This window comes from Methylocystis suflitae, assembly GCF_024448135.1.
In the GTDB taxonomy this organism is placed as follows: Bacteria; Pseudomonadota; Alphaproteobacteria; order Rhizobiales; family Beijerinckiaceae; genus Methylocystis; species Methylocystis suflitae.
In genome coordinates, this window is sequence record NZ_JAMRYX010000172.1 from 1 (window position 1) to 56,482 (window position 56,482).

Below are 56,482 nucleotides of genomic sequence, written 5' to 3' on the forward strand. Positions count from 1 at the left end.
GGCGACACGCCATAATTTGTGACGGAGCCGTCTTCTTTTTAAGAGTTTGCGCGGCCCAATCGCTCAGGCGCGCTATTGCGGGAGCGGCGTGTCCTTGGTGCGTGGCGGCAGCACCGGATAGACCGCCTTAGGCTGATCGCCATTCAAGGTCCCGAGGAATGCGACGATCGCCTTGACGTCCTGATCGGAGAGATTTTCGCCGAGCTGGTCTTTGGCCATCAGGTCGACCGCCTCTTCCAGCGTCCAGACAGTGCCGGTGTGGAAGTAAGGCGCGCGCAGCGCCACGTTGCGCAGCGGCGCAGAGCGGAAGACGAAGTCGTCCGCCGCGTCATTGGTGACCTTGGCGCGGCCCTTGTCGGCGACGGGCATGATTTCGACGCTCGGCTTCTGCGCGACGCCGAAGGGGAAATAGCCATTGCCGCCGATGTTGACGCCGCCGTGACACGCGGCGCAGCCCTTGTCGATGAAAAGACGCAGGCCTTTTTTCTCAACGTCATTGAGCGCGTTGACATCGCCCTTCAGGAACTTGTCGAATGGCGCATTCGGCGTCGTCAGCGTCGCCTCAAAAGCCTCGATCGCCTTCGCCATGTTGTCGAAACTGACCGGTTTCGGGTCGGCCGGAAAGGCGGCCTTGAACTCCGCGACATAGGCCGGAATGCTATTCAGCATCTTTTCGACCTGCGCTGGCGTGTTGTTCATTTCGACGTCGGCCTGGACCGGGCCTTTCGCTTGCGCCTTAAGGTCGACGGCGCGCCCGTCCCAAAATTGCGCGACGTTGAATACGGCGTTGAGAACTGTCGGCGCGCGGCGCGGTCCTTTTGCCCAGCCATGGCCGATCGACGTCGGGCCGGCGTCAACGCCGCCGGTGCCGAGATTGTGACAGCTGTTGCAGCTGATGATCTGACTCTTCGAAAGTCGCGGATCGAAAAAAAGCTTGCCGCCGAGGTCGATCTTTGCCGGCGTGATCTCGTTATTTTTGACGACGCTCGCGACGCTCGCGGCGTCGATCGGCTTGAAGAGCGCGTTGGCGTCGGCGCGCAAGTCGCCCGCTACAGCCATAGCCGGCGCCAGCAGAGTCGCTGCCAGCGCGGCGAACCTGGTCAAATACATCCCTTACTCCTGCAGTTGATTTGCGGATGCGCTGTTTCGCGCCGCGAGGAAGGCCTCTCTGCGGACGTCAGCTACCACAGCCACGCTGCCGGCGGAAGGGCGTCTTGGGAGTGAGCTGTTTAAAAACAGTCCAGTGTAGCATGAACACGACCGGAAGACCGCAGGGTCAGAACGAAAAGCCAAGCACAAGCCAAGCACTGGATCGGGCGGTTTATTGCGTCACTCTAATGCAATGCACAATCATTACTCGCCAGGAGGGAATATTCGTCCGGCGAGTTCTTTCACGGCGGCGCCGAGCGTCACAGCCATGACTTGCCCTGTCGCTAAAAGCAGAGCAAACTTAACGCGAAAACAAAAGCCGGCGAGAAGCCGAGCGGTTGCGGAGGAGCTCATGGCGCGCGTTCTTAAGTTTCGCAAACCCGTGGAGACGACGCTTGTTGCGCTTCCGCTTGTGGCGCTGCTGGCCGCGGGCGGATGGGCGATGGCCGAGCCGCTCGGCCTGCCGAAACTTCCGGTTCCGGCGGACAATCCGCAGTCGCCGGAAAAGATCGCACTCGGCGACAAGCTGTTCCATGACGCCCGCTTCTCGATCGACGGCACGGTGAGCTGCTCGACCTGTCACAACGACAAAAAAGCTTTCACGGACAGTCCGTTGCGGGTTTCCGAAGGTCACCACAAGCTGACCGGCACGCGCAACGCCCCGTCGGTCATCAACGCGGCCTATTACACCTCGCAGTTCTGGGACGGGCGCTCGATCTCGCTGGAGGATCAGTCGCAGCACCCGATGGTCAATCCCGTCGAAATGGGGCTGCCCGATCACGAGCCGGTGCTTAAGGTCATTCGTGAAGATCCCTCTTATGTCGAGGGCTTCAAGAAGGCGTTCGGCAAGAGCGGCCGAGACGTGACGATGGATGACGTCAAGAAGGCCATCGCGAGCTTCGAGCGCACGGTCATCTCGGGCGATTCGCCTTTCGACAAATGGTATTTCGGCGGCGACCGCAACGCCATCAGCGATCAGGCCAAGCGCGGCTTCGACCTTTATGTCGGCCAGGGACGCTGCATCTCCTGCCATGTCATCGAACAGACGCAGGCGCTCTTCACCGATAATCGGTTCCACAATATCGGCGTCGGCATCAACCGCATCCAAAATGACGTGCCGCGCCTCGCCGCCGAATTCCTCAAGGCCAAAGCGGCTGGCGCCTCCGTCGACAAGACGGTGCTCGCCGATCCGAAGGTCTCTGAACTCGGCCGCTTCGCCGTCACAAATTCCTTCGACGAAATCGGCGCCTTCAAGACCACGACGCTGCGCAATATCGCAATGACCGCGCCTTATATGCATGACGGCTCGCTCAAAACCCTCAAAGACGTCGTCAAGCATTACAACGAGGGCGGGAAGAGCCCCGGCGATCCGGCGCCGGTCAACCCCTATCTCTCCGGCGGCATTCGGCCGTTGGACTTGAAGGATCAGCAGATCGACGATCTCGTCGCCTTCCTGGAGACGCTGACGAGCCCCGCTTATGTGACGGCGCAGACAAAATAGCCGCGAGACCAAAGCGCTGGAGAGAACAAGCGGCGTCGCCACGAAAGCGCGCAGCCGCGAGGGAGGTAGAAATGACCAGACTCATCACCCGCCGCAGCGTGATCGCCGCCGGCGCCGCCGCCGGAACGCTCACGACCCTGCCGATCTCCATGGTGCGCCTCGCCTTCGGCGGAACGCGCGAGGATTTCAGCTTCACTTATATTTCCGATTCGCACATCCAGCAGATCAAAGGCGCGAGCTTCGTGCGCAACTGGGACATGGGCCTGAAGCGCGCCGTCGCCGAAGCCAATCTGATCCTCCCGGAGGCCGATTTCGTCATGTTCGGCGGCGATCTCGCGCAGCTTGGCAAGAAGGAGGAGCTCGACCACGGCGCCGAGATGCTTTCCCATCTCAAGGGCAAGCTCCACTGCGTCATGGGCGAGCATGACTATTATCTCGACCTCGGCGAATATTGGTCGAAGCTCTATGGTCCGCAGTGGTACAGCTTCGACCACAAGGGCGTCCATTTCGTCGTGTTGAATTCGATTCTCACGACGGATGAATGGACGTTCCATCGGTGGCCGACGGCCGAGCAGCGCATGCTCGAAATGGCCGGACTCGACAATCCGAACGGTTCGCCGTTCATGGTCGGCGAAAAGCAGCGCGCCTGGCTTAAGGATGATCTCGGCAAAGTGTCCAAGGACACGCCGCTCATCGTCTTCTCGCATTCGCCGCTGCAGAAGATTTACAAGGGCTGGAATTTCTGGACCGACGACGCCGAGCAGGTGCAGGAGCTGTTGCAGCCGTTCAAGACCGTCAATGTGATCTACGGCCATGTGCACCAGATCCAGTACAATCAGATCGGCAACATCGCCTTCAATGCGGTGATGGCGACGGCCTGGCCCTGGCCATATCCCGACACCTATGCGCAAGCGGGCGCGCATGTTCCTGTGCTGACGGTTCCAATGAACCGCGCGGACCCCTTCTTCGAACGCGACGCCACAGGCTGGCAGATGATCGACGTCAACTCCGGCCGCGTCACCGCGCGCTATCAGCTGTGGGACAACCAGGAGCGCGTCGTCGGGTTCGATCCGAGGCTCGGGAAGCCCGTCGACAAGAAATATCAAGAGGCGATTGTCCGCAAGGCGCCGCAGCTGCATTACTAGGTCGAGGAGAAGGACGATGCGCCGCTACACGATTGCGCTTGTTTTAAGCGCTGTGCTGCTTTCGCCGGCAACGCGCGCCGACGAATTTACGACGACGGACGTCGACCGCTGGCAAGGCGAATTTGATTCGGTCGCGAAGAAAGGCCGCGAGCTTTGGACCAGCGGAGCCGTCGGCACGAATGGCGTGGCCTGCGCGCAGTGCCATCCCAACGCCGCCAACACCCATCCGGAGACTTACCCGAAATTCCAAAAGCAGCTCGGCAAGGTCGCGCAGCTCTTCGAAATGGTGAACTGGTGCATCAAAAACCCGCTGCAGGGGGCCGCGCTTCCGGCCGACGATCCGAAGATGACGGCGCTCGTCGCCTATATTCATAAGGAGCGCAAGGGAGTCGCGATCGACGCCGGCAAGCACTGACCCAAATTCGTGGCCAGTTGGAACCATCCGGCCGGCTGCACGTTTGCATACGGTTTATTTCAAAGCGCACGCGCCTTTAGCGCGACCGCCAGCAAGAGATATTGGAAATGGTTCAGGAACTTATCGATCGTATTTACGAATGCTCCTTCGCGCCGGACATGTGGCCCGACGTGCTCGACGAGCTTTCACATCTTGCCGAGGCGCAGGGCGGCGTGCTCTTCGCGGCGCGCGAAAAAGTCTCCCGCTGGACGGCGTCTCCCGCGATCTGCGAGCATGTCGAGAATTTCATGCGCGGCGACTGGCTGAGCAACTGCACGCGCGGCGGCAGGCTGTTCAGTCGTCGCCATCCGGGATTCCTCACCGACGACGACGTCTATACGGCGGAGGAGCTCGAGCGCGATACGAACTATAGCGACTTCCTGCGGCCACGCGGGCTGGGGTTCAGCGCGGCGACGGCGATCTCGCTGCCCACCGGCGACACCGGCATCATTTGCCTCGAACGCTCACATAACCGCGGACCGGTCGAGCCGTCCGTCATCCGCAAGCTCGACGAATTGCGGCCGCACCTTGCGCGCGCCGCTTTCCTCGCCACGCGTCTGCAACTCGAGCGCGCTCGCGTCGCCGGCGAAACCTTCGCGCTCATCGGCCTTCCGGCGCTCGTGCTTGATGAGGACGGACGCGTCATTTCCGCCAATGATCCGAGCAATGCGCTGAACAATTTTGTCCGCTGGCGCGCCCATGACCGCGTGTCGCTCGTCGACGCCTCCGCCGACGGGCTGCTGCGTCAGGCGATGGACTCACTCGACGACGATCTCGTCGGCGCGCCGAAATCCTTCGCCGCCCGGGCTGGCGAAGACGAAAGTCCAATGATCGCCAATCTGGTGCCGATCCGCGGCGCGGCGCGCGACATTTTCGTGCGTTGCGCGGCGGTTCTGGTGATGACTCCGGTGGGCTCGCCGCAGGCGCCGGCGATCGAATTGGTTCAGTCGCTCTATGATCTCACGCCGGCCGAGGCGCGCGGCCTCGTGGCGGGCAAAACGCTCGAGGAAATCGCCACCGAGCAATCCGTGTCGCGCAACACCGTGCGCACGCATCTGCGCGGCGTGATGGAGAAAACCGGATGCAACCGCCAGGCGGAAGTGGTCGCGCTTCTGGGTGGACTCGCCCCGCTCAACCCGCCAAAGGGCGAATAAGCGTATACATTTGATTTCAAGGAATTGAGGGGCCGGCCTCATCCGTTTGGATGATGCCGGCCCCTTTCTTTCGTCTTAACGTTTTCTCGAACGTCGGGGGGGCGGACGAAATTGCCGCGGACGCTTCAGTAACTCGAGGTTCGATACGACACGCTCAATTTTTAGCCCGCCTTTTTGAGCCGACTCTTTCAGCAGCCCTTTTGAGCTTAAATTTGGAGGGTCTTCGCGAGGCCCTCTAGTTTCTCCACGTCAGCTTAAGGGCGCGCCATCAAAATATTGGAGCAGGTTCTCATCGAAAAAGTCCGTCAACTTTTTCGGGACCTGCTCTCGGCGAATACTGGAGCCACGCTTCAAAAAAAACTGCCGTCATCATCAATTCGCATGACGCGGAGAAGCGATTCTGGTCGTAGTTTTTTTATGAACAGTGAGAGGCGCAAGGAGTTAGACCAGCGCATATGCTCTCATTGTTCGCTTATCTGGCGCTCACTTCTCAGGATACTTTTCCAGGATGTTTCCTCCTCGACTTTTCTCCCATCTCTTTAGGGGCCGTTGCGCGGCCCCATTTTTTTGCCCAGCCTCTCAGACGCCCGTCGGATAGTTCGGGCTCTCGCGGGTGATCGCGACGTCATGCACATGGCTCTCGCGCAATCCGGCGTTGGTGATGCGCACGAACTGCGCGCGCTCCTGGAACTCCTTGACTGTCGGCGCGCCGACATACCCCATCGCCGCGCGCAGGCCGCCCGCGAGCTGGTAGAGGATCGGCGCGATCGGGCCGCGATAGGGCACCTGTCCTTCGATGCCCTCTGGAACAAGTTTGAGCTGTTCCTTCACGTCGCCCTGGAAATAGCGCGTCGCCGAGCCTGCGGTCATTGCGCCGACTGAACCCATGCCGCGATAGGCCTTGAACGAGCGGCCCTGATACAAAAACACCTCGCCGGGCGACTCCTCGGTTCCCGCGAACAGCGAGCCGATCATGACGACGTCGGCGCCTGCCGCGATCGCCTTGGCGAGGTCGCCGGAATATTTGACGCCGCCGTCGCCGATCACCGGCACGTCGGCTTTGCGCGCCTCGTCCGCCGCCTCCATGATCGCGGTGAGCTGCGGCACGCCGACGCCCGCAACGATGCGCGTCGTGCAGATCGAGCCGGGGCCGATGCCGACTTTGATCGCGTCGGCGCCGGCGCCGATCAGCGCCTTGGCCGCTTCGGCGGTGGCGATGTTGCCGGCGATGATCGAGACCTTGTTCGACGCCTTCTTGACCCGCGTCACTTGGTCGATCACCGACTGCGAATGGCCGTGCGCGGTGTCGATCACCACGCAGTCGACGCCGGCGTCGATGAGCTGAAGCGCGCGCTCGAAGCCGTGGTCGCCGACGGTCGAGGCGGCGGCGACGCGCAGCCGCCCCTCGTGATCCTTGCAGGCGTAGGGATGCAGCGTCGCCTTCTCGATGTCCTTGACGGTGACCAGGCCGACGCAGCGGTGATCCTCGTCGACGACGAGCAGTTTCTCGATTCGATGTTCGTGAAGCAGCCGCTGCGCTTCCGCCTGCCCCACGCCTTCTTGAACCGTGATGAGCTTTTTCGTCATCAGCTCGGCCACGGATTGGCTGCGGTCCTGGGCGAAGCGCACGTCGCGATTAGTGAGAATGCCCACGAGCTTCCCCCTGCCGCCGTCGCTGGCGCGCTCGACGACCGGAATTCCCGAAATGCCGTGGCCCGCCATCAGCGCGAGCGCGTCGGCGAGGGTTTCGTCGGGGAAAATGGTGATCGGGTCGACCACCATGCCGCTTTCGTAGCGTTTGACCTTGCGCACCTCGGCGGCTTGCGCGGCGGGCGACAGGTTCTGGTGGATGACGCCGATGCCGCCCGCCTGCGCCATGGCGATCGCGAGACGCGCCTCGGTGACGGTGTCCATCGCGGCCGAAACGATCGGCAGATTGAGCGTGATCTCGCGCGTCAGCCGGGTCGTGACATCGACGGCGGAAGGCATAACCCGCGAATGGCCGGGCCGCAGCAACACGTCGTCGAAGGTCAATGCTTCGGTCAACGTGACGGGCGATATGGCCATTGGCGCCAACTCCTCTGAGCGGCGAAGCAAACGCGTCAGCCGCGGGATGGAAATTTGACGGCCTGCGCCGTCTGGGGTTGGCGCGTGCTCATAGCATTATTCAGGACGAAGGCAAATGACAGGAAAACGCGCCTTGAACAGCCGACGGACTGAGCCTTCGAGAATAGCTCCGATTGGAGAGTCCCCAGGCCGCGCACCGCTTCCTTGGGCGCGTTGGGCGTATAGGCGGCCGGCAGCCGAGAAAATTTGCTATGCTTTCAAGGAATGATCCGAACGCGAGCAGACGATGCGCCTTATTCAACTTAGCTTTGCTTCGCGCCTGGTGGCATTGGTCGCTGCGCTAAGCGTCGGCGCGACGCTGATGTCCTCGATACTGCTCTCCTGGTCCAACTACCGCGCCATGCTGGCCGAAGCCGAAGTTGAAGGCGAAAGCGTCGCGCGGCTGCTGGCGCGAAGCGCGAGCCTCGCGCGTGAACTTCCGCTTGAAGTCGAGCAAATGCTTTCGCAGCACATGATCGTCTCGGCCGAGCTTCTGGCGCAATTTGTCGACGCCGCGGAAAAAGCTGGCATGACGTCGGCTGAGATAAAAAGCCGGCTCAGCGCAATCACCGAGAAAACCGTTCTCGATGAGTTCTGGGTGACTGACGAAAAGGGCTACGCCTACATTCACGGCGACAACCACACGGATTTCCAATTCAGCGCGTCCGCCGAGGACCAGCCACAGGCGCATGAATTTTGGAAGCTGTTGAGCGGCAAGACGAACACGGTCGTCCAGGACGCCAGAAAGCGGGAGATCGACAATGAGCGGTTCAAATATGTCGGCGTGCGCGGCATAGACAAACCGCGGATCGTGCAGGTCGGCTACAATGCGCGCATTCTTGAGAAAGTTGACGAGCAGATCGGCCTTCCGCGCGCAATCGACAACCTGCTGGGCAGCGGCGAAATCGACGCGATCTTCGTTTTCAACAAGGATTCGAAGCTGATCGCCAGCCCCAAGGCCGCACGGCTCAACAACGGCCGCGATCAGCTGACGGACGAGGAGCTGGCGCCCGTCCGGACCGTTATCGCAAGCGGGAAGCCACGGTCGGTGAATAGCGCCGGCAAGCTCAGCGTCATCTCCCCGATCGATGCGGAAGACGGCGGCGGCGCGATCGGCGCCGCTTTGATCAGAATGCCGACGGCGCGACTGAACAGCGCTCTCGCCTCGCAAATCGAAACGGCGCTCGGGATCGCTTTGGCCGCAACCCTGCTCGGCGGCGGCATGGCGGTCTGGATTGCGCGAAAACAGACAGCCCCTGTCGTGGCGATCACCAAAGCCGCGCACAACGTCGAGCGCAGAGCGTTTTCGGCCGGCGAATTGTCGGATGTCGAGGCGCGCACCGACGAAGTAGGACAATTGGCGCGCGTCTTCAAGAAAATGGCGCTCGACTTTCTCGATCGCGAACGGACGCTCGACGCGCTCGTGACGCAACGAACCCAGGCGCTCCAAGAGAGAAATACGGAACTCGAAACACTGTCGGCGCGCCTCTCCAAATATCTTTCGCCCCAGCTCTACGGCACGCTTTTCAAGAACAAAACTGTCGCGTCCATTTCAGCAAAGCGGAAGAAGCTGACGATCTTTTTTTCCGATGTCGTCGGCTTCAGCGAAATGGCCGAGCGGCTGGAATCCGAAGACATCACGCGCATGCTCAACGATTTCCTCAACGAGATGGCGAACCTCGCGCTGGCCTATGGCGCCACCATCGACAAATATATCGGCGACGCGGTCATGATTTTTTTCGGCGACCCGGAGACGCGCGGCGTCAAGGAAGACGCCGTGGCGTGCATTCTCATGGCGCTCGACATGCAGGCGATGACCCGACAATTGGAGCGCCGCTGGCGCGAACAAGGCTTGGACCAGAGGTTCCAGATCCGCATCGGCGTCAACACGGGCTATTGCACCGTCGGCGATTTCGGCAGCCAGGAGCGGATGGATTACACCATCGTCGGTCATCAGGTGAATGTGGCGGCGCGACTTGAGCAGTCGGCCGCGCCGGGCGCGATTCTCATCTCGCATGAGACGATGACGCTCGTGAGCGACGCGATCGAAGTTGAAGAACAATCCCCGCTTCATGTGAAGGGCGTCAGCGGCCCGATCCACACATATAAAGCGATTGGCAAAAAGGCGCCGTCCATGACCGAGGCCATTCACGAGGAGCGTGAGGGTCTGCGCGTCGACGTTGACCTCCTGAAAGCCAATAAGGATGAGGCGATCAGTCTGCTGAAAGCCACGATCGAGCGCATCCGTTCAAGCGAATAACGGCATCCGCGCCTCAGGCGGCGGCGCCGGCGCGGTCGGTGTCGAACTGCAGTTTCGCAAGCCGCGCATAAAGCCCGCCAGCGGCGGTCAGGCTCGCGTGCGTGCCCTGCTCGACGATGCGGCCTTCGTCCATCACGATGATTCGATCTGCTTCCAACACTGTCGCCAGACGATGGGCGATGACCAGGCTCGTGCGCCCCTGCATGACGTCATGCAGCGCCGCCTGCACCAAAGCCTCGTTCTCGGCGTCGAGCGCCGAGGTGGCTTCGTCGAGGAGCAGCACCGGCGCGTCGGCGAGGATTGCGCGCGCGATGGCGAGGCGCTGGCGCTGTCCGCCAGAAAGCGTGATGCCGCGCTCGCCGAGCAGCGTGTCGTAGCCCATCGGCAGCGCCATGATGAAGTCGTGCGCCTGGGCGCGCTTCGCCGCGGCGACGATCTCCCCGCTCGACGCGTCGTCGCGGCCGTAAGCGATGTTTTCAGCGACGGAGAGTCCGAAGATCACCGGATCCTGCGGCGCGAGCGCGATCGCCCTGCGCAGCGCCACGGGATCAAGATCGCGCAGGTCGACCCCGTCCAGAGATATGGAGCCGGAGTCGACGTCGTAGAAGCGAAGAAGCAGCGCAAAGGTTGTCGATTTGCCCGCGCCGGACGGCCCGACCAGGGCGACGCGCTCGCCGGGCGCAACGACGAGCGAGAAATCCTGCAGCGCGGGCTTATCGGGCGCCGTCGCATAGGCGAAGCGCACATGATCGAAGACGATGCGTCCTTGCCAGCGCGCGGGCGGCGGCGTCGGCCGCGCCGGGGCCATGATGCGCGGTTGAATGGCGAGGATTTCGGCGATGCGGCCGCCGGCGCCGGCGGCGGCGGAGAGCTCGCTCCAGGTCTGAGTGAGCTCGCCGAGCGAGCTTGCGCCAAGCACCGCATAGAGGACGAACTGGGACAGAACGCCCGATGACATGTGCCCGGCGAGCACGTCCTGGGCTCCCAGCCAGAGCACGCCGACCACGCTCGTGAAGACGACGAGAATGGCTCCGGCGGTCACGAAGGCGCGAAGCATCGTCGCGGCCTGCGCCGCCTCATAGGCGGCCGCCACCGCGCGCGTGAATCGCGCCGTCGTCGACGCCTGCGCGCCATTCGCCTGCATGGCGCGCACGGCCGAGAGATTTTCCCCGGCGTAGGCGGAAGCCTGCGCCAGCGTGTCCTGAGCGGAGCGGGAACGCCGGCGCACCGCCCGGCCCGACGCGATGAGCGGCAGAACGATGATCGGGATAGCCGCGAGCGTCATACCGGCAAGCTTGGGGCTCGTCGCCACCATCATGACGATTGCGCCGAAGAACATGAAGAGATTGCGCAGCGCGACCGACGCCGATGAGCCAAAAGCGGACTTCAGCTGCGTCGTGTCGGCGGTCAATCGGGAGAGTAACTCGCCCGTTTTCGCGGTATCGTAGAAGGCGGCGTCGAGCGCTGTGAGATGTCTGAAGAGATCGGCGCGCAGGTCGGCGACCACACGTTCGCCGAGCGTCATGACGAAATAGTAGCGGGTCGCGGAAGCGATCGCGAGCGTCGCGGCGACTGCGATCATCGCGCCGAAATAGGCGTTCACCGCGCCGGCGCTGTCGGCCGAAAAGCCGTGGTCGATCATGCCGCGCACGGCGAGCGGCAAGGTGAGAGTCGCGCCCGCCGCCATGAGGAGCGCGACAAAGGCGAACACGATCGTTCGCTTGTAGCGCAGCGCATAGGGCAGCAAGGGCCGAAGCGGAGAGAGTGTGGCTTTCAAACCGCGATCCGGTTTGCGCGCCACGGGATCGACGGAATCGACGTCAGCGTTCTTTTTTGTCATCGGCAGGGGGTATAACGTCCGAGTTCGACGAAAACGAATTGAAGCGAGCGCCCCGCGACCGAAACCGCCGCAGAAGCATGTTGAAATCGAAATTTCTTTTTCGCTATTGAACGGCCTAAATCGCGTCAACCGATGAACAGTATTTTTTATCAATTAGTTACATGCGCGACATCCTGTCGCATGCGCAATTGACTCAGCGCCAACTTGTGCTAACCTCCAGCCTGCGTCGAAATGACGCGCCCATGGGATGAGAATGCGCCGGCGGACAAGGCGCAACTCAGGGAACGAAAATAAGAGGAGTGAAGAACGATGGCTCAGAAAGAACTCGAAATCACCACGAACACCTACATCTTCGCTGGCATCGGCGCGGTGATCCTCGGCGGTCTCGCCTCTGTCGCGCTTGGCGGCCTGCCCAACACGATCGCGGCGGCTGTCGTCGGCGCTCTGGCTGGCGGCTGCCTCGGACTCTTCTTCTAGATTTAAGCGACATAGCGGGGCGCGGAAAGTTTCGGCCTTCCGCCCCCGACGCGAAGCCGGCAGTCGTAAAGACCGCTGGCTTCTCATTTTAGGCCGCTCCTTCGGCATTTTTTAAAGGGACGCCGTTGTCGCGCTCGCCGGCCAGATTTCTCGAGCGCGTTCGCGCAGAACATATTTGCGAATCTTCCCCGTCGAGGTCTTCGGCAACTCGCAAAAGACGACGTGGCGCGGGCATTTGAAATGCGCCAGATGCTGGCGCGTCCAATCGATCAGCTCCTCCGCGCTCGCCTGTTCGCCATCCTTCAGCTCGACGAAGGCGCAAGGCGTTTCGCCCCATTTGTCGTCAGGCGCGGCGACCACCGCCGCGGCGCGAACCTTGGGATGGCGAAACAGCGCGTCTTCGACCTCGATCGAGGAAATATTTTCGCCGCCCGAAATGATGATGTCCTTCGAGCGGTCTTTCAGCTGGATGTATCCGTCGGGATGTCGCACGCCCAGATCGCCTGAATGAAACCAGCCGCCGTGGAAAGCTTTCTCCGAGGCGCTCTTGTTCTTCAGGTAGCCCTTCATCACGACGTTGCCGCGGAACATGACCTCGCCCATCGTCGCGCCGTCGCGCGGCACCGGCTGCATGCTGTCCGGGTCGATCACGTCGAGATTTTCGAGAACGAGATAGCGCACGCCTTGGCGGGCCTTCATCTGCGCCTGTGCGGCGCCGTCCAGCGAATCCCAGTCGTCGTGCCATTCATTGACGGCGGCAGGGCCGTAGGTTTCGGTCAGTCCATAAAGATGCGTGACTTCGAATCCGGCGGCTTTCATGCCGGCGAGCACCGCCTGCGGCGGCGGGGCGGCGGCGGTAAAGAATCGCGCGGTTCGCGCTAGCGGCTTCTTTTCAGATTCGGCCGCATTGAGAAGCGTCGACATGACGATGGGCGCGCCGCACAGATGCGTGACGCCGTGCTCCGCCATCAGCGCATAGATATGGCCGGCGCGCACTTGCCTTAGACAGACATGGGTTCCGGCATTGACCGAAATCGACCAGGGGAAGCACCAGCCGTTGCAATGGAACATCGGCAGCGTCCACAGATAGACCGGGTGTCGGCCCATGTCGCCGGTGAGGACGTTGCCGAGCGCGGTCAGATAGGCGCCGCGATGATGGTAGACGACGCCCTTCGGATCGCCCGTCGTGCCGGAGGTGTAGTTGAGCGAGATCGCGTCCCATTCGTCCCCCGGCGGGGACCATTGATAATCGGCGTCGCCCGAGTTCAGGAACTCCTCATATTCCACAGAGCCCAACCGCTCCCCGGGCCCGTCATATTCCGGATCGCTGTAGTCAATGATCATGGGCTTCGCCTTCGCGAGCGAGAGCGCTTCGCCAATGACGTCCGAGAACTCCCGATCGACAATCAGCGCCTTCGTCTCGGCGTGGTCGAGCGTGAAGGCGAGGATCGAAGCGTCAAGCCGCGTATTCAGCGTGTTGAGCACCGCGCCCATCATCGGAACGGCGTAGTGGCATTCAAGCATCGCCGGCGTGTTCGCGAGCATGACGGAGACGGTGTCGCCGCGCCCAAGTCCCGCCTTCTCAAGCGCGCTCGCGAGCCGCAGGCTGCGGGCGTAAAAATCGCGATAATTGCGCCGTAACTGGCCGTGCGCGATCGCGATGCGTTCGGGAAAGACGGCCGCGGCGCGCTCCAGAAAACTGATCGGAGTCAGCGGCTGGAAATTGGCGGGATTTCGTTCGAGGTCGCGATCATAAGGCGAGTTGGTCATCCGGGGAGTCCAAAGGTTCGCCAGCGAGAATGTGATCACGGCGAGAGCGACGCTCGCAGCGCGATATGCGTAACGCCCGCGCGGCTAAGCTCTGTGTGAAAGATACGCGCGAGCTACCGGTTGATCAATCGGCGCTCGCGCGAAGACCCGCGTCGTTACTCGCCGAAATCGACGTCCTTGAGCCGTCCGAACACGCGATCGGCGTCGAAATTATCTTCATCGTCCGACGGCGCCGCTGGCTTGGCCTTGCCGAAGACGTCCTCGGTCGTGGACGGCTCGGGCCGCGGACTGGTGGTGACGCTAGCAGGCACCAGCGTCTGGCCATGATCCTCGACGGTCGCCGGCTTGTCCTTCGCGGCGCGATTGACCTCAAAGTCGAGATCAATCTGCGAGCAAAGCCCGAGCGTCACCGGGTCCATCGGCGTCAGCGCCGCGGAATTCCAGTGGGTGCGCTCGCGGATCGCCTTCAACGTCGTCTTTGTTGTGCCGACGAGACGCATGACTTGGGCGTCCTTCAGCTCCGGGTGATTGCGCACGAGCCATAGAATCGCGTTCGGACGGTCCTGACGGCGCGAGAGGGGCGTATAGCGCGGACCGCGCGCCTTCTTGACCTCCGGCACGACGACCTTGGAGACGGAGAGATGGAGGCGATGGGCCGAGTTTTTCTCGGCCTTTTCGATCTCCTCGCGCGTGAGCTGCCCGGAGGTGATCGGATCATGGCCCCGAATCCCAGCCGCGACCTCGCCGTCAGCGATTCCCTTCACCTCGAGCGGATGCAGTTTGCAGAAATCGGCGATCTGATCGAATGTCAGCGATGTATTTTCGACGAGCCAAACGGCCGTGGCCTTCGGCATCAGCGGGGCGTTGCCCATCTGCAAACTCCTTGATCAGGCATGGGGGCGACGTCTGGCGCCGCGCCGCCCGGCGCCAGCGACCCACAGAACGACCGTCCATGTTGGGATTTCGCCTATATAATCCGCCGCCGCCTAAAGCGCAATCAATCCGGAAACTCCCGCGAAAGCGCCGCCAACTCGGCAAGCGCTCAGGCCGAGTCTTGCTCGCGGGCATGCGCGGGGCGTAATCCGCGCAAATGCGCCGGAAACAGTTCGCCGATCGCTTCGCCGATGGCGGCGCCGTAGCGGTGAAACATGAGGCCGAAGACGATGAGCAGAACGCCGATGCCCGACAGCGCGAAGGGGAAAAGGATCGAATCCTTGAAAACGCTTGCGGCGAGATAGCTCAGATAGGTCGTGACGCCGATCGCGCCGAATACAGCATAGACGCGGCGCATCAGGAAGATCGACAGAAAGATCAGTCCGACGTTGACGCCGCAGTAGAGCGCCTTGCCCAATTCGTCGCCGCTGTGTTGGGCCGTCAGCCCACCCCAAAAGGCCAGCAGCCCGAAGAGATGCAGCCAGAAAGCGAAGTCGCCGTTCCGCCACCGCTTGAGATCGACGAGCCAGGCGACGGCGAGGACGCAGAGCCCAAAATACATGCTCACCGTCGCCCGCTGATCCCATGAAAATTCTACAACGCCCATCAGCCAGGGCGTCAGATCCATCGACATGAACCAAAGCGCGAAGGCGATGATCATGATGAGGAAAGGAAAGGGAAAGGCGAGCAGCGCGACAGACGCCGCGCCGATCGTTCCAAGCTCCATGGGCAGCCAGCTGGATTGGATCCAAACGTAAAAGTCCCGGTAGGGACGCGCCTCCCCGGCCGGATTGACGTCGTACATCGACTGCAGCGCAAAGATCGCGAGCGGCGCCATGCCGACCGCGCAAGCGATGAGCAGCCCGCCCGGCGTATGCAGGTCGCGCTTACGCCACAGATAGGCGCCGGCGAAGGCGAAGATGGCGGCGTAGACGATCGCGGTGACCAGCAGCGCCTTGTCGCCCCAAAGGCCAAAGGCCGTCGTCGAAAACATGCCCATGGCGCCGAGCACGATCAGCGCGCCGGCGTACCACAGCAGGTTGACGACGTCATAGCGCGGTGCTTGGGACGTCGCCTCCGCGGCGGCCGCGCGCCGCAACGCGAGAAATTGCGACAGCCGCTCGAAGGACGCCGCGTCAATCGCTCCGGCGTCGCGGGCGGCCGCGATATCGTCAATGGAGAATCGAATCTTCATGGCGCTGCTCCTTTGCGGCGACAGTCATATGCCGCGCTACGGAAAAAACTTTGTGCAAACGCACATGAGCGTAGCCGTTCCGAGCGGATTTGACAGCCGCCGCCGCTTGCGCCCATCTAACGCCGGCGCCCATGACGCGAAGGATGAAATGCAACAGAGAAATTCGGGCCTTACCTACGCCGGCGCCGGCGTCGATATCGACGCAGGCAATCGGTTCGTCGACATGATCCGACCCGCCGTGCGTTCGACGCGGCGCTCCGGCGCCGACGGCGAGATCGGCGGCTTCGGCGGCGTGTTCGATCTCAAGGCGGCCGGATTTTCCGATCCTGTCCTCGTCGCGGCAAACGACGGCGTCGGCACCAAGGTGAAGATCGCGATCGAATCCGGTCTGCATGACACGATCGGAATCGATCTTGTCGCCATGTGCGTCAATGACCTGATCGTTCAGGGCGCCGAGCCGCTTTTCTTCCTGGATTATTACGCGGCGGCCAAACTCGACCCCAACGTGGCGACGTCGGTAGTGAAGGGCATCGCCGCCGGTTGCGTCGAGGCGGGGTGCGCCCTGCTTGGCGGCGAGACCGCCGAAATGCCAGGCCTCTATGCGCGCGGCGACTATGACCTCGCCGGATTCGCCGTCGGCGCCGCAGAGCGCAATCGCCTTCTACCCCGCGACGTCCATGCCGGCGATATGCTTTTCGGGCTCCCCTCCTCCGGCGTCCATTCCAATGGCTATTCGCTCGTGCGCAGCGTTGTGAATCGCGCTGGCCTTGCGTGGAACGCCACCGCGCCTTTCGCGCGCGACCTCAATCTGGCCAAGGCGCTGTTGACGCCAACCCGCATCTACGTGAAGCCCCTGCTCGCGGCCTTGAAGGCGACGCCGCATATCGTCGCCCTTGCCCATATCACCGGCGGCGGCTTTCCCGACAATCTCCCGCGCGTGCTGCCAAGCGGGCTAGGCGTCGCGCTCGATCTGTCGACGTTCGCTCCTCCGCCGGTTTTCCGCTGGCTCGCCGAGACGGGAAACATCGCGGCAAGCGAGATGCTGCGCACCTTCAACTGCGGAATCGGCATGGTTGTGGTGGCCTCCGAGCCCGCCGCCGGCGAAGTGGAGACGGCCTTGCGCGCCGTTGGCGAGAAGCCCGTGCGCATCGGCGAAATCATCGAGACGGACGGCGAGCGGGTCGTTATGCACGGGACTCTGACGTTGTGACGCGGCTGCGCACCGCGATTCTCATCTCGGGTCGCGGCTCAAACATGGACGCGCTGATCGCCGCCGCCAGGGACCCCAGCTTTCCGGCTGAAATCGCCCTTGTGCTTTCCAATCGCCCCGATGCGCCGGGCCTCGCCAAGGCGAAGACCGCCGGCGTCGCGACGGCGGCGGTCGACCACAAGATTTATGCGGGACGCGAGGAATTCGAGCGCTCGCTCCAATTGGTGCTGGAAACCTATCGCATCGAATTCATTTGCCTCGCAGGCTTTCTGCGCATGTTCACGCCCTGGTTCGTTAGCCTCTGGCGCGGGCGCATGCTCAACATTCACCCTGCCCTGCTGCCCTCCTATCGCGGGCTCGACACGCATGAGCGTGCGCTGGCGGACGGCGTGAAGATTCACGGCGCCACGGTGCATTTCGTCGTGCCCGAGATGGACGAAGGTCCGATCGTCGCGCAGGCCGCCGTGCCCGTGCTCGACGACGACACGCCGCAGACGCTCGCCGCCCGTGTGCTTGCGCAGGAGCATGTCATCTATCCGATGGCGCTGCGGCTGGTCGCGTCGGGCGCCGTAGGGATCGAAGGCAATCGGGTGCTTGGCGCCCCGGCGCCGCAAGACACAGCGCTCATCGTTCCGGGCGCCGTTGCGCCGACCTAGGGAATTTCATGACGATCACGCTTTACTGCTTCCGCCCTGTCGCCGGACTGCCGGACGCATCGCCTTTCGTGACGAAAGCGATGGTGCTTTTGAAGATGGCGGGCCTCGATTATGTCGAAGACCGCAGCGGCTTTTCGAAAGCGCCGAAAGGCAAGCAGCCCTACATCAACGACGACGGCGAAATCGTCGCCGATTCAACCTTCATCCGTTTCCATGTCGAGAAGAAATACGGCGCGGACTTCGACGCGCAGTTGAGCGCCGCGCAAAAGGCCGTCGGCTGGTGCGTCGAGCAGATGTGCCAAGAACATCTCTATTGGATCATCGTCCATACCCGTTGGATGGACGAGGCCAATTTCGAACGCGGTCCGGCGCGCTTTTTCGCGAGCGTGCCCGCCGTGGCGCGGCCGCTCGCCAAATGGTTCATTCGTCGCAAGATCGCCAAATCGCTTTGGGCGCAGGGCATGAGCCGTCACAGCCCATCGGAAATCGACGCGCTCGGCGTGCGCGATATCGAGGCGCTTGCGACGCTGATCGGCGACAAGCCCTATCTTTTCGGCGATGCGCCCTGCGGCGCCGACGCTACGGTCTTCGCCTTTGTGGCGTCGGTCTTATCGCCGATGTCGGAGAGCGCCGTTCGCAACGCGGCGCTCGCGAACGCCAACCTTGTCGCCTATCGCGACAGGATGATGCAGGCGTATTTCCCTGGGCACGCGGCGGCCTAATTTCCGCGCCGGGCCGTGATGGCCGGGCTTGGCCGGCCATCACGTCGTCAGATCTCATGCCCGTGACAAGCGCGGGCATGACGCCTTGATTAGCCGACGATCTCGTTGCCGGAAAAGAACTGCGCGATTTCCACCGCCGCGGTTTCCGGCGCGTCGGAGCCATGCACCGAATTCTCGCCGACGCTCAATGCATGTTCCTTGCGAATTGTGCCCGGCGCGGCATTCGCGGGATTGGTTGCGCCCATGACTTCGCGGTAGCGCGCGATGGCGTTCTCGCCTTCAAGCACCTGCACGACAACCGGTTCGGAAATCATGAAGTCGACGAGCTCGCCGAAAAACGGCCGCTCCTTATGCACGGCGTAAAAAGCTTCCGCCTGTTCACGCGACATGCGGATGCGCTTCTGAGCGATGATGCGCAGGCCCGCATCTTCGATCAGCGCGTTGATCTTGCCTGTGAGATTGCGCTTCGTCGCGTCGGGCTTGAGAATGGAAAAAGTGCGTTCGATCGCCATAGGAGCGCATCGCCTCGTCGTTGGAGTATTAGTAGGCGCCGCGCTTATATCGGTCGCTCGCCGAGGCGGCAAGCCTACATCGCGTCGGCCTTTTCCGCTTCGCTGCGCGTTGGCGAAGGCCGGAACCTGGTCGCCGGATCGTTGCGATCGATGCGCCAATTGGGATGGTGGAAATGCAGGACGTGATCGCCGTTGTAGGAAACGACGGCATTGTCGAACGTCAGCGCGCCGATCCGCCGCCAATTGCGAAACGTCCCTTTCTTAAATCCGGTGCGGCCGGTCACTTCGCCATCCTCGGTGACCTCGATGGTGAAAACGATTTCGCGCCTCGGCGTTGGATCGCCCTTGTCGAACATCATCGCCAGCAATTCGTCGCGCGAATCGAGGTCATCTCCTTCAATTCGCGGATGGCCCGGCGCCAGCTTTAAGCGCATGAAGCGCGGCGCTCGGGTAGGAATGTCGCGAGGCTTGCCGAGCTCGGCGACTTCGTGGAGCTGCCGCTCGGTCGGATCCTTATCGGTGATCGCGAATATGATTCCCGCCGTCATGACAATTGGCGACGTCGCCCAATCGTTTGAGAGCGTGACGTTCGGCGCATTGACGAAATCGACATCGTTGATGTAGCGCGTCGACGCGCCGACGATATCGTCGATCGTGAAGAAGTTCGCCGTCTGCAACGGCTCTTTATGGTCTGGATCGGTCGTCGGAAAGAGCTTGCCGGCGATGCCCTGCCCGCGCGGTTTGCCGCGCTTCACCGCCCCGCCGTTGGAATAGCGCGCGACGACAAGCGCCTTGCTGCCCTTCTGGAAGTAGCCGGTGTAGCCGCTGTCCTCGGTGATTTCCCAGAAGCCCGTCAGAACGACGCCCCAGGGATGCACGATGCGTCTGAAGCCTTTCTTGTCAGGCCCCCACCTGAGGTCGCTGCGCGCGTCGACCGATCGCTGGGCGGCCTCAGTCAAAAAGTGCCTGCCCCGCCAAAGCGCGCGCAACACGTCGAAAAAGGTCGGCATCACGAAGGGGAGCGGCGGCTCGCCGGGCGCGCCCCAGACCTTTTGATAGGGATTGGCGAAAACAGCGTCGCGCACGTCGCTGAATCGCGAACCGGGATAGACACGGTCTTCATCGACCAATTCAATGACGCCGAAATCGTTCGGGCTCATGGCATGCCCCCTTATACAAACAATTTAGAGAAAACCGGCCCCCTCTAAGCAATCGACTTTATCGGCCCCCATCCGATTGTCCAGCTTTGCTTGTCAGACATAGGCGCTCGCGACGCCGATGAACTCCGTGGCCGTCAAACTCGCGCCGCCAACCAGCGCGCCGTCGACATTGGCGACATGCATCAATTCGCGGGCGTTCGACGGCTTGACCGAGCCGCCGTAGAGAATGCGCACATCGCCGCTCTTGCCGCCGCCGAGCCTGGCTTCGATCCGCTCGCGCGCGAAGGCGTGCATTTCGGCGACGTCATCGACGGTCGGCGTCAAGCCTGTGCCGATCGCCCAGACCGGCTCATAGGCGACGACGATATGCGCGGGCGCGTCAGCGGGCAGAGAGCCCGCAATCTGCGCGCCGACGACGCTCAACGCATCGCCTGCCTCGCGCTCGGCGCGCGTTTCGCCGACGCAAATGATCGGCGTGAGTCCGGCGCGCAGGGCGGCGGCGGCCTTCGCCCACACGTCGGCGTCGGTCTCGCCATGGTCCGAACGACGTTCACTGTGGCCGACGATGACGTAGGACGCGCCGGCGTCCTTGAGCATCTCGGCGGAAATGTCGCCCGTGTGAGCGCCGCTGGCCGCGGCATGGCAATCCTGTCCGCCAAGGCCCAAGCCTCCGCGCGTCGCAATCTCGCGCGCGAGGGCGATCAGCGTGGCCGGCGGACAGACGATCAATTCGGCGCGCGCGCGCAGCGCATCGTCATAGGCGGCGCCCATCGCCTCGATCTCGGCCAGCGAGGCGCGCAGCCCGTTCATTTTCCAATTTCCCGCGACGAGCGGACGACCGATCATGCGAAATGCTCCTGACAATGCGCCTGGGTAACAGAGCTACGGGCGCGCAACAATGCGGGCGCGCCCATGAGGAATGTCATTGCGCCGTCATTTATTTCAATATATCTGGATTTATGGAAATAGAAGCGGCTCTCGCCTGTCTTTCCGCGCTATCGCAGCCGACGCGGCTCGAGACCTTCCGTTTGCTCGTCCGGCACGAGCCCGAGGGTCTGCCGGCCGGCGACGTCGCGCGGGCGCTCTGCGTTCCACAAAACACGCTCTCCGCCCATCTCAACGTCCTTTCGCAGGCGAAGCTTGTCATCAGCGCCCGCACTGGCCGCAGCATCGTCTATCGGGCGGATCTTTCGCGGCTGAATGCGCTCGCGCGCTTCCTCGCCGAAGATTGTTGCGGCGGCGCGCCATGCGCGCCCGCCGATTCTCTTGCACGCATCAAATGTGAGTCTCGCCAATGACAGACAGGATCTACAACGTGCTGTTCCTCTGCACCGGCAATAGTGCGCGTTCGATCATGGCCGAAGCGCTGCTGCGCGAGCGCGGCGCCGGCCGGTTCAACGTTTTTTCCGCCGGCAGCCATCCCAAGGGCGAGGTGAATCCTTACGCGCTCAAAACGCTCGAGACGATGGGCCTTAAATCCGAAGGCTATCGTTCCAAAAGCTGGGACGAGTTCGCCCGCCCTGACGCGCCCCGCATGGATTTCGTGTTCACCGTCTGTGACAGCGCAGCGGGCGAAGCTTGTCCGGCGTGGCCCGGTCAGCCGATGACCGCGCATTGGGGCATCGAAGATCCGGCGGCGGTCGAAGGAAGCGACATAGAAAAGCAGCGCGCCTTCGCCACGGCGTTCCGCTATCTGCGCAACCGCGTCGATCAGTTCTGCGCGATTCCGCTGCATCGCCTCGACAAACTCGCGCTCAGCCAGCGCCTGCGCGAGATCGGCGAGATGGAAGGCGCAACATCGCCGAACGCGACCGCGGAGTAAGTCATGACCGTCTTCGAACGCTATCTTTCGCTCTGGGTGGCGCTTTGCATCGTCGCCGGCGTCGCGCTGGGCCATTTCTTGCCGGGCGTGTTTCACGCCATTGGCGCGATGGAGGTCGCAAAGGTCAATTTGCCTGTCGCGGCGCTCATCTGGCTGATGATCACGCCGATGCTGATGAAGATCGACTTCGCCGCGCTTGCGGAAGTCGGGCGTCACTGGCGCGGGATTGGCGTCACGCTCGCGGTCAACTGGGCGGTGAAGCCGTTTTCGATGGCGCTGCTCGGATGGATTTTCATCGGCTATCTGTTTCGACCCTATTTGCCGGCGGACCAGATCGACTCCTACATCGCCGGCCTGATCCTGCTCGCAGCGGCCCCTTGCACCGCCATGGTGTTCGTCTGGTCGAATCTCACCAAGGGCGAGCCGCATTTCACGCTGAGCCAGGTCGCACTCAACGACGCAATCATGATCGTCGCTTTCGCGCCCATCGTCGGGTTGCTGCTTGGACTGTCCTCGATCGTCGTGCCCTGGGACACGCTGTTTCTCTCGGTGGTCCTCTATATCGTCGTTCCGGTGATCATCGCCCAGGTCGCCCGCAAACGGCTGCTCGCGGCAAGCGGCGAAAAGGGTCTCGCCAGGACGCTCGCGCATATCGGCCCGGCGTCGCTCATCGCGCTGCTCGCGACGCTCGTTCTGCTCTTTGGTTTTCAGGGGGAACAGATCATCCGGCAACCCGCGATCATCGCCATGCTCGCGGCGCCGATACTGATCCAGGTCTATTTCAACGCCGGGCTCGCCTATCTGCTCAATCGCGCGGCGGGAGAAGCGCATTGCGTCGCCGGCCCTTCGGCGCTGATCGGGGCGAGCAATTTCTTCGAACTGGCGGTCGCGGCGGCCATCAGCCTCTTTGGCTTTGACTCGGGCGCTGCGCTCGCCACCGTTGTTGGGGTCCTGATCGAAGTTCCAGTGATGCTGAGCGTCGTCTGGATCGTCAATCGGAGCAAGGGCTGGTATGAGCGCGGAGCGCTTCGATCGGCTGATCGAATCTCCGCGCCCATCGATCTACCGTAAAGATCAGCAGAGGCGATAGCCGTACGCGGCGAGCTGGCGGCCGGTGATCCGCAGCATCGGCGCCGGAGCTTGATTGCCGTGGCGTCGCACGTGAGCCATGAAGGCCTCGCGCAGCCGGGGCTTATAATGCGCGGCGAAGATCGCGGTCATGCGCGGATCGACGACGCCCCCCTCGGGCCCGCCAAACCAGGGCGCATGGAAGCCGAAAACCGCGCCTTCGGAAACGCAGGACTGGGGATTCGCCAGATAGAGCGTGCATGAGGAATCGCATTCAGTCGGGCCAATCCGGATTGGCTCGCCCCGAGCTCGCGCCCTCGCGAGCCTGGCTTCATATTGCTCCACGCGTCCGCCATAATCCGGGGACATGACATCGAAAGCGTTCGCGGGCGCGGTCAAAAGTACAAGCGTCATCGTTCCTGCAAGACCAAGAGATCGCAGCATAGGATTTCCTTTTGGGGCGCTCGTATGGGGCGGCAGCGCCGCCCTCTGCTGTCAGGGCTCAGTCGACCGAGCGCATGTCTCGGGCCCATCGGGAAGGGGAAGGGCTACAACCACGCCTCTTCCAGCTTCAGCGTTCCCTTTTTAAACAAGCGATATCTGCAGTGCAAGCAGGGCCTTAACTTTATGGTTAAATATTTTTGTAGAAAGCGCTTGGCGAGATGGAAATGCGCCCTAGCGCCTATAGCCCAACGATACGTCGAGAGTCCACGGCGCGCGGGACGTTCGGCGCCTAGCAGGCACAGCAGCGGATCCATCTCTAGAGCTGCAAATTTATTTCCCGCATTTGCAAAACGCGAGGACGGCCTTCGCGCGCTGACAGCGCTCATGAGTGCGAAGGAGATTTTGGCGCGGCCGTTCCGGGCGCGATGTCCACGCGCCTATACCGTAAGCCCCTAGCGGGAACGCTTGCGCTTTTTCTCAATATCCATCGCAAGCGACTTGCCCAGAATGTGCTCGTCGCGGCCGATGACATGTGCGCTGGCGCCGACGATGAGCGGATCGGGCCCGTGTACGACGCTATGATCTTTGTTCGGATAATCGAGGCTCGATAAAAAGTGCTGCATGCAATTCAGGCGCGCGCGCTTTTTGTCGTCCGATTTGATGACGATCCACGGCGCGTCGGCCGTGTCGGAGAAGAAGAACATCGCCTCCTTCGCCTCGGTGTAATCGTCCCATTTGTCCATCGACGCACGATCGATCGGCGAGAGTTTCCACTGCTTCAAAGGATCGTTCATGCGGGAACGAAAACGACGCTGCTGCTCCTCGCGCGTCACCGAGAACCAATATTTGTAGAGGCGAACGCCGGAATTGACGAACATGCGCTCAAGATCGGGACATTGCCGCATGAAGTCGAGATATTCGTTCGGGGTGCAGAAATTCATCACGCGCTCGACTCCGGCGCGATTGTACCAGGAGCGGTCGAAGAACACGATCTCGCCGGCCGCCGGCAGATGCTGGATGTAGCGCTGGAAATACCACTGGCTGCGCTCGCGCTCGGATGGCTTTTCCAGCGCGACGACCCGCGCGCCGCGCGGATTGAGATGTTCCATAAAGCGCTTGATGGTGCCGCCCTTGCCGGCGGCGTCGCGCCCCTCGAACAGCAAGACGATGCGTTGACCGGTCTCCTTTACCCAGTTTTGCGCTTTGAGGAGCTCCACTTGCAGGAGCTCCATGTGCCGCAGGTAGACCTTCTCGCTCAGCCGCGTCTTGTAGGGAAATTCTCCTGACTCAAACGCCTTCCGGACCGCCTCGGCGTCAGCCCGCAGGCGGCGCACGTCCTGGTATGGCGCGTGGGGATGCGCCGCGCGCTCGGCCCCGTGCACGTCCCCGGGCTCAGCCTCGACTTTGGGACATGGAGCCTCCACGCCGGTCTCAGCGGCGGCGTTGACGGTTTCATCCATTATCGGCTCCGGTTTTCAGCGCGCGCTCCGAATTGGAGCCGCTCAGGCGCGGATTCTGGTGGGGGGAGACTGCAAGCATTCGAAACATAGGGCAATAGCGCGTTTTGGCGCGTCAGCGGTTCTGTGCGGAGCGCATTGCCACGCGCCCGCCCCCTCCCTATAGTCCGCCGCCAAAACCGGGAAGCCGGATTCCAACGCACCCAAGGAAGCAATACCTATGCTAGAAGGCCTGCGCGTCGCCTCGCAGAACTGGATCGGCCGCACCATCATGGCGCTTGTCATGGGCGTCATCGTCATCAGTTTTTCGATCTGGGGCGTCGGAGACGTGTTTCGCGGCATGACGGCGCAGCGGCTCGCCCGCGTCGGCAGCGGCGAAGTGACGGTCGACACCTATCGCAGCGCCTATCAAAACGAACTTCGCCGCATTCAGCAGCGGATGCGGCGCGCGATCACCAATGAGGAAGCCCATCAGTCAGGACTGGATCTGCAGATCCTGGAGCGCCTGGTCACCGAGGTCGCGCTCGACCAAAAGGCGCGGCAGCTCGGACTGGCCGCAAGCGACGAGACCACCCAGCGATTGCTCGCAGCTGAAAAGGTGTTTCAGGGCCCCGACGGCAAATTCGACGCCGCGCGGTTCAAGCAGATCGCCAATGACTCCGGCTTCACCGAGCGCGGCTTCGTCGCGGATCAGAAGAATGTTTACCTGCGCAAAATGATTACCGACATCGTCGTCGCCGGAGTCGAGCCGCCGAAGTTGATGGTCGAGGCGATTTATCGCTTCCGCAATGAATCACGAACGATCGACTACGTCGTTCTGCCGCCGTCGCTGGTTAGCGCCGCGCCGACGCCATCCGACGAAGAGCTGAAAAAATACTTCGACGAGCGCGAGCAGACCTTCCGCGCCAAGGAATACCGCAAGCTGACGGCGCTGGTCGTCAGCCCTTCCACGGTCGGGAAGCCGGAGAGCGTGTCTGCCGAGGAGGCGCGCAAGCTTTATGACGAGGTTAAATCGAAGCGCTACGGAACGCCGGAAAAGCGCGAAGTGCGGCAGATCGTGCTCAAGACCGACACGGAAGCTGAAGCCGCGCTCGCCAAGCTCAAAGCCGGCGCCGATTTCGACGCGCTGGCGGCCGAGCTCAAACTCAATCCCAAGGACGTCAATCTCGGCCTGGTCGAGCAGCGCGACTTCGGCGATCCCAAAGTCGGAGCGGCCGTTTTTGCGCTCCCCCAGCCGGGGCTCACCGCGCCGGTCCATACCGCTTTTGGCGCCGTCGTGTCCCAGGTCAGGAGCATCGCCCCGGCCGTCTACAACAAGACTTTCGAGCAGGCCGAGCCGGAACTGCGCGCGGAAATCGCCGCGCAAGGCGCCATGCCTGAAGTGCGCCGGCTCCATGAGGCCATTGAGGATCAGCGCGCCTCCGGCAAGACTCTCGCCGAAACCGCAAAGGCGGTGGGACTGGAGACGCAGGTCTATGACGGCGTCGACGATGCAGGCAATGACCGCAGCGGCAAGCCGATCGCCGGGCTTCCTGCCGGTCCGGACCTCGTGAAGGCCGCCTTCGCATCGGACATCGGCGTCGACAACGATACTGTCGCGACGCGTGACGGCGGCTATGTCTGGTACGAGGTTAACGGCATCGAGCCCGCCCGGCAGAAGACATTCGAAGAGGTGAAGCAGGCCGTCGCCGACGCCATGCGCAGCGACGCGGCGCAAAAGGCGCTCGCCGCCAAGGCCGACGAAATCGTCGCCAAGCTGAACGCGGGGCGGCCGATCGAAGACGTCGCCAAGGAGCTGGGGGTTCAGACCCAGCGCGCCAATGACGTGAAGCGCGAAGCGCGTCCCGACTTCAACACCAACGTCATCGTTCGTTTCTTCGATGTGGCGCCGCGCAACGCCGGCTCCGTCGTCGTCGACAATGGGCGGCTGGTGTTTTTCGTGCGCGACTCGACAACGCCCGTGTTCGACCCGAGCTCGATCGAAGCGAAAACGATCGCCCAGCAACTGAAGCCTGCATTTCACAACGACCTGCTGGAGCAATATGTCGGCGGCCTCGAGAAGGCGCTCGGCGTCGATATCAATCAGCGGGCGCTCGAAGCCGCGACCGGAGCGGAACGCGACCAGTGAGCGGCGCGCTGTTTGAGCCCGACTTCGACGCCTTCCGCGCCGACTACGACGCTGATCGGCCGCTGCTGGTCGTGACGCGGCTGGTCGCCGATCTCGAAACGCCGGTCTCCGCCTATCTCAAGCTCACGCGCGATCAGCGCGGCGCGGCTTTTTTGCTCGAGTCCGTCGAAGGCGGCGCCGCCCGCGGCCGCTACTCGATGATCGGCCTCGACCCGGACGTGATTTTTCGCGTCGTCGGCGATAGAGCGGACATCAATCGCGCCGCGCTCGACGATGCGAGCATCTTTACGCCTTGCGAAGCGGCGCCGCTCGTCGCCTTGCGTCAGCTCATCGCCGAATCCGCCGTGCCGCAGGCCGTGCGGCTGCCGCCGATGGCGGCGGGCGTCTTCGGCTATCTTGGCTATGACATGGTGCGACAGATGGAGCGCCTCGCGCCGGCCAAGGAAGACAGGATCGGCGCGCCTGACGCGCTTTTCGTGCGTCCCACGGTCATGATCGTCTTTGACACGGTTCGCGACGAAATCTCCATCGTCACGCCCGCTCGGCCAAAAGCCGGCGTTGCGGCGAAGGCGGCCTATGAAGCGGCGCTCGCGCGCCTCGACAAGGTCATCGCGACGCTCGAGGCGCCGCTGGAGCATCGCGACGGCGGGGCCGACGTGCAGCTCCTCGCTCAGGAGCCTGTTTCGAATACGCCGCAATCGCGTTTTCTCGAGATGGTCGAGCGCGCCAAGGAATATATTCGCGCCGGCGACATCTTTCAGGTCGTGCTGTCGCAGCGGTTCACCGCGCCTTTCGCTTTGCCCGCCTTTACGCTCTATCGCGCCTTGCGCCGCGTGAACCCGGCGCCCTTTTTATGCTTTCTCGATTTCGGCGAATTCCAGATCGTCTGTTCGAGTCCCGAGATCCTCGTACGCGTCGCCGACGAAAAGGTGACGATTCGCCCGATCGCCGGCACACGCTGGCGCAGCGAGGTGAAGGCGGAGGACGAGCGTCTCGCGGCGGATCTCCTCGCCGACGAAAAGGAGCGCGCCGAACATCTGATGCTGCTCGACCTCGGCCGCAACGACGTCGGCCGAGTCGCAAAGACGGGCACGGTGCGCGTCACCGACAGTTTCACCATCGAGCGCTACAGTCACGTGATGCACATCGTCTCCAATGTTGAAGGCGAGCTCGATGCGCGCCACGATTGCATCGACGCGCTCGCCGCGGGTTTTCCCGCCGGCACCGTCTCCGGCGCGCCGAAAGTGCGCGCCATGGAGATCATCGACGAACTCGAGACCGACAAGCGCGGAATCTACGGCGGCTGCATCGGCTATTTCGGCGCCGGCGGTCAAATGGACACCTGCATCGTGCTGCGCACGGCGATCGTGAAGGACGGCAAGATGCATGTGCAGGCAGGCGCTGGCGTCGTCTACGACAGCGAACCGGAATATGAGCACCGCGAATGCGTCAACAAGGCCAAAGCGCTTTTCCGCGCCGCCGAGGAAGCGGTTCGCTTCGCAACGCGCGCGCGGCGGGGGCAATAGCCATTCCCGCCATAGCGCACGGACGGCGAAACAGGCGGCGGCGCATCTGATGGACGGCCCAACGATCTACGACGACGGCGACGATCCCTACCGCGCCATTCGCGTCGGCGAACCGAATGGCGGCGACGCCGCAAAATGGGGCGTGCTGCTCTCGCGCTTCATGCGCATCGTCGCATTATTTTGGCTCGTGCAAGGCTTGATGCAGTGGCGGATCATTCTCGCTGCGGAACGCTCGATCTTTGAAACCATGCCGCAGAGCGCAGCCTCCGCTGTTATTTTCTTCGCCGTGCTCGATCTCATCGCCGGCGTCGGCCTGTGGCTGGCGACGCCCTGGGGCGGCGTCTTGTGGCTGCTCGTTGCAAGCGCGCAGATCTTTCTGACGCTCAGCATGCCGGGATTCTTCACCGGGGGCTATTGGCTGATCGGCGTCAACGCCGTGCTGATCGCCATGTATTTCGGGCTGACCTTTGAGGCCGGACGCGACGTCGAGGCGCAGCACATGCGCGAACGCCGCCGTCGCCGCAGATTTGACAGAAAAACGCCAAAAGATTCCTGATCCGCAAGGTTTGCTTGAGGAATCATTAGCGTAAACCGAACCTTTAAGTTCATCCATCATTCACCGCAAACAGCCCTATCGCGGTAAACGCGGGATTCAGGCTGTTGTTTAAACCGACTTTCATCTGCGTCGATCTAATTTGGTTTCATCGAAGGCCGATCAAGAGATGCCCGACGCATCCGCTGTGATGGAGAAGACGATGAGCGCCATGTTGAAGACCGCCCCGCAGGCTCGCGAGGATCGCCCCAGCGAGATCCGACCGGTTTATCTCGAAGCGCTCACGCTCGTCGAACGCCTCCACCGCCGTCTGCTGGACGTCATCAAGGACGAATTCGACCGCCGGGATCTTGGCGACGTCAATTCCGTGCAGGCGCTGCTGCTTTACAACATCGGCGACAAGGAGTTGACCGCAAGCGAATTGCGCACGCGCGGCTATTACCTCGGCTCCAATGTTTCATACAACGTCAAGAAGCTCGTCGACATGGGCTATATGCATCATGCGCGCTCGCGTCTTGATCGCCGTTCGGTGCGCATCAGCCTGACTCCGAAGGGCAAGCAAATTCACGATATCGTGGCGCAGCTTTATGAGAAGCACGCGCTGACGGTCGAGCAGATCGGCGGCGTTTCCTGCGACGAGTTTCGCACCCTCAATACGTCGCTTTCACGGCTGGAGCGCTTCTGGACCGATCAAGTCCGCTATCGTCTCTGACGCGATTTCGCTTTCCTTCTCGTCTCTCAATTCTTCTCCGTCTACCGCCGGCAAGCGCTCACAGCCGCTTCGCCGGCGTTTTTCGTGCGTCCCCGCGCTCAGAGCAGGTTCCGAAAAAGTTGACCGACCTTTTGGATGAGAACCTGCTCCAGCATTTTGATTTTGAGCGCTTCCTTAGTCGATCACATGATCCACGTGAGCGGGGAGCGCTCTAGCGCAAGCCGCCGCTCAGTCCTATCTTACCGGCTGTTAACCACGACCGCAGGAGCTCAAATGCGATGGTCCCTCACGATCGGCTCCTTCATGGGAACCGCCGTGCGCATTCACGTCACGTTCCTGCTGCTCTTGGGCTGGATCGGCTTTGCGGCCTACCAGCGCGGCGGCGCCGTCGCAGCGCGCGACAGCATCATGTTCATCGTCGCGATCTTTATCTGCGTCGTGTTGCACGAGTTCGGCCACATCTTGACCGCGCGGCGCTATGGCATCGTCTCGCCAGTGATCACGCTGCTTCCGATCGGCGGCGTGGCCGACATGGAAAAAATGCCCGATAAGCCCCGTCAGGAGCTGCTGATCGCGCTCGCGGGTCCGGCGGTCAATCTCGTCATTGCGGCCTTGCTGATCCTGTTTCTGGGCGCCGTCGATTTGTCCGACGCGATCCAGATCGGCGATCCTTCCGTCAACCTTTTGAAACGCCTTGCCGCCGTGAATATCTTTCTGGCGGCGTTCAACTTGATCCCGGCTTTTCCCATGGACGGCGGCCGTGTGCTTCGGGCCGCCCTGTCGATCTGGATCGGCAAGGACCGCGCGACCCGCATCGCCGCCCAAATCGGTCAGGGCTTCGCTTTTCTGCTGGGTTTTCTCGGGCTGTTCGGGAATCCGCTGCTGCTGTTCATCGCGATTTTCGTCTATATCGCGGCTGCGGGCGAAGCGCAGATGACGTCGTTGTCCGAAGCCGCGCGTGGCCTGAAAGCGGCCGACGCCATGGAAATGCGCATCGCCGTGATCGAGCGCAGCGCAAGCGTGCGCGAAGCGGTGGACATCCTTTTGGCCACGTCTCAGGACGAATTCCCAGTCGTGGACGGCTCGCGCCGGCTCAGCGGCTTCCTGTCCCGCACCAACATCATCGAGGCCTTGCGGGCGTCCGAACCCGACGCGCCGATCGCGCCTTTCGTTCGCCTGGAGCCGGAGACGATCGATGGTCGAGAGAGCATCGACGCCGTCCTGCCTAAGCTTACGGGGGGAGAGGCGGTCGGCGTAACCGACGAGGAGGGTCGGTTCCTGGGTCTCCTGACCCGTCAGTCGCTGGCCGAGATCATGATGATCAAAGACGTTCGGCCCGACTGGCGCTTCTCGCCGCGGGACGATAGCCGTCCGACGGTTGCTTAAGCCCGCCACCCGGCCTATTGCACTGTTAAACCCGCGCCAGGAGGCTGGACAGCAGCCCAATGTCCAACGTCACGCTTATCGACAACTACGACAGCTTCACCTTCAACCTGGTTCATTATTTCGGCCAGTTGGGCGCGAACGTCACCGTACACCGCAACGACGCCGTTTCTGTCGCCGAAGTGCTGGCCGGCGGACCCGATGCGATCGTGCTGTCGCCCGGCCCCTGCACGCCGCATGAGGCGGGCATCTGCATGGAGCTGATCTCAGCGGCCGCCGAGACCGTGCCGATTTTCGGCGTCTGCCTCGGACATCAGTCGATCGGCGAGGTGTTTGGCGGCGACGTCATTCGGGCGCCGCTGCCGATCCATGGTAAAATGGCCACCATCCTCCACCAGGGCGACGCCGTGTTTCGCGGCATCGAGGGGCCATTCCAGGCGACGCGCTACCACTCGCTGATCGTCAGCCGCGACACCCTTCCCGACTGCCTGCGGGTGACCGCCGAGACGCCGGACGGCCTCATCATGGCGCTGTCGCATAAAACGCTCCCAACGCATGGCGTGCAGTTCCATCCCGAGAGCATCACCTCGCAGCACGGCCACAAAATTTTACAAAATTTCCTCGATCTCGCGCGAGAATGGAACGAGGGACCGCGGCGCCGTGAGAAGGTGGCGTGAGGGTCGCTTCGAAGATCGCCTGCAGCGGTCAGCCGGCCCTGCCCTTGCGCAACGGCGCTGGACTGCGGTGAGCGAGGATTTCAAATCCTACATCGCTGCGCTGGTCTCGGGCGCGCCGCTCGCCCGCGATGAGGCGAGAGCGGCGTTTTCTCTGATTTTTCGGGGCGAAGTGACGCCGGCGCAGCTTGGGGCCTTTCTCATGGGCCTGAGACTGCGCGGCGAGACGATTGATGAGATCATCGGGGCGGCAGAGGCGATGCGCGCCGCGATGACGCCGGTCGAAGCGCCGGCCGGCGCGATCGACATTGTCGGGACCGGCGGCGACGGCGCCGGCACATACAATATTTCCACCCTTGCCGCGATCATCGCCGCAGCCGCCGGCGCGATCGTCGCCAAACATGGCGGCAAGGCGGCTTCGTCGCTTTCGGGTTCCTCCGACGTGCTCGGCGAACTCGGCGTCAAGGTCGGCGTTTCGCCAGCCGCCGCCGCCGCATCGCTTCAAGACGCCGGAATCTGCTTCATGGCCGCGACGACGCACCATCCGGCCATGCGCCACGCCGCGCCGGTGAGAAGCGAGCTGGGCGTGCGCACGATTTTCAATTTGCTTGGTCCTCTGTGTAACCCCGCGCGTGTCGAGCGGCAGACGATCGGAGTCTTCTCCAGCGACTGGCTCGAACCCTTGGCCCGCGCGCTTCGCGAGCTCGGCGCAAAGCGCGTCTGGCTGCTGCATGGCGGCGACGGCCTCGATGAAGCGACGACGACGGGCGTGACCCATGTGGTTGCGCTCGAAGACGGCGAAATCCGCAGCTTTGACCTCTCGCCAGAGGAAGCCGGATTGCCCCGCGCGACGACGCAGGCGCTTGTCGGCGGCGACGCGGCGCATAACGCAAGAGCCCTGCGCGCCGTTCTGGAGGGCGCGAGGAACGCCTATCGCGACATCGCCGTTCTCAACGCCGGCGTGGCGCTGGTCGTCGCCGGGCGGGCTGCAAATGTGCGCGAAGGCGCGGCGCTCGCTGAGGCGGCGATCGATTCCGGCGCGGCGCGGGATAAGCTCGAGGCGCTGATCCGCTGCTCCAATCGAGACGCCTGAGCCACCCTCCCCTTCGATCGGGATAGGATTGCGCCCGTTTATCGGCTATTCATGAGCAGCCGACAGTCGGCTAAACGAATTCGAGCGATGGCGGTCGCGGCCCGCCCGCCGTAGGCGAGAAAATGACCGACATCCTGAGAAAGATCGAAGCTTATAAGCGCACCGAGATTTCCGAGGCCAAGGTGCGCATGCCCTTCGCGACGCTCGAGCGCAACGTGCGCGATCATGATCCGCCGCGCGGCTTTGTCCATGCGATCGAGCAGAAACTGAACGAGCGTCGCATCGCGCTCATCGCCGAGATCAAGAAGGCGAGCCCGTCCAAGGGAATCATTCGCCCAGACTTCGATCCGCCGAAATTGGCGCGCGCCTATGAAGCCGCCGGCGCGGCCTGTCTTTCAGTGCTGACCGACACGCCCTCGTTCAAGGGCAGGCTCGAAGATCTCGAAGCCGCGCGAAAGGCGACGCATCTGCCGGCGCTCCGCAAGGATTTCATGTTCGATCCCTATCAGGTCTATGAGGCGCGCGCTTACGGCGCCGATTGCATCCTGATCATCATGGCCGCCGTCGACGACGACGAAGCAAAGGCGCTGAACACGGCCGCGCATGATCTGCGCATGGACGTGCTCGTCGAAGTGCATGACGAGCGGGAGCTCGATCGCGCCCTGGCGCTGGAGACGCGTCTGATCGGCGTGAACAATCGCGATCTGCGCGACTTCAAAGTGTCGCTCGAAGTCAGCGAGAGGCTCGCCGAGAAAATTCCGCGCGACAAGATCATTGTCGCCGAAAGCGGCATCACGGTGCATGAGGATTGCGTGCGCCTCGAAAAATCGCACATCTTCACCTTCCTCGTCGGCGAAAGCCTGATGCGCAAGCATGACGTCGAAGCGGCCGCGCGCGAACTCCTGCAAGGCGCAACGGCCAATCAAAATTCGGGCGCGCATAAGTCCCCCGCCGGCGCGTGACATGAGCGCGCTGACTCACATCGGCGTGACGGGCGAAGCGCATATGGTCGACGTATCGGCGAAGACCGAGACGTCTCGCGTGGCGCTCGCCCGCGGCCATGTGGTGATGGCGCGCGAAACTCTGCGTCTCGCCGTCGAAGGTCAGGCCAAGAAAGGCGACGTTTTCGGCGTCGCCCGCGTTGCGGGCATCATGGCGGCGAAGAAAACGAGCGAACTCATCCCGCTGTGCCATCCTCTGCTATTGTCGAGCGTCTCGGTCGAGATCACGCCCGATGAGTCATTGCCGGGCCTGCGCGTTCTCGCCGAGGCGTCGGTCACCGGCAAGACCGGCGTCGAGATGGAGGCGCTGACGGCCGTTTCGGTCGCCTGTCTGACCATCTACGACATGCTGAAGGCCGTGGATCGCGGCATGCGCATCGAAGGCGTCGAACTCGTCGAAAAGCGCGGCGGCAAGTCCGGCGACTGGCGACGCGGCGAATAGTTCGACTGCGGCCGCAAGGCTCGCTATTGTTGCAGCTGATATATTTTATGATTGGTGGAGGCGCCGCCATGCGGCATTTCATTTTCGCCATTGCGCTGCTGTTGTTGAGCGCGCCAGCCTTCGCCGACCGCGCCAGCGAATGTCGGCGACGATGCGGCGACGATGCGGCCTGCTATCGGCGCTGCATGGGCTACTCCGGCGATTATCTGCCCAGAAGCAGAGAACACTACTACCACTACGGGCCCCGAGCCCGGCATCGGGCTCCCTCTCCATCGAACGCGCCTGAGGCGGTGGAAGATGCGCCTCAGGCGGAGCGACCGTCAGCGTCGCGCAACAGCGACAGGAGTTCGGCGGCGCGGCCAAGCATTCTGGGAACCGCCTATGATTATCTCTACGCGACAGGGACCGAGACGGCAGGCTACGGCCTCTATTCCTATGTGATCCTACCCCGGCCCAACGACCGCGCCGTCGCCTTTCTGAGCGAACTCGTAGGGCGCTTTCCCGCAGCGTCGGACGTGGCCGAATCGAAGTATCGGATCAACATTCTCTACATACCGACCAAGGCGGGCTCCCGCCCGCAGGCCGCCTTCCCTGCCGACGCCGCGCCCGCCGCCATCAAAACTTTCCTGACCAAAAACTATGATTTCGCCATGGCGCAGCGCCTGCTATTTCATTTGTGCGACAAGCCGGCGCCGGCGGTTGCGCAGCTCTGCGAGAACGATCTTTCCGGCGGTCCCTATCTCCTCACCTACGCGACAAAGATCAGCGATCTTTCGCCCTTGCCGCCGCCTTTCCTCTTCGTCGATCTCACGAATGTGCGGCCGCGCGCCTTTCCGCTGTTCGTCGCCGCCTACGCCGCTCAGGTGAAACGCCCCGACTTCTCGGACGGCGCGCGACTCGCCGATTTTAATCTGCAGCTCGCAAATATTCTTTTGACCGCCGCGGACTGGGTGCAGCCTGTGAGCGCTGCGGTCGCAGACATTACGCACTTCGCCGAAGCCAAGAAGAGCGACGGGGAAGCGCCCAAATGAAATTATCCCTCCCTCGGATCGTCGCCGTTTTTTTGCTGGCCATCGCTCTTGGCGTAATTTTCTCCTTCGCTTATCCCGGCGTCGATATTGACGCGGCCCTCGCGACGGTCATCGTGCTCGTCGCACTTGCGGCCGAAAGCCTCGCGGCGTTCATCTATCGCCGCGTCACGAACCGAGGATAAGGTTTCGATTGGACAAGCTTCTTTCCGTTCCCGACGCGCTTGCGCGCGTGCTCGCCGGGGCTTCAAGGCTTGGCGAAGAATCGACGCCGCTGGCGCGGGCGCGCGGCCGCACGCTGGCCGCCGACCTTGTCGCCCGCCGCAGCCAACCGCCCGTCGCCGTCTCGGCCATGGACGGCTTTGCGCTGCGCGCCGCTGACCTCGCCGCCGGGCCGCTGCGCATCGTCGGCGAAAGCGCCGCAGGCCACGGCTACGGAGCGGCGCTCCGGGCGGGCGAAGCCATCCGCATCTTCACCGGCGCGCCAGTCCCCGAGGGCGCCGACGCAATATTGCTGCAGGAAAACGCTGTCGTCGCCGACGGCGCGTTGACGGCAAGCGCCCCGCCCGGCCCGCATATTCGCGGCGCCGGCCTCGACTTCCGCGAAGGCGCGGTCGCGCTCTCCGCCGGCGTGCGCCTTGGCCCCGCCGAACTCGCGCTCGCCGCCGCGATGAACCACGCTGCAATTCCAGTCGCGCGGCGCCCGCGCGTGGCGATCATCGCTTCGGGCGACGAACTCGTCCCGCCGGGCGCCGAACCCGGCCCGTCGCAGATCATCTCCTGCAACAATCTGGCGGTCGCGGCCATCGCCGAAGACGCCGGCGCGGAAGTCGTCGATCTCGGCATCTTCCGCGACGATCTTGCCGAACTCGAACGCGGCGTCGGCCTGGCCCGCGAGGCCCGCGCCGACGTTCTGGTGACGCTCGGCGGCGCGTCGGTCGGCGACCGCGATCTGCTGCGCCCTGCCCTAGCCCGGCAAGGCATGTCGCTCGACTTCTGGAAGATCGCGATGCGGCCGGGCAAGCCCCTGATTTACGGGGCGCTGGGCGAGGCGCGCATCCTCGGCCTTCCCGGCAATCCGGTCGCGTCCTTCGTCTGCGCGCTGGTGTTCCTCGCGCCGCTCCTGCGCGCGCTGCAGGGCGATCCCGACGCCGGCGCCGACCGAACCGAGACGGCGGTCGCTGGCGCCGATCTTCCCGCCAACAAGGGGCGGCGCGACTACATGCGCGCGCGGCTCACCCTGGACGAAAATGGCCGCCTCGTCGCAACGCCGCAGCCGCTACAGGACTCGTCGCTGCTCACCGAGCTGGCACGATCGCAAGCGCTGCTGATCCGCGAGCCGGGCGCGCCGCCCCTGACGAAAGGCGACCCCTGCCGCATCCTTCGGCTGCCATGATCCATGCCGCGCGTCCGTGACTTTGGCGCCGCAACATGGCAAAGGAAACGCGCGCGCTGATCAGCCCGCCACGAAAGCAGGCCCGCATGTCGATCATCGATTCCGTCCGTAAATCGCTCGTTCCGATCCATCCGGAAGGCTACGTCTTCATCGCCGGTTTCGCCGCTGTCTCCTTCCTGCTTGACTGGCTGTCGCCGACGCTCGGCTGGATGGGCTTCATCGCCACCGCGTGGTGCGCTTATTTCTTCCGCAATCCGCCGCGGGTGACGCCGCTGCGCGAAGGCCTCGTCATCTCGCCAGCGGACGGCGTCGTGAGCGCAGTTGGATTCTTTCTGCCGCCGGCCGAACTCGGCCTCGGCGCCGAGCCGATGCAGCGCATCTCCGTGTTCATGAGCGTCTTTGACGTGCATGTGAACCGTGCGCCGATCACCGGCCGCATCTCGAGGATCGCTTATAAGCCGGGTCTGTTCCTCAACGCCGACCTCGACAAGGCCAGCGACGACAATGAACGCAGCGGCATGGTCATCGAAGCGCCGTCGGGACGCTTTGGGGTGGTGCAGATCGCAGGACTCGTCGCGCGGCGCATCGTCGGATTCGTCAAGGAAGGCGAGCAGATCGGCGTCGGCGACCGTTTTGGTCTGATTCGTTTTGGGTCGCGCGTCGACGTCTATATGCCGTCATCGGCACGGCCCATGGTGGCGGTCGGCTCGCGCGCCATCGCCGGCGAAACGATACTTGCCGACATGACCGCCGGCGTCGCCGCGCTGACATTCAAGGCGGGTTAAACAAGCCATGGACGATCCCTTCTTCTCCGGGCGCGATGCGCAAGAAGGAACCCTGACGCCCTCGGAACAGCGTCGGCTGCGGTTCCGCAACATTCCGTTGCGCATCGTTCTTCCCAATCTCGTGACGCTGCTCGCCCTGTGTATGGGGCTGACGGCGATCCGCTATGGAATCGAAGGTCGATTCGAGACGGCCGTGACGGCGGTGATGGCCGCGGCGGTGCTCGACGGGCTGGACGGCCGCCTGGCGCGCGCCATCAAGGGCACGTCGCGCTTCGGGGCGGAGCTCGACTCGCTTTCGGATTTCGTCGATTTCGGCGTCGCGCCCGGCCTGCTGCTGTATCTGTGGACGCTGCACGAGATCAAAGGCCTTGGCTGGTTCGCCGTGCTCGTCTTCGCCATCGCCGGCGCACTACGGCTCGCCCGCTTCAATGTGACGATCGACGATCCGGCGAAGCCCGCCTGGCAGGCCGAATTCTTTGTCGGCATGCCGGCGCCCGCCGGCGCCGTGACGGTGTTGCTGCCGCTCTATCTGCATTTCTCCGTCTTGGAGCTGCCGGCATCGAAGGCGATGACGCCGTTCTACATCATCTATGTGCTCGGCATCGCCTTCCTGATGGCGAGCCGCATTCCGCATTTCTCCGGCAAGCGCATCGGGCGCATACCGCGCGATCTGGTGATTCCGGTGCTTTTCGGCGTGGGCGTAACGGCGCTGCTGCTCGCGATCTATCCGATGGAGCTGCTTGCCGTGCTGAGCGTCGCGTTTCTGGCGGCCATTCCGCTCAGCGTGAGGCGCTATAACCGTCTCGCGAAGGCCGAGGCGGAAAAAGCGGCGGCGCCGAAAGAGGCCTGACGGGTTTGGTAGCGGCTATGATCCGCTTTTCGCGTCGGTGACCCGATAAGCCACTCAATCCACCCCGAAAAAAGGCAAGCTCACCGAGCGGCGGCGAGTGGCGCCAGGGGCTGGCTCTCGACCTTTTGATTGACAGGCGGTGAGGCGCGGTCCGGCTCCGCCTCGCTCCCACGCGCGTCAATCACCGCCTGCGTCTCTGACTCGCCAGGGCGCGGGGCTGTCAGCTGCGCGCCGATCTTTCGCACCACGTCGGGCGCTTCGGCGAAGGCGCCGTGGCCGACGAAGTCCGTCGAGAACGACGAGATGTCGTGCACGGCGACGCCCAATCGATCGAGCTCAGCCTTGTCTTCAGGATTGGTGGGATTCATCGCGCCGAGACGGGGACGGTCGCCGGCGATGCGCGACGCGAGCGACAGCGCGCGATCATTGTTGGCGACGAAGATCGACACATGCCGAGGATCGACGCGCGCGACCTGTTGGCGGAAAACATTGAGATCGATGTCGGGCGCGGCCAGCATGACCTCGCCAAGTTTGCCGTCGAGATCCGGATGGCCGGACTGCGCGACGCCGCGCAGCGTCTCCATCGTCAGCCATGCGCCCATCGAATGGGCGAGCACATGTATCCGTCCGACGCCCGGCGTGCGCGACAGTTCGACGACGAACTTCTCAAGCGCGTCGCGCGAGACTGTCGCCGCTTCCTTGTCGGACTCATAATTGAACAGCCCGCCTCGGGAATTCCAGGTAAAGAGCGCGGGAACGCCAGAGAAGCGGCCGTCAGCGACAATCTGCGCCAGACGAAAGCGCGCCTCCTCGACTCCTGTGTTGAAGCCGTGCACGTAAAGCAACACGTCGCGCGAATTGCCGATGCGCCCCGAGACATGCGAGGCGACTTCGCCGTAGAACTCCCGCTCGTCCATGTTGCGCTTCGACAGCACGGTGAAATGCCGCCGCCGATCGGCGCCGCCGAAGCTTGGACGCTCGAGGCTTCCAGCACGATGGTTGAGCGGGACGCCAATCGACGTTAGCGAAAAATGCGCCCGGCCGTCGTCTGTCGCGCCTTCGGAACGCCGCGTCGAAGCGACGAAAATGGCGACATTCGACGGCTCGCCCTGGGCTCCAGAGACAAGGGAAACGGCGTTGCCGACGTGGCCGTCGACCATGCGCATGCCGTCCGACACGCAGCCGGCGAGCGACGTCGCGATCAAGAGCGCGCATAAGCGCGTCAGCGTTTCTTGTCCATGCGTGCGCAAATGATTGGCTCGATCCAGCGCCTGCTCGGAACTGAATCCTCAGCGGCGCGCTTCGACCTGAGGCGCCTTGGCCTCACCGTTCCCTCTTGTGGCCTGAGAAAGCGACGAAACCGGGGCGAGACGCCCGCCGCAACAGGGAAAAAATCTCGACATTTCATGTAGCCCGCGCAAATCGGTCGCACTTGCGTGAATGCGGGCCGCCTGCGCATAGTGCCAGGAAAATAACACTCAGGGGAGATCCGACGTCGCGGCGCGCCCGCTATGTCGAAATGCCAATGCGGATCAAGATCTTGGGGTCGGGCGCCGGCGGCGGCTTCCCGCAATGGAATTGCAACTGCGCCAATTGCCGGGCTGTCCGCGCCGGCGCGCCCGGCTTTTTGCCGCGCACACAGTCCTCATTGGCGGTGAGCGTCAATGGCGCCGACTGGCTGCTGCTCAACGCCTCACCCGATCTGCGCGAGCAAATCGCCGCCGCGCCCCAGCTTGCTCCCAGCCCCGATGACGGTCTGCGCGCGAGCCCGATCAAGGCGGTGGCGCTGACAAATGGCGACGTGGACCATGTCGCGGGTCTTCTCAACATGCGAGAAGCCCAGCCGTTCAGCCTCTACGCCGCGGGACGCGTTCTCGACGCGCTCGGCGCCAATCCGATTTTCACGATCCTGCAGACGCAGCTCGTGCCCCGCATTGAGCTGCACACAGAGAAGGCGGCGCCTGTCACCGGAGCGGGCATTGATCTTGGGCTCGCGATCCGCGCCTTTCCCGTTCCGGGCAAGATCGCGCTCTATCTCGAAAACGCCAATGCGCCGAATTTCGGAACGAGCGCCGGCGATACGCTGGGCCTCGAGATCATCGAAACCGCGACTGGCGACTCATTCTTTTACATTCCGGGATGCGCCAAGGTTGACGCGAACCTCACTGAGCGGCTTCGCGGCGCCAAGCTGGTGTTCTTCGACGGCACGCTTTTCCACGAAAACGAGATGATCGAGCAAGGCCTGCTCGGCAAGACCGGTTCGCGCATGGGCCATATCAATGTCGGCGGCGCCGACGGCTCCATCGCCGCATTCAAGCCGCTCGGCGTGAAGCGCAAAATCTACGTGCACATCAACAATTCGAACCCTCTACTGAACGAGTTCTCGGATGAATATGCGACCGCTCAAGCGGCCGGCTGGGAAATCGGCGAGGATGGCATGGAGGTTAATCTGTGAACGAGATCGTAGCCATTGACTGGCGCGGCGCCGCGCCCCTCGCCCGCGACGAATTCGAAGCCTCCATTCGCGCCGTCGGCGCCGAGCGCTATCACGACAAGCATGAGTTTCATAAGCTGCTGCACGGCGGCAAGCTCAAGAAGGAGCAGGTCGCCGCCTGGGCGCTGAACCGCTACTGCTACCAGGAGGCGGTGCCGCGCAAGGACGCCGCCTTTATGAGTCGCGTCCATGATCGCGAACTGCGCCGCGAGTGGATACATCGCATTCATGATCATGACGGCCTCGGCGAAGAAGGCGGCGGCATCGAGCGCTGGCTCGTGCTGACGGACGCGCTCGGCTTCTCGCGCGATTACGTGACCTCTCGGCGCGGCGCTCTGCCTGCGACAAAATTCGCCGTCGAAGCCTATGTGCGCTTTGTCGTCGAGCAGCCGCTCGTCGTTGCGGTCGCGTCTTCGCTGACCGAACTCTTCGCGCCGTCGATCCATCGCGAACGCATCGTCGGAATGCTGGAAAATTACGATTTCGTCGACGACCAGGTGATGGCCTATTTCAAACGCCGGCTGACGCAGGCGCCGCGCGATTCCGAGTTTGCGCTCGGCTATGTGCTCGATAACGCCAGGACGCGCGCCGAACAGGAAGCCTGCGTCGGCGCCGTGCGGTTCAAATGCGACGTCTTGTGGGCGCAGCTGGACGCATTACATCACGCCTACGTCACGCCTGGGCTGATCCCGCCCGGCGCATGGCGGCCAGGAGAAGCAAATGTCTGAGGCGCAGGCCGCGCGGTTCGTGATCGGCCCGGACTCGCGCCCGGCCTTCACGCGCTACGCCCGGCTGCACGAAGATCGTGCGCGGTCTCGAACGGTTATTCTGGCGCCCGAGCGCGCCTATGAACTCGATCCGATTGGTCTCATCGTGCTGCGCGCGATCGACGGCGCAACGCGCCTCGCCGATCTTTGCGAGCGGCTCGCACAGCAATATTCCGCGCCGCTGGACGTTATCACGCGCGACGTCACGGCGCTGCTGCAGGGGCTCGCCGACAAGCGGCTGCTGCGCGACGGGACCGACGAATTGGCGGCGCCGCCGCCTTCCGCCTTCGCCACATCTATTTCGCCATTCGCGGGCGGACCTGCGGGGCTGCTCGCCGAGCTCACCCATCGCTGTCCGCTGCAATGTCCCTATTGCTCCAATCCACTGGACCTCGAGCGCTCGAACGCGGAGCTGACCGCTCGTGAATGGGGCGAGACCTTCCGTCAGGCGGCGTCGATCGGCGCGCTGCAGCTGCATCTTTCCGGCGGCGAACCGACGGTGCGACGTGATCTTGAAGAGATACTCGCATACGCGGTCGACGCGGGACTCTACACCAATCTCGTCACCTCCGCCGTTCTGCTGACGCGCGAGCGGTTGCAGCGTCTCGCCGAGATCGGCCTCGATCATGTGCAGGTCTCCATCCAGGATGTCGTTCCTGAGAGCGCCGACCGAATCTCGGGCTATCAGGGCGGCGTCGCCAAGAAGCGCGACGTCGCGCGATGGACGCGCGAATTCGGCATGGGGTTGACGATCAATGCGCCGATGCACCGGCAGAACATCGCGCATCTGCCGCAGATCATCGACTTCGCCGTCGAGGTCGACGCGCAGCGCATTGAGATCGCGCATATTCAATATTACGCCTGGGCGCAGGTGAACCGCGCCGCGCTCATCCCGACGCGCGAAACCTTCATGGAAACCGTCGGCATCGTCGACGCCGCGAAGAAGCGTCTCGCCGGCGTGCTCAATTTCGATTTCGTCATTCACGATCATTACGCGACGCGGCCGAAGGCCTGCACCGGCGGCTGGGGCCGATCAATCATGGCTGTGACGCCATCCGGCAAGGCCCTGCCCTGCCACGCGGCGCAGACCTTGCCGGGATTGGCCTTCGACAATGTGCGCGAGAGGCCGCTCGGCGACATCTGGCGACATGGCGCGGCCTTCAACGCCTTCCGCGGCACGGACTGGATGAAGGAGCCCTGCCGTTCTTGCGAGCGCCGTGAAATCGATTTCGGCGGCTGCCGCTGTCAGGCGTTCGCGATCGCCGGTGACGCCGCGGCGACGGACCCCGCCTGCCATCTGTCGCCGGACCATGCGCGCTTCGCCGCTTACGCCGAAATCGAATCGCACGTCACAGCGCCGGACTTCGTCTATCGCCGCTATGGCGGCGCCGCGGCGTCGACGACGCGCGCCAAGGAGCCCGCCTAGCCTTAGCGCTGAGGCGCGCGAGGATCGTCGCGCGGATCAAGATAGGTGATGTTCCAGGGGCCGACGCCGGTGACTTGTATCACCGTGTCGTCTTCGAAGCTGACCCAATGGCCAGTTTCCGCGGGCGTCGCTGCGAAGCCTCCAGCGGATAACGTTTTCTCGGCGTTTGGCTCGGGCAGATTTCCCTGACCGTAGCGGACAGCGCCCGTCAAGACAGTCATGGTTTCGATTCCGCTGTGTTTATGCGGCCCGATTTTATATCCCTTCGGCGCCCGCATGCGCAGGATATAGGGTCCGCCTTGCATCGGATTGCCGAACAGCATCGCCACTTCAGCGCCGCGCGGCAGTTCCGGCGGACCTGCCTGCCAGTCGAGTTTGTCTTGCGAAAAGACGAAGCCCGGGGCCTCTGCAAGGGCGGTTGACGCCGCGAGGCTGATCGCCACGCTCGCAACGATTGCAGTGAGATTTCGCATAGCTTGCGCCTCCAAAGCGCGCCCCTCGCTTGAGATAGGGCGATCTGAGAAGGCAGCGGCCTTGGCCGCAAAAAATTCAAGCCCGGTAACAAAAGAGCAACTTCCGCAGGGCATATTAAGCTTGTCTCGCGGAGTTAAGAATTTGTTTCGCATAAGTTGCGTAATGGAGCTTGTCGCATGAAGTCGCGGGATACGCTTGTCCGTCTCAAACGGTTCCAGGCCGAGGAAAAACGTCGGCGCGTCATCCAATTGAACGCAATGATCGGCGAATTCACGCGCATGGCGAATGAGCTCGACCGTGAAATTGGTCAGGAAGAGCGGCGCGCCAACATCGACGATCCCAATCATTTCGCTTATCCGACCTATGCACGGGCGGCGCGCACGCGACGCGACAATATCGTTGCGTCGATAACTGAACTGCGCGGGCAACTCGAAGAGGCCGAAGCGCAGTTCAAGGAGGCGAGCGAAGACTTCGCCAAGGCGCAAAATCAGGAAGCGCGGGATCGCGGCGCCGAGCGCATGGTTGATGTCGTCGCCGAGCGGCGCCACGTCGAAATGCCGGAAGTCTTGCGCAGGGCTTAAGGGCGAAATAGCCGCCAGCGCAGCCGGCCTCGTGGCAGGCGCGCCCAAACGCCAAATGTTTTTCGGCGCACCGCGCTAATCTCTTCGCCCCTGGCGAGAGCCTGGGCGATCGATGCAACATTGAAATCAAACGCTCGGAAGAAAAGAATCGCGCCGGAACGCCCGGCATCGATAAAGGCCAATTCGAAACGCGCGAGGTCGGCGACCCAGGGCGGCTCCGATCCGCACTTTGCGACACGCCTATCGAGAAACGCCGTCAGCGCCGCAGCGTCCGAGCAATTTGTTGCATCTCGCGCAGCGCCGCGGATCGCCTGGCGGAAAAGCGCATCGAATCGATCGCCCAACGCGCGCGCCGTGAGCGGCAGCGCTCTACGCGCATAAAGCGCGCGTTTGCCGATGAGGCTCTGCGCAAAGGCTTCGATTTCGCGCCTGTCTATTCCGGCGAGGCGCTGCGTGTCATGCATGCTCAGCCCAAAGCGCGACGCGACGGCGATCGGCGCTTCAAAGAACTCCCGCCGCAGATCATCGTCGGTGAACAGCCGCGCGAGCAGCGCCTGCGTCTGCGCTAACGCCATCGCCCGTTCTCCACGAGCGTTCGTCTCGCGCGCGCCACTTCATCGATGAGTTCGCCGAACGGCGGGATCTTTTCGTCGCGCTCGAGAATGACGGCCTTGACCGGCGCACGGGCGACAACGCGATCATAGAGCCGCCAAACCGCATCGCTCGTCGCAGCGTCATGGCTGTCGATCAGCAGGCCGTCGCGCTGGCGTCCGCCGGCGTAGTGGATTTGCACGAGCCTGTCCCATGGCCAGCGCTCGAAGTCGCGTTCGAGATCGACGCCGAAATTCGTCGCATTCACATGCATGTTGGCGACGTCGCACAGCCAACCGCATCCCGTCGCTTCGAGCGTGCGCCACAAAAATTCAGCTTCGTCCATTTCGCCGCCTGGAATGCGCACCACGCAAGTGATGTTTTCCAAGATCAACGGCGTCTTGATGCGCCTGCGCACAACTTCGACATTGCGCGCGACGACGTCGACGGCTTCCTGCGTATAGGGCAGCGACGCCAGATGGCCGATGCTGATTCCGCCCGCGCGCGTGAAGCAAAGATGTTCGCTCCACCAGGGCGGATCGATGCGTTCGATCAGCGCGGCGATTTTATCAAGATAGCAAGAGTCGACGCCGTCGGCGCTTCCGATGGAGAGATCGAGACCATGCGCGACGAGCGGAAAATGCGCCCTTAAAAGCTCGAGTTCAGCGAGCTTTTCTTTTGATGCGCCCAGATAATGATCGGCGATGATCTCGATGAAATCGACATCATCCCGATGGGCGAAGAGATCGGCGCGACATTGCGGGCGATAGCCGAGTCCGGACCCGAGTGCCGGCGCGTCAATCGCGAGCGCCACAATCGCTCGCTCCGCCGTCGCCGCAACTGCCGCCGCAGCTTGTTCCGCAATCGGAGCCATCGCTTCCCGAGCCGCGACTGAAGGCTTCGGCGAACATCGCCTCCGTCGTGCCCTTGAGCGGCGCGAATCCATAAAGGCCGATGAGAAACAGAGCGGCGCCGTGGAACGCGCGCGCTTCGGGTCCGGGCGATCCGATGTGACCGACCGCCTCCTTCAGACGGCCGCCATAGGCAAGCCGCATCGCGTCGAGATAGGCGTGGCCGCGACGGCTGGCATGGGTTCTCGTTAGCACATAGGCGAGCGCGAAAAGCGACGCGACCGACGCAACCGCGAGAAACACCAGATAGGCGACATTCACGGCGCCAGTTGTCCATTCCACATAGATTTTCGCAAGCGCCAGGCCGACGATGATCAGCGTTCCGCCGATCTGCACGCGCCGACGCCAGATCTTCACGGACTTGGGCTTGATCAGATCCTCCGCGGCGAGCTTGGCGCGCAGCGGCGCGAGCTGCTCCAGCAGCCAGCGCCGCAAGTTCCGATCTTCGAACAGCGCATGCGCCTTCGGCTTCGCCTGCACGGCTTCGAGCAGACGCGTCTCCAGGGCGTTGAGTTCGCCCGGCTCCGGCTGCTTCTCTGTGGGAATGACGTGATCCTCCGCGGCGAGGACGACGAAGCCGCGCTGCGCAAGGTCATAGATCAGCGTTCGGATGACCTGATTGACCCCGCCTTGCAGGAAGGCGACTTCCATCGCATCCGGGTTCTGCGGCACGGGCGGCGGCGGGCGGCGATCGGTGCGATCCGCCAAGCGAATGCAGACATAGGCAGCCGCCAGCACGAGAATGACGACGAGTCCGAAGACATTGAGAAATTCAGGCCCGGGAAGATTGAGGATCGCAATATTCTGCACGCCAGCAGCCTCAGTTCGAGATCACGTCTTGCACAAGACGTCGCGCCTGTAGCGTCGCGACCGCCAACACCGCCATGCCGATCGCCTGATGCGCGAGCGCCAGCGCGAGATGCGGGCCGCCGGCGAAGGGCGGCTCGACGAGCACCAACGTCGCAACGCCAAGCGCGATCTGCATGAGCACATGGCCGAACAAAATCGCTGCGCCGCGGCGCGCGCGTCCTTCCGCGTTCATCCACGCGTCCAGAAGATGCCCGAGCGCCAGAGCGAAGATCAGATAGGCGACCATGCGATGGAAGAATTGGACGGTGACCGGATTGTCGACGAGATTGGTCCAGAAAGGCTCCAGTCGCCACAAAACGTCGGCCGGAGGAATGAAGGCGCCGTCCATCAGCGGCCAAGTGTTGTTGACGAGGCCCGCCCGCAATCCAGCGACGAGGCCGCCGACAAAAATCTGCAGAAACACAAAAGCGAGGATCGTCAGCGCGACCGCTTTCAGCCGGCCTGCCCCCTCGTGCACGAGAGAGACGGCGCGCGGCCCGAGGCCGCCGGCCACCCATAAACATGCGGAGAAGATCAGCGCGGCGAGCAGCAAATGGATCGCGAGGCGCTCCTGCGCCACCTCGATGCGGTTGACGAGGCCGGATGCAACCATCCACCAGCCGACGCCGCCCTGGAGCGCCCCGAGCGCGAGAATGCCGACAAGCTTCGGCTTCGCCGAACGCGGCAGGCGGCCGGTCGCCCAAAACCATATGAGCGGGACGGCGAAAACGACGCCGATCACCCGTCCGAGAAGACGATGCGCCCATTCCCAGGCGTAAATGTATTTGAACCCGGCGACGTCCATGTCCGGGAATAATTCCCTATATTGCGGAATCTGCTTGTATTCCTCGAACGCCTCCTGCCACTCCTGCTGCGACAGCGGCGGCATCACGCCGGTGACGGGCTTCCATTGCACGATGGAGAGGCCCGATTCGGTCAACCGGGTCGCGCCGCCAACGATGACCATCAGAAAGACCAGCCCCGCGACGAGCCACAGCCAGTTGCGCACCGCCAGGGCGTTCGCCTCAGTCGCATGGTGCCTGATCGCCGGGACCGGTTGGGGGAAGTGCAGCCAATCTTCCATGAGACGCCGAGGTTTGGAGGCGGATGTCGGCGCCAGTTAAGGGATGCGGCCCTCGCTTGTCCACACCCCGGGGCCGTCTCCGGCACGTCGGGCCAATTTGGCTGAAAACTGCGCCGCTGCGGGTGTTAGAATAGCGCGGCTTGAGTCGAGGGATCAGGTGTCGGGCAAGAGCGATGAAGCGATGCGCACGATCGGCGAGGTCGCGGCGAGCCTCGACCTTCCCGCGCATGTGCTGCGCTTCTGGGAAACCCGTTTCAAGCAGATCAATCCTCTTAAGCGCGCAGGCGGGCGGCGCTTCTACCGGGAGCGCGACATCGAGCTCGTGATCGCGATACGCCGCCTGCTCTACGACGAAGGCTATACGATCAAGGGCGTGCAGCGCATCCTCAAGGAAGACGGGGTGGAGGCGGTCCTTGCCGGCGCGGGGCGCCGCCAAGGGGACCTGCCCGCGAGCGCCTCCCCGTTCCGTCCGGGCGGGCCAGCGCGAGATGAAGACGAGACGGACGCCGCCCTCTCGGCCGATGGCCTCGCCGCTCTGCGCGCGCAAAATCCAAATCTTGCGGGAATCGAGGCCCAGGACGCGGCTCCGATCGTCGAAGTTGACGAGCCGTTTGCGCCGCCTTCGGCCCACAGCGAACCGCGCTCTCTTGCCGCGCCGCAAACGCGCATCCTGCGCGAGGTTCTGGCCGAGATCGAGGAATGCAAACGCCTGCTCAGACTGACCAAGCGATAGCGGTCCAGGCGTTGCCAGCGCCGCGCCGCCTCACTATAAGGGCGCCAGTCGGAGTGTAGCGCAGCCCGGTTAGCGCACTTGTCTGGGGGACAAGGGGTCGTGGGTTCGAATCCCGCCACTCCGACCATTCGGGCGGATCAGTTCGGCAGCGGCGAGAAAAGCGCCGCGCGATCAAACGCGCCGACGAGCGAAGCGTCGAAATTGAGCGGCCCGGCAAATGTCACGCGCACGGCCGCAGGCTCGAGCGGCTTGAGATGGCGGTCCATGACGCCGACGCCGCAAACCTGGGCGGGCGCGACGCCAGCGACGCATTGCGCGTAAAGAGGGTCGCTCGGCAAGAGCGAGCCATAGGCGAACGTGATTTGGTCGGAGCGCGAGTTGAAAATGTTGAAGGCGTCGACCTGCAGCCGCCAGCCGTCGCTCCATCGATAGCCCAGTCGCGCGTTCAACGTGCCGGTGGCTGGGGAATTGAAATAGCCATCCTCGGTGAGCGCCCTGGCGCCGAAGTAGCGATATTTCAGTGCGCCAAACCATCCGGTCGCCTCGCCGAGCTCCAATCCGCCCATCGCCGTCACCGCTATGGCGTTCGGTAAATAGTTGCCGGGCGCATTGCCGAGGAATGTCCCATAAGGCGCCGCGTCAGGCGTGATTAAATCGAGCCACGCCAAGGTCTGCGCAACGTCGACGCCGCGGTAGCGCGCCTGCACAAGCGCCACGTCGCCGTCAAATCTGATCCAGGAATTCGGGGCGTATTTGTTGGCGAATTCGAGGCCATATCTGCGACTGGGGCGACCGAAGATCGTCGTGCCGCTATCGCCGACAAACTGGTTCTCCGATTCGAGATTGAGCCAGAACAGGCTGATGCTGGAATCGAGCCCTTCGATGAATTTGGCGCGGGCGCCAATCTCGGCGCCGCGTGATTTCACCAGCAGCGGAATTGAAGCCGCCTGAACGAAGCCGTCATTGTCCGCAAGTTCGGATGTGGAGAATCGCAGCACCGCACCGCGTGCGTCGGTCGAGTGGAAGCCTTCGCCGTAATTGGCGTAGAATTCGGTTTTGTAGAAGGGGCCGACGATGATCGAGACCTTGGGGCTGAACAGCGCGGCGTTCTTGACGCCCTGATTGAACGGACCCGCGAGAAGGAACGCCGGCAGCCCGGCGCTCGTCACGAGTTTCGGCGCATCCAATAGCGTCTGACGGGAGCTGACGGCGGCGTTGTAATAGTCGAAGCGCGCGCCGGCGACGGTCTTCAGCCAGGGCGTCCAGCGCACAGCCGTGTCGGTCCAGAGGCCTATGCTCCCTTCGCCGACAGCATTGTTGCTGAGCGTGTCATACAGCTGCCGACGGACGCTCTCCTGCAATCCAAGACGAATGTCGTCGTAGCGGCCCTGGAAGCCGATGCGCGTCTCAACTGGCGCGCCATTAACGTCGGCCCATTTGATCGCATGCTGAGCGTTGACGCCGACGATCGTGCGATAGTCGAACTGTCGAATCTGATCGCCCAAATTCTGATGCGCGAGGAAATAGGTGTAATTGCTGTAGAGGTCCAATGTCGAGCGCACGACATAGCCCTCGACGCGCGTGGCGTGATTGCCTTCAGTCTGACTCCAGCGCGACGAGAGCGAGAAGCGCGAGGTCGCGCCGCCATCGCTTGGGTCCATCGTGCCCCACAGCGACAACAGCCCGGAGTTGACGGCGCGAAGCGGAATTTGATCCGTTGAGTACCATTTGTTGGCGTAGCCCATGAAGGTGACAGAGGCGCCGTCTTCCTGCGTGCCGCGCGACCAGCGCAACACGCTATTGATGCGGCGCATATTGTCGCCGCGCTCCCAGGGTCCGTTGTAATATTGCGCCTCGGCCGCGCCATAGGCGGAGCCGCCAGCGAAATCTCGGTAAGGAGCGACGGCGAGAGCCCTGGCGTAGCCGAAGCTGCCCCCGGTGACCTGAAAGAAGCCTTTGTCGATCGTGTCTTTGTACTGCATGTAAATCGAGCCGGCCGACGAAAAGTCGCCGTCTTGGGCGTCATAAGGACCCTTGTGGGCCAGCACGTAAGACAGAAGTTCGGGAATCAGGAAATTACTGTCCGCATAGCCCTGGGCATGGCCATGGGTGCGCAAATTCAGCGGCATGCCGTCGAGATAGAGCGCCAGATCGGTGCCGTGGTCGAGATTGAAGCCGCGCAGAAAATACTGGTTCGCCTTGCCTTCGCCGCTGTGCTGCGTGACGACCAGTCCCGGCACGATCTCCAGCGCATCGCCGGGGCGCGCGAAGGGAAGCGCGTTGACCTCCTTGCCCGTGAAGAACTTCTCGCTTGAAGCTGTGAGTGGCGGCGGTTTGGGTCCGGGCTCGCCGACTGCGGCGACAACCGGCGAAACGCGCGGCGCTTGCGGCGACGCATGGACGGGTCGTCCTGGCGCGGACACATGGGAACGCGCCGCGGGGGCGGCACGATGCGCGCCGACTTGTATTGTGGGGAGCGCGGTCTGAGCCAGCGCAGCTAACGGAGAAAGCGCCGCGAGTATCGAAGCAAGGCGGACCAGGGCTAAATGAACTGCCATTGCAAAGCTCGCAGCAACGTTCGACCGTCACTGCGACGGGCCACGCCCATCTAAGCGCGCAAAGCGCCAAGATAGGCTTCACCCGCATCGGTGCACCCCGCCCGACGCTTTCGCGCGTGACCACGAATGACGGCAGGTCTCCTGGCTCGCGGGTCCTCGCTCAAAGGCCGCCTTCCCGGAACATTTGCTCCAGTGGCTAATCGGCCTTTGACTCGCCGCTCACAGTTGCGGGGGCAGCAGCGGAATTGCGCGACGATGCGCTCACCGCATTCTCTATTGATCCCGTTGGGAACCGTCGCAAGCAGTAGGGTTTGAGTTTGCTTTTTAAGTCAAGTCGATTGAATAAGACTTAATTACCTATCGGCTTTTTTCTCAACGGTGATGCAGAAACATCACGGTTCGTCTTGAGGGCTCAGCGCGCTGAATCATCCTTCCCGACCATGAAGAACGGACGCGAGAACCCGCCTCGCCGTTCCCATAGGAGACGGTCGCAGGACAGGGTCTCGTCCCACGCCGCCGCAGACCGGTCCAGAAACGCCCTTCAACCCGATCGAAATGCGCCGCACCGCCCCATTGCTTGGGGCCGTGGACGGCGCCATTCGAAAATAAGGAGCGCATTTTGCATTGTCGCTTCACGCGGCCGCTCTAACTAACTTGCCGCTTTTGTAATCTGTGCGTGAGGCGTCAATGTCGCCGCGGCATAGTCGAGTAGCTGAGACGTTACTGATCGTCTTTATGTTGGCGACGGTCAACGCCACCTTATTCGGCGTGATTTATCGGATGGTGCGTTAGAGGGAAGGCTGCGCGTCTTCTTGGCTGTTAAGTCGGATGCCCTTTCCCGGCGACCAAGGGCGGGAGGGAACACTGAGCCTGCGCGTTCGTTTTAGTCTGCAGCCGCCGTTCACACCAATTGCAGAGCGTCGAATATCCGATGAATGTCGCTTTCGAAAGAAGTCGGTCCTATTGGACGGACCAGCCGGTCGTCGAGAACGCCGGCGCTCTTCTCAATGACGAACGCGCCGACGTTGTCGTTATTGGCTCCGGCATCGCGGGGATGTCCGTCGCGTATGAACTCGCCAGCGCAGGCAAAAAGGTTGTTATTCTCGATCGCGGACCGATCGGCAAGGGAATGACGGCGCGCACTACTGCGCATCTCGCTTCGGGAAGCGACGACGGATTTGACGAGCTTATCCGGTTGCGCGGCGAAGACATCGCAAGCGCCTGGCGCGAAAGCCAGCAAGCCGCCATTGATCGCATCGAGAGCCTGCAACAAACACTAAGTATCGACTGCGACTTTCGGCGGGTCGACGGCTATCTCTTTGCGGCGAAGGAAGAAGACGCAGCATCGCTCGAGCGCGAATTCAACGCGGCGAAAAAGGCAGGACTGCCGGTCATCAAGCAGACGGGCGCGCCTTTTGTCGGTCATGAAAACGCGCCGGCGCTTCGCTATCCCAACCAAGCGCGCGTGCATCCGCTCAAATATTTGCATGGTCTTGCGCGGGCAATCGCCAAGGCTGGCGGCCATTTCTACGCAAACACGGCGGTAGTTGCCGTCGAGGACGAAGATGGCGGGGTTCGCGTGGCGACCTCTGACGGCCGGGCTGTGATCGCCAATTACGCCGTCGTCGCCACGAACGCGCCGATCAGCGATCGCTTCGCCATTCATACGAAGCAGGCGCCTTACCGCACCTACGCCATGGCGTTCGAATTGCCCTCGGGCGCGCTTCCCGACGCTCTCTATTGGGACACGCTCGATCCTTATCATTATGTGCGACTGCAGCCCGGCGAAGACGGCCTCGACATATTGATCGTGGGGGGCGAGGATCATCGCTCGGGCGAAGCGAATGACGCAGATCGCCGCTTTGTGGCGCTTGAGGATTGGATGCGCCGGCTGTTGCCGCCACTGGGCAAAGAGCTGCGCCGCTGGTCCGGCCAGGTGCTCGAACCTGTCGACGGCGTCGCCTTCATTGGCCGCGATCCCGGAAGCGAACGCCTTTTCGTCGCGACGGGCGATTCAGGGCAAGGCATTACCCATGGCGCGCTCGCCGGATTGATCATCAAGGACCTGATCCTGACTGGCGCAAATCGCTGGACCGAGACCTATGACCCGGCGCGCAAGCCAATCAGCGCGATCGGCGAATATTTGAGCGAGAATCTCGCTACGCCCAAAAACTTCGCCGAATATGTCACGCCCGGCGAGATCGATTCATGGGATCAGTTGAAGCCCGGCGAAGGCGCGATCGTTCGCAGCGGCTTGAGCAAGGTCGCCGCCTTCCGCAATGAAGACGGGAAACTCTTCCTGCGTTCAGCTGTCTGCTCTCATCTTGGCTGTCTCGTGCATTGGAACGCCTTCGAGCGATGCTGGGACTGCCCCTGTCATGGATCTCAATTCGCGCCGGACGGCGAAGCGCTCAATGGCCCCGCTTTCGCGCCGCTGCAGGAATACAAGCCTTGAGAGCGGATGAGGATGGATCAGGATCCGACATTACTCTTGCTGATGTATTTTGTCGTCCCTGTCTGGCTGATGGCGGGTTTCGCCGATTGGCTGTGTCACCGCGCCACCAACATCGAAACAACCGCCGGCGCAAAGGAATCGGCCATTCATCTGCTGCTCTTTGCTGAAGCCGGCGGCCCTTTTCTCGCGGTCCTCTTGCTGGAAGTCAACGCGCTCGTGATCGCCTTTATGATCGTGATGTTTTTCGTTCACGAGGCGACGACGCTTTGGGATTTGAGCTATGCGGTTACGTTGCGTAAAATCACCCCCATTGAGCAGCACGTTCACAGCTATCTCGAACTGATGCCGCTGACGGCCGTGCTGATGATCTCGGCCAGGCGCTGGCCGCAGTTCCTGGCCCTTTTTGGACTCGGAGATGAAGCGCCGCGCTTTGATATCGCGTTTAAAGCCAATCCACTGCCGTTGGCCTATATCATAGGCGCTGTTGTCGCAGCGCTGCTGTTCGCGGTTTTGCCGTATATGGAAGAACTCTTGCGCGGCTTGCGCGCAAATCACGGCCGCTTCGTTCCGCTCGCCGCAAGATCGTCCACGCAATAGTCGAGGCCAGCCCCCATGAAGATTCTTCTCCTTGGCGCGACGGGCCTCATCGGGTCGAGCATCCTGGCCAAGCTCCTCTCAGCCGGACATTCGGTGGTCGCCGTTTCGCGACGCGCCAATGTCCGACGGCAATTTTCTCAGGCGCAATGGGTGTCGCTCGATTTGAGAGCTGTAGACTCGCCACAACAATGGCTTTCGCATCTTGAAGGCGTCGATGCGGTCATCAATTGCGCCGGCGTTCTAGGCGGAAGCGGGTCCGATTCCACGGACGCGGCGCATCACAAAGGCCCGGCGACGCTGTTCGCCGCCTGCGAACAGGCTGGCGTCAAGCGCGTCGTTCACTTCTCCGCCGTCGGGGTCGACCGGCAGACGCCGAGCGAATTCTCCAGGAGCAAGGCGGAGGGCGACGCCGCCCTAAAAGCAACGGCTCTCGATTGGGTCATCCTTCGTCCCTCGGTCGTCGTCGGGCGCCGCGCTTACGGCGGAAGCGCGTTGTTTCGCGGGCTGGCGGCGTTGCCGATGCTTCCACGCTTCGAGGATGCGGGAGAACTGCAGATCGTCCAACTCGATGACGTCGTGGCGACCGCGGTTTTTTTCCTGGAGCCGCGCGCCCCCGCCCGTGTGGAGCTGGAGATCGTCGGACCGCGACGCCTGACCTTCAACGAGGTCGTCGCGATCTATCGCAAATGGCTCGGATGGCGCCCCGCCCAGCTCGTCGACTTCCCCGACTGGCTGATCGACGGAATGTATCGCCTCGGAGATTTCCTCGCCTGGCTGGGCTGGCGCACGCCGATCCGCAGCATCGCAAAACAGGAAATGGTCCGCGGCGCCATCGGCGATCCCGCGCCATGGACGAACATGACGGGCATCACGCCGCAAGCTCTTGAAGCGGCGCTTATGGCCGAGCCCGCCGACGTGCGCGAAAAGTGGTTTGCGCGCGTCTATGCGCTCAAGCCGCTCATTTTCGCCGTTACGGCGCTGTTCTGGATTTCGACCGCGCTGGTTTCTTTCGGGCCGGGATGGGACATCGGGCTCGGGCTTTTGTACGAGGGCGGACTTTCGGGCCCAATCGTGCCGCTGGCCGTGATAGCGGGCGCCACATCCGATCTTATCATCGGCGTCGCCATCGCTTTCCGCCGCACATCGAAGATTGCGCTCGTCGCCGCGCTCGTCCTATCCTTCGTTTACCTCATCCTCGGAACCATCCTCGTGCCGCGACTCTGGCGGGACCCGCTGGGGCCCATGTTGAAAATCTGGTCGGTGATGGTGCTGAACGTCGTTTCTCTGGCGATCGTCGACGACCGGTGATTTATCTCCTCCTTAAATACATTCACATCATCGGCGCGGCAGTTTTGCTTGGCACTGGCGCCGGAATCGCATTTTTTATGCTGATGGCGCATTTCTCCCGCTCGGCGCCGGTCATTGCCGGGGTCGCGCGTATTGTTGTAATCGCGGACTTCGTCTTTACCGCTTCCGCCGTGGTGGTGCAGCCCGTCACCGGCGTCGCGCTCACCTGGCTGGCCGGCTATTCGCTTACCGAAGGCTGGATCGCGCTTTCAATCGCGCTGTATCTTTTGACCGGCGCCTTCTGGCTGCCAGTCGTGTGGATGCAGATGCGCATCCGCGATATCGCGCAAGCCGCGGTAGCGGCGAACCAGCCGCTTCCGCAGATCTACCATCGATTTTTCTGGTGGTGGTTCGCTTTCGGCTTTCCGGCGTTCGGCGCCGTTATGACGATCATATGGCTGATGATCGCCAAGCCGTCGATATTCTGACGCCGCACGACCGTCCCCAAGCGCTCGCCGGTTCGCCTATCGCGTGTACCAGACGTAGATGATGGAAAAGGCCAAAGCCAGCGCAAAGCCAATCATGACGTTGCGTATAAAGCCCCCGCCGAACTCATCCATGTTGCGTCTCCAATGGTCGCGCGCCGCAGCGACAATCTGGCGTAAGCCTGCGAATGGCGCAACAGCCGTCTCCCCGCGGCGTCTGCATTTTGTCTCGCCACATTCTTCAGTATAGTCGCGCTCCTATGGCGCTATTTTCATGCTCGCCGCGCCCGCCTACGCTAGACCCGCTGGAAGGAAGGATGCCGCGATGAAGGACGATCTCGGCGCGCTGTCCGTCGTTCTCAACCGGAGCACGGAAACGCCGGGACGCCTGTCCGGCGCGAGCTTCGTCGTCAAGGAGAACATCGACGTCGCGGGAAATGTCTCGACCAACGGCCATCCGAAATGGGCGGCGACCCACGCCCCTGCCGAGCGCGATGCGCCTGTCGTCGATCGATTGCTCGATGCCGGCGCGCGGCTCGTCGGCAAGACGCAAATGGACGAGATGGCCTATAGCCTGCTCGGCG

Annotated in this window: 54 protein-coding genes, 1 tRNA gene and 1 riboswitch (1 of these 56 cut by a window edge); of the genes, 37 read left to right on the top strand and 18 right to left on the bottom strand. The window is 62.8% G+C overall.

All coding sequences use genetic code 11. From position 1 onward, the window contains the following. Positions 1–72: 72 nt before the first annotated feature. The gene (locus tag NEI07_RS12915; protein WP_256035056.1) at positions 73–1,110 is read right to left on the bottom strand and encodes a cytochrome-c peroxidase; all 1,038 of its coding nucleotides are present in this window, start codon (positions 1,108–1,110) and stop codon (positions 73–75) included. A gap of 391 nt (positions 1,111–1,501) precedes the next feature. On the opposite strand from NEI07_RS12915, the gene NEI07_RS12920 reads away from it, so the two are divergent. From NEI07_RS12920 to NEI07_RS12935, 4 genes are all read left to right on the top strand, one after another. Further along, positions 1,502–2,650: a cytochrome-c peroxidase gene (locus NEI07_RS12920; protein ID WP_256035057.1), complete on the top strand. Its 1,149-nt coding sequence runs from the start codon at positions 1,502–1,504 to the stop codon at positions 2,648–2,650. A 71-nt stretch (positions 2,651–2,721) separates the two neighbouring features. Continuing rightward, complete coding sequence (locus NEI07_RS12925) at positions 2,722–3,795, top strand: metallophosphoesterase family protein (protein ID WP_256035058.1); 1,074 nt, start codon at positions 2,722–2,724, stop codon at positions 3,793–3,795. Between the two features lie 16 nt (positions 3,796–3,811). After that, entirely contained in the window at positions 3,812–4,210 is a 399-nt protein-coding gene (locus tag NEI07_RS12930) for a c-type cytochrome (protein WP_256035059.1), read from the top strand. A gap of 107 nt (positions 4,211–4,317) precedes the next feature. Then, positions 4,318–5,403: a helix-turn-helix transcriptional regulator gene (locus NEI07_RS12935; RefSeq protein WP_256035060.1), complete on the top strand. Its 1,086-nt coding sequence runs from the start codon at positions 4,318–4,320 to the stop codon at positions 5,401–5,403. 579 nt (positions 5,404–5,982) lie between these two features. Here the strand turns inward: NEI07_RS12935 and guaB are convergent. Beyond that, positions 5,983–7,470, bottom strand: a complete 1,488-nt coding sequence (gene guaB, locus NEI07_RS12940; RefSeq protein WP_256035061.1) for an IMP dehydrogenase — start codon at positions 7,468–7,470, stop codon at positions 5,983–5,985. 361 nt (positions 7,471–7,831) lie between these two features. Between guaB and NEI07_RS12945 the strand changes: the two genes are divergently transcribed. Beyond that, the gene (locus NEI07_RS12945; protein WP_256035062.1) at positions 7,832–9,769 is read left to right on the top strand and encodes an adenylate/guanylate cyclase domain-containing protein; all 1,938 of its coding nucleotides are present in this window, start codon (positions 7,832–7,834) and stop codon (positions 9,767–9,769) included. Between the two features lie 13 nt (positions 9,770–9,782). Here the strand turns inward: NEI07_RS12945 and NEI07_RS12950 are convergent, their stop codons facing one another. Next, on the bottom strand, positions 9,783–11,609 hold the full coding sequence (locus NEI07_RS12950) for an ABC transporter transmembrane domain-containing protein (protein ID WP_256035063.1): 1,827 nt from the start codon (positions 11,607–11,609) through the stop codon (positions 9,783–9,785). Between the two features lie 309 nt (positions 11,610–11,918). On the opposite strand from NEI07_RS12950, the gene NEI07_RS12955 reads away from it, so the two are divergent. Further along, positions 11,919–12,086: a hypothetical protein gene (locus NEI07_RS12955; RefSeq protein WP_014892999.1), complete on the top strand. Its 168-nt coding sequence runs from the start codon at positions 11,919–11,921 to the stop codon at positions 12,084–12,086. A 111-nt stretch (positions 12,087–12,197) separates the two neighbouring features. Here the strand turns inward: NEI07_RS12955 and NEI07_RS12960 are convergent, their stop codons facing one another. From NEI07_RS12960 to NEI07_RS12970, 3 genes are all read right to left on the bottom strand, one after another. Continuing rightward, positions 12,198–13,856 carry an acyl-CoA synthetase gene (locus NEI07_RS12960; RefSeq protein ID WP_256035064.1) on the bottom strand — a complete coding sequence of 553 codons (1,659 nt, stop codon included), beginning with the start codon at positions 13,854–13,856 and terminating at the stop codon, positions 12,198–12,200. A 155-nt stretch (positions 13,857–14,011) separates the two neighbouring features. Continuing rightward, positions 14,012–14,728: a DUF1013 domain-containing protein gene (locus NEI07_RS12965; RefSeq protein ID WP_256035065.1), complete on the bottom strand. Its 717-nt coding sequence runs from the start codon at positions 14,726–14,728 to the stop codon at positions 14,012–14,014. A gap of 170 nt (positions 14,729–14,898) precedes the next feature. Beyond that, positions 14,899–15,984 carry a hypothetical protein gene (locus NEI07_RS12970; RefSeq protein WP_256035066.1) on the bottom strand — a complete coding sequence of 362 codons (1,086 nt, stop codon included), beginning with the start codon at positions 15,982–15,984 and terminating at the stop codon, positions 14,899–14,901. 148 nt (positions 15,985–16,132) lie between these two features. On the opposite strand from NEI07_RS12970, the gene purM reads away from it, so the two are divergent. The 3 genes from purM to NEI07_RS12985 are packed head-to-tail and all read left to right on the top strand — an operon-like array spanning position 16,133 to position 18,572. Beyond that, the gene (gene purM / locus NEI07_RS12975) at positions 16,133–17,194 is read left to right on the top strand and encodes a phosphoribosylformylglycinamidine cyclo-ligase (RefSeq protein WP_256035067.1); all 1,062 of its coding nucleotides are present in this window, start codon (positions 16,133–16,135) and stop codon (positions 17,192–17,194) included. Continuing rightward, entirely contained in the window at positions 17,191–17,850 is a 660-nt protein-coding gene (gene purN, locus NEI07_RS12980; protein ID WP_256035069.1) for a phosphoribosylglycinamide formyltransferase, read from the top strand. Before purM ends, purN begins: the two co-directional genes overlap by 4 nt. Before the next feature lie 8 nt (positions 17,851–17,858). After that, positions 17,859–18,572, top strand: coding sequence for a glutathione S-transferase family protein (locus NEI07_RS12985; RefSeq protein WP_256035070.1), 714 nt, complete (start codon positions 17,859–17,861; stop codon positions 18,570–18,572). An 89-nt stretch (positions 18,573–18,661) separates the two neighbouring features. Here the strand turns inward: NEI07_RS12985 and ndk are convergent, their stop codons facing one another. From ndk to tpiA, 3 genes are all read right to left on the bottom strand, one after another. Continuing rightward, on the bottom strand, positions 18,662–19,084 hold the full coding sequence (gene ndk / locus NEI07_RS12990; RefSeq protein WP_123176463.1) for a nucleoside-diphosphate kinase: 423 nt from the start codon (positions 19,082–19,084) through the stop codon (positions 18,662–18,664). 74 nt (positions 19,085–19,158) lie between these two features. After that, positions 19,159–20,244: a hypothetical protein gene (locus NEI07_RS12995; RefSeq protein ID WP_256035071.1), complete on the bottom strand. Its 1,086-nt coding sequence runs from the start codon at positions 20,242–20,244 to the stop codon at positions 19,159–19,161. 93 nt (positions 20,245–20,337) lie between these two features. Beyond that, a complete protein-coding gene (gene tpiA / locus NEI07_RS13000; RefSeq protein ID WP_256035072.1) occupies positions 20,338–21,090 on the bottom strand; it encodes a triose-phosphate isomerase in 753 nt (250 codons plus the stop codon). Between the two features lie 113 nt (positions 21,091–21,203). On the opposite strand from tpiA, the gene NEI07_RS13005 reads away from it, so the two are divergent. Genes NEI07_RS13005 through arsB form a run of 3 tightly spaced genes read left to right on the top strand, consistent with a single transcriptional unit; the run spans position 21,204 to position 23,137 of the window. Beyond that, on the top strand, positions 21,204–21,542 hold the full coding sequence (locus NEI07_RS13005) for an ArsR/SmtB family transcription factor (protein WP_175095093.1): 339 nt from the start codon (positions 21,204–21,206) through the stop codon (positions 21,540–21,542). Next, complete coding sequence (locus NEI07_RS13010; protein ID WP_256035073.1) at positions 21,539–22,066, top strand: arsenate reductase ArsC; 528 nt, start codon at positions 21,539–21,541, stop codon at positions 22,064–22,066. The genes NEI07_RS13005 and NEI07_RS13010 overlap by 4 nt, the downstream gene beginning before the upstream one ends. A gap of 3 nt (positions 22,067–22,069) precedes the next feature. Next, positions 22,070–23,137 carry an ACR3 family arsenite efflux transporter gene (arsB, locus tag NEI07_RS13015; RefSeq protein ID WP_256035074.1) on the top strand — a complete coding sequence of 356 codons (1,068 nt, stop codon included), beginning with the start codon at positions 22,070–22,072 and terminating at the stop codon, positions 23,135–23,137. Between the two features lie 3 nt (positions 23,138–23,140). Here the strand turns inward: arsB and NEI07_RS13020 are convergent, their stop codons facing one another. Then, positions 23,141–23,578: a hypothetical protein gene (locus tag NEI07_RS13020; protein ID WP_256035075.1), complete on the bottom strand. Its 438-nt coding sequence runs from the start codon at positions 23,576–23,578 to the stop codon at positions 23,141–23,143. Positions 23,579–24,030: 452 nt separating this feature from the next. Continuing rightward, positions 24,031–25,038 carry a polyphosphate kinase 2 gene (gene ppk2 / locus NEI07_RS13025; RefSeq protein WP_256035077.1) on the bottom strand — a complete coding sequence of 336 codons (1,008 nt, stop codon included), beginning with the start codon at positions 25,036–25,038 and terminating at the stop codon, positions 24,031–24,033. A 217-nt stretch (positions 25,039–25,255) separates the two neighbouring features. Here ppk2 and NEI07_RS13030 point away from each other — a divergent pair, with 217 nt between their 5' ends. The 14 genes from NEI07_RS13030 (at position 25,256) to NEI07_RS13095 (ending at position 38,606) form a co-directional block, all read left to right on the top strand. Continuing rightward, positions 25,256–27,163, top strand: a complete 1,908-nt coding sequence (locus tag NEI07_RS13030) for a peptidylprolyl isomerase (RefSeq protein WP_256035078.1) — start codon at positions 25,256–25,258, stop codon at positions 27,161–27,163. Further along, positions 27,160–28,689 (top strand): anthranilate synthase component I, encoded by a 1,530-nt coding sequence (gene trpE, locus NEI07_RS13035; RefSeq protein ID WP_256035079.1) that lies wholly within the window; start codon positions 27,160–27,162, stop codon positions 28,687–28,689. The genes NEI07_RS13030 and trpE overlap by 4 nt, the downstream gene beginning before the upstream one ends. A gap of 49 nt (positions 28,690–28,738) precedes the next feature. Beyond that, positions 28,739–29,245: a DUF6163 family protein gene (locus tag NEI07_RS13040; RefSeq protein WP_196399096.1), complete on the top strand. Its 507-nt coding sequence runs from the start codon at positions 28,739–28,741 to the stop codon at positions 29,243–29,245. A 199-nt stretch (positions 29,246–29,444) separates the two neighbouring features. Next, positions 29,445–29,954: a transcriptional regulator LdtR gene (gene ldtR, locus NEI07_RS13045; protein WP_407659901.1), complete on the top strand. Its 510-nt coding sequence runs from the start codon at positions 29,445–29,447 to the stop codon at positions 29,952–29,954. Between the two features lie 273 nt (positions 29,955–30,227). Next, positions 30,228–31,340 carry a site-2 protease family protein gene (locus NEI07_RS13050; RefSeq protein ID WP_256035080.1) on the top strand — a complete coding sequence of 371 codons (1,113 nt, stop codon included), beginning with the start codon at positions 30,228–30,230 and terminating at the stop codon, positions 31,338–31,340. A gap of 59 nt (positions 31,341–31,399) precedes the next feature. Continuing rightward, on the top strand, positions 31,400–32,014 hold the full coding sequence (locus tag NEI07_RS13055; RefSeq protein WP_256035081.1) for an anthranilate synthase component II: 615 nt from the start codon (positions 31,400–31,402) through the stop codon (positions 32,012–32,014). 67 nt (positions 32,015–32,081) lie between these two features. Then, entirely contained in the window at positions 32,082–33,104 is a 1,023-nt protein-coding gene (trpD, locus tag NEI07_RS13060; RefSeq protein WP_256035082.1) for an anthranilate phosphoribosyltransferase, read from the top strand. 122 nt (positions 33,105–33,226) lie between these two features. Then, a complete protein-coding gene (gene trpC / locus NEI07_RS13065; protein ID WP_256035083.1) occupies positions 33,227–34,066 on the top strand; it encodes an indole-3-glycerol phosphate synthase TrpC in 840 nt (279 codons plus the stop codon). Between the two features lies 1 nt (position 34,067). Beyond that, positions 34,068–34,547, top strand: a complete 480-nt coding sequence (gene moaC, locus NEI07_RS13070; RefSeq protein WP_256035085.1) for a cyclic pyranopterin monophosphate synthase MoaC — start codon at positions 34,068–34,070, stop codon at positions 34,545–34,547. A 68-nt stretch (positions 34,548–34,615) separates the two neighbouring features. After that, the gene (locus NEI07_RS13075; RefSeq protein WP_256035086.1) at positions 34,616–35,578 is read left to right on the top strand and encodes a hypothetical protein; all 963 of its coding nucleotides are present in this window, start codon (positions 34,616–34,618) and stop codon (positions 35,576–35,578) included. Then, entirely contained in the window at positions 35,575–35,760 is a 186-nt protein-coding gene (locus tag NEI07_RS13080) for a hypothetical protein (RefSeq protein WP_256035087.1), read from the top strand. The genes NEI07_RS13075 and NEI07_RS13080 overlap by 4 nt, the downstream gene beginning before the upstream one ends. Before the next feature lie 8 nt (positions 35,761–35,768). Next, positions 35,769–36,971 carry a molybdopterin molybdotransferase MoeA gene (locus NEI07_RS13085; protein ID WP_256035089.1) on the top strand — a complete coding sequence of 401 codons (1,203 nt, stop codon included), beginning with the start codon at positions 35,769–35,771 and terminating at the stop codon, positions 36,969–36,971. A gap of 35 nt (positions 36,972–37,006) precedes the next feature. After that, positions 37,007–37,756, top strand: coding sequence for a phosphatidylserine decarboxylase (locus tag NEI07_RS13090; protein ID WP_256035090.1), 750 nt, complete (start codon positions 37,007–37,009; stop codon positions 37,754–37,756). 7 nt (positions 37,757–37,763) lie between these two features. Beyond that, the gene (locus tag NEI07_RS13095; RefSeq protein ID WP_256035092.1) at positions 37,764–38,606 is read left to right on the top strand and encodes a CDP-alcohol phosphatidyltransferase family protein; all 843 of its coding nucleotides are present in this window, start codon (positions 37,764–37,766) and stop codon (positions 38,604–38,606) included. Between the two features lie 80 nt (positions 38,607–38,686). Here NEI07_RS13095 and NEI07_RS13100 read toward each other — a convergent pair whose 3' ends face one another. After that, complete coding sequence (locus NEI07_RS13100) at positions 38,687–39,856, bottom strand: alpha/beta hydrolase (protein WP_256035094.1); 1,170 nt, start codon at positions 39,854–39,856, stop codon at positions 38,687–38,689. A 275-nt stretch (positions 39,857–40,131) separates the two neighbouring features. Between NEI07_RS13100 and pqqB the strand changes: the two genes are divergently transcribed. The 3 genes from pqqB to pqqE are packed head-to-tail and all read left to right on the top strand — an operon-like array spanning position 40,132 to position 43,293. Continuing rightward, on the top strand, positions 40,132–41,061 hold the full coding sequence (gene pqqB, locus NEI07_RS13105; RefSeq protein WP_256035096.1) for a pyrroloquinoline quinone biosynthesis protein PqqB: 930 nt from the start codon (positions 40,132–40,134) through the stop codon (positions 41,059–41,061). Beyond that, positions 41,058–41,828 (top strand): pyrroloquinoline-quinone synthase PqqC, encoded by a 771-nt coding sequence (gene pqqC, locus NEI07_RS13110; protein WP_256035098.1) that lies wholly within the window; start codon positions 41,058–41,060, stop codon positions 41,826–41,828. The genes pqqB and pqqC overlap by 4 nt, the downstream gene beginning before the upstream one ends. Continuing rightward, on the top strand, positions 41,821–43,293 hold the full coding sequence (gene pqqE / locus NEI07_RS13115; protein ID WP_256035101.1) for a pyrroloquinoline quinone biosynthesis protein PqqE: 1,473 nt from the start codon (positions 41,821–41,823) through the stop codon (positions 43,291–43,293). The genes pqqC and pqqE overlap by 8 nt, the downstream gene beginning before the upstream one ends. Positions 43,294–43,295: 2 nt before the next feature. Here the strand turns inward: pqqE and NEI07_RS13120 are convergent, their stop codons facing one another. Next, entirely contained in the window at positions 43,296–43,766 is a 471-nt protein-coding gene (locus NEI07_RS13120; RefSeq protein WP_256035103.1) for a cupin domain-containing protein, read from the bottom strand. Positions 43,767–43,943: 177 nt separating this feature from the next. Here NEI07_RS13120 and NEI07_RS13125 point away from each other — a divergent pair, with 177 nt between their 5' ends. Beyond that, a complete protein-coding gene (locus NEI07_RS13125; protein WP_256035105.1) occupies positions 43,944–44,348 on the top strand; it encodes a flagellar export protein FliJ in 405 nt (134 codons plus the stop codon). Here NEI07_RS13125 and NEI07_RS13130 read toward each other — a convergent pair. The 4 genes from NEI07_RS13130 to NEI07_RS13145 are packed head-to-tail and all read right to left on the bottom strand — an operon-like array spanning position 44,345 to position 47,783. Then, positions 44,345–44,923 carry a hypothetical protein gene (locus tag NEI07_RS13130; RefSeq protein WP_256035107.1) on the bottom strand — a complete coding sequence of 193 codons (579 nt, stop codon included), beginning with the start codon at positions 44,921–44,923 and terminating at the stop codon, positions 44,345–44,347. The genes NEI07_RS13125 and NEI07_RS13130 overlap by 4 nt on opposite strands. Next, the gene (locus tag NEI07_RS13135) at positions 44,914–45,753 is read right to left on the bottom strand and encodes a DUF692 domain-containing protein (protein ID WP_256035109.1); all 840 of its coding nucleotides are present in this window, start codon (positions 45,751–45,753) and stop codon (positions 44,914–44,916) included. The genes NEI07_RS13130 and NEI07_RS13135 overlap by 10 nt, the downstream gene beginning before the upstream one ends. Continuing rightward, the gene (locus NEI07_RS13140) at positions 45,737–46,660 is read right to left on the bottom strand and encodes a TIGR04222 domain-containing membrane protein (protein ID WP_256035110.1); all 924 of its coding nucleotides are present in this window, start codon (positions 46,658–46,660) and stop codon (positions 45,737–45,739) included. The genes NEI07_RS13135 and NEI07_RS13140 overlap by 17 nt, the downstream gene beginning before the upstream one ends. Positions 46,661–46,670: 10 nt before the next feature. After that, positions 46,671–47,783, bottom strand: coding sequence for a COX15/CtaA family protein (locus NEI07_RS13145; RefSeq protein WP_256035111.1), 1,113 nt, complete (start codon positions 47,781–47,783; stop codon positions 46,671–46,673). Between the two features lie 157 nt (positions 47,784–47,940). Between NEI07_RS13145 and NEI07_RS13150 the strand changes: the two genes are divergently transcribed. Both NEI07_RS13150 and NEI07_RS13155 read left to right on the top strand, forming a co-directional pair. Then, positions 47,941–48,516: a MerR family transcriptional regulator gene (locus NEI07_RS13150; protein WP_256035112.1), complete on the top strand. Its 576-nt coding sequence runs from the start codon at positions 47,941–47,943 to the stop codon at positions 48,514–48,516. A 49-nt stretch (positions 48,517–48,565) separates the two neighbouring features. Next, positions 48,566–48,643 (top strand) — tRNA-Pro (locus NEI07_RS13155). 10 nt (positions 48,644–48,653) lie between these two features. Here NEI07_RS13155 and NEI07_RS13160 read toward each other — a convergent pair. Beyond that, positions 48,654–51,074: a TonB-dependent receptor gene (locus tag NEI07_RS13160; RefSeq protein WP_256035113.1), complete on the bottom strand. Its 2,421-nt coding sequence runs from the start codon at positions 51,072–51,074 to the stop codon at positions 48,654–48,656. Between the two features lie 114 nt (positions 51,075–51,188). Then, positions 51,189–51,386: riboswitch (cobalamin riboswitch) on the bottom strand. Between the two features lie 619 nt (positions 51,387–52,005). Here NEI07_RS13160 and NEI07_RS13165 point away from each other — a divergent pair. The 5 genes from NEI07_RS13165 to NEI07_RS13185 form a co-directional block, all read left to right on the top strand. Next, positions 52,006–53,529: an FAD-dependent oxidoreductase gene (locus NEI07_RS13165; protein ID WP_256035114.1), complete on the top strand. Its 1,524-nt coding sequence runs from the start codon at positions 52,006–52,008 to the stop codon at positions 53,527–53,529. Positions 53,530–53,535: 6 nt separating this feature from the next. Further along, positions 53,536–54,126, top strand: coding sequence for a diguanylate cyclase (locus tag NEI07_RS13170; protein WP_328516983.1), 591 nt, complete (start codon positions 53,536–53,538; stop codon positions 54,124–54,126). 15 nt (positions 54,127–54,141) lie between these two features. Then, complete coding sequence (locus NEI07_RS13175) at positions 54,142–55,434, top strand: SDR family oxidoreductase (protein WP_256035116.1); 1,293 nt, start codon at positions 54,142–54,144, stop codon at positions 55,432–55,434. Next, the gene (locus NEI07_RS13180) at positions 55,431–55,901 is read left to right on the top strand and encodes a DUF2269 family protein (RefSeq protein ID WP_256035118.1); all 471 of its coding nucleotides are present in this window, start codon (positions 55,431–55,433) and stop codon (positions 55,899–55,901) included. Before NEI07_RS13175 ends, NEI07_RS13180 begins: the two co-directional genes overlap by 4 nt. Positions 55,902–56,223: 322 nt before the next feature. After that, positions 56,224–56,482: the start of an amidase gene (locus NEI07_RS13185; RefSeq protein WP_256035121.1), read on the top strand. The gene runs 917 nt beyond the window's last position; the window shows 259 of its 1,176 coding nt (coding positions 1–259); it begins with the start codon at positions 56,224–56,226; its stop codon lies off the right edge, out of view.

Bases quoted from the DNA above. Each gene is read 5' to 3' on its own strand.
- NEI07_RS12915 (WP_256035056.1), bottom strand. From the start codon at position 1,110: ATGTATTTGACCAGGTTCGCCGCGCTGGCAGCGACTCTGCTGGCGCCG.
- NEI07_RS12920 (WP_256035057.1), top strand. From the start codon at position 1,502: ATGGCGCGCGTTCTTAAGTTTCGCAAACCCGTGGAGACGACGCTTGTT.
- NEI07_RS12925 (WP_256035058.1), top strand. From the start codon at position 2,722: ATGACCAGACTCATCACCCGCCGCAGCGTGATCGCCGCCGGCGCCGCC.
- NEI07_RS12930 (WP_256035059.1), top strand. From the start codon at position 3,812: ATGCGCCGCTACACGATTGCGCTTGTTTTAAGCGCTGTGCTGCTTTCG.
- NEI07_RS12935 (WP_256035060.1), top strand. From the start codon at position 4,318: ATGGTTCAGGAACTTATCGATCGTATTTACGAATGCTCCTTCGCGCCG.
- guaB (WP_256035061.1), bottom strand. From the start codon at position 7,470: ATGGCCATATCGCCCGTCACGTTGACCGAAGCATTGACCTTCGACGAC.
- NEI07_RS12945 (WP_256035062.1), top strand. From the start codon at position 7,832: ATGTCCTCGATACTGCTCTCCTGGTCCAACTACCGCGCCATGCTGGCC.
- NEI07_RS12950 (WP_256035063.1), bottom strand. From the start codon at position 11,609: ATGACAAAAAAGAACGCTGACGTCGATTCCGTCGATCCCGTGGCGCGC.
- NEI07_RS12955 (WP_014892999.1), top strand. From the start codon at position 11,919: ATGGCTCAGAAAGAACTCGAAATCACCACGAACACCTACATCTTCGCT.
- NEI07_RS12960 (WP_256035064.1), bottom strand. From the start codon at position 13,856: ATGACCAACTCGCCTTATGATCGCGACCTCGAACGAAATCCCGCCAAT.
- NEI07_RS12965 (WP_256035065.1), bottom strand. From the start codon at position 14,728: ATGGGCAACGCCCCGCTGATGCCGAAGGCCACGGCCGTTTGGCTCGTC.
- NEI07_RS12970 (WP_256035066.1), bottom strand. From the start codon at position 15,984: ATGAAGATTCGATTCTCCATTGACGATATCGCGGCCGCCCGCGACGCC.
- purM (WP_256035067.1), top strand. From the start codon at position 16,133: ATGCAACAGAGAAATTCGGGCCTTACCTACGCCGGCGCCGGCGTCGAT.
- NEI07_RS12985 (WP_256035070.1), top strand. From the start codon at position 17,859: ATGACGATCACGCTTTACTGCTTCCGCCCTGTCGCCGGACTGCCGGAC.
- ndk (WP_123176463.1), bottom strand. From the start codon at position 19,084: ATGGCGATCGAACGCACTTTTTCCATTCTCAAGCCCGACGCGACGAAG.
- NEI07_RS12995 (WP_256035071.1), bottom strand. From the start codon at position 20,244: ATGAGCCCGAACGATTTCGGCGTCATTGAATTGGTCGATGAAGACCGT.
- tpiA (WP_256035072.1), bottom strand. From the start codon at position 21,090: ATGATCGGTCGTCCGCTCGTCGCGGGAAATTGGAAAATGAACGGGCTG.
- NEI07_RS13005 (WP_175095093.1), top strand. From the start codon at position 21,204: ATGGAAATAGAAGCGGCTCTCGCCTGTCTTTCCGCGCTATCGCAGCCG.
- NEI07_RS13010 (WP_256035073.1), top strand. From the start codon at position 21,539: ATGACAGACAGGATCTACAACGTGCTGTTCCTCTGCACCGGCAATAGT.
- arsB (WP_256035074.1), top strand. From the start codon at position 22,070: ATGACCGTCTTCGAACGCTATCTTTCGCTCTGGGTGGCGCTTTGCATC.
- NEI07_RS13020 (WP_256035075.1), bottom strand. From the start codon at position 23,578: ATGCTGCGATCTCTTGGTCTTGCAGGAACGATGACGCTTGTACTTTTG.
- ppk2 (WP_256035077.1), bottom strand. From the start codon at position 25,038: ATGGATGAAACCGTCAACGCCGCCGCTGAGACCGGCGTGGAGGCTCCA.
- NEI07_RS13030 (WP_256035078.1), top strand. From the start codon at position 25,256: ATGCTAGAAGGCCTGCGCGTCGCCTCGCAGAACTGGATCGGCCGCACC.
- NEI07_RS13040 (WP_196399096.1), top strand. From the start codon at position 28,739: ATGGACGGCCCAACGATCTACGACGACGGCGACGATCCCTACCGCGCC.
- ldtR (WP_407659901.1), top strand. From the start codon at position 29,445: ATGAGCGCCATGTTGAAGACCGCCCCGCAGGCTCGCGAGGATCGCCCC.
- NEI07_RS13050 (WP_256035080.1), top strand. From the start codon at position 30,228: ATGCGATGGTCCCTCACGATCGGCTCCTTCATGGGAACCGCCGTGCGC.
- NEI07_RS13055 (WP_256035081.1), top strand. From the start codon at position 31,400: ATGTCCAACGTCACGCTTATCGACAACTACGACAGCTTCACCTTCAAC.
- trpC (WP_256035083.1), top strand. From the start codon at position 33,227: ATGACCGACATCCTGAGAAAGATCGAAGCTTATAAGCGCACCGAGATT.
- moaC (WP_256035085.1), top strand. From the start codon at position 34,068: ATGAGCGCGCTGACTCACATCGGCGTGACGGGCGAAGCGCATATGGTC.
- NEI07_RS13075 (WP_256035086.1), top strand. From the start codon at position 34,616: ATGCGGCATTTCATTTTCGCCATTGCGCTGCTGTTGTTGAGCGCGCCA.
- NEI07_RS13080 (WP_256035087.1), top strand. From the start codon at position 35,575: ATGAAATTATCCCTCCCTCGGATCGTCGCCGTTTTTTTGCTGGCCATC.
- NEI07_RS13090 (WP_256035090.1), top strand. From the start codon at position 37,007: ATGGCAAAGGAAACGCGCGCGCTGATCAGCCCGCCACGAAAGCAGGCC.
- NEI07_RS13095 (WP_256035092.1), top strand. From the start codon at position 37,764: ATGGACGATCCCTTCTTCTCCGGGCGCGATGCGCAAGAAGGAACCCTG.
- pqqB (WP_256035096.1), top strand. From the start codon at position 40,132: ATGCGGATCAAGATCTTGGGGTCGGGCGCCGGCGGCGGCTTCCCGCAA.
- pqqE (WP_256035101.1), top strand. From the start codon at position 41,821: ATGTCTGAGGCGCAGGCCGCGCGGTTCGTGATCGGCCCGGACTCGCGC.
- NEI07_RS13120 (WP_256035103.1), bottom strand. From the start codon at position 43,766: ATGCGAAATCTCACTGCAATCGTTGCGAGCGTGGCGATCAGCCTCGCG.
- NEI07_RS13125 (WP_256035105.1), top strand. From the start codon at position 43,944: ATGAAGTCGCGGGATACGCTTGTCCGTCTCAAACGGTTCCAGGCCGAG.
- NEI07_RS13130 (WP_256035107.1), bottom strand. From the start codon at position 44,923: ATGGCGTTAGCGCAGACGCAGGCGCTGCTCGCGCGGCTGTTCACCGAC.
- NEI07_RS13145 (WP_256035111.1), bottom strand. From the start codon at position 47,783: ATGGAAGATTGGCTGCACTTCCCCCAACCGGTCCCGGCGATCAGGCAC.
- NEI07_RS13160 (WP_256035113.1), bottom strand. From the start codon at position 51,074: ATGGCAGTTCATTTAGCCCTGGTCCGCCTTGCTTCGATACTCGCGGCG.
- NEI07_RS13165 (WP_256035114.1), top strand. From the start codon at position 52,006: ATGAATGTCGCTTTCGAAAGAAGTCGGTCCTATTGGACGGACCAGCCG.
- NEI07_RS13170 (WP_328516983.1), top strand. From the start codon at position 53,536: ATGAGGATGGATCAGGATCCGACATTACTCTTGCTGATGTATTTTGTC.
- NEI07_RS13175 (WP_256035116.1), top strand. From the start codon at position 54,142: ATGAAGATTCTTCTCCTTGGCGCGACGGGCCTCATCGGGTCGAGCATC.